Origin of the sequence: Mobilicoccus pelagius NBRC 104925 (genome assembly GCF_000247995.1) — a bacterium.
Lineage (GTDB): Bacteria > Actinomycetota > Actinomycetes > Actinomycetales > Dermatophilaceae > Mobilicoccus > Mobilicoccus pelagius.
In genome coordinates this window covers 1-41,740 of record NZ_BAFE01000013.1, presented here as the reverse complement: position 1 = coordinate 41,740, position 41,740 = coordinate 1, and the positions used below count along the sequence as shown (strand labels likewise).

At 72.8% G+C, this 41,740-nt stretch carries 34 protein-coding genes and 1 riboswitch; of the genes, 18 read left to right on the top strand and 16 right to left on the bottom strand.

The genetic code is table 11. The features are described 5' to 3' along the window. Positions 1 to 57 precede the first annotated feature (57 nt). On the top strand, positions 58 to 1,314 hold the full coding sequence (gene rlmN, locus MOPEL_RS03060) for a 23S rRNA (adenine(2503)-C(2))-methyltransferase RlmN (protein WP_009481391.1): 1,257 nt from the start codon (positions 58 to 60) through the stop codon (positions 1,312 to 1,314). 244 nt (positions 1,315 to 1,558) lie between these two features. Here the strand turns inward: rlmN and MOPEL_RS03055 are convergent, their stop codons facing one another. Then, entirely contained in the window at positions 1,559 to 2,659 is a 1,101-nt protein-coding gene (locus MOPEL_RS03055; protein WP_009481390.1) for an LOG family protein, read from the bottom strand. 609 nt (positions 2,660 to 3,268) lie between these two features. On the opposite strand from MOPEL_RS03055, the gene MOPEL_RS15675 reads away from it, so the two are divergent. Beyond that, positions 3,269 to 3,745, top strand: coding sequence for a hypothetical protein (locus tag MOPEL_RS15675; RefSeq protein WP_009481389.1), 477 nt, complete (start codon positions 3,269 to 3,271; stop codon positions 3,743 to 3,745). A gap of 351 nt (positions 3,746 to 4,096) precedes the next feature. Then, positions 4,097 to 5,998 carry a propionyl-CoA synthetase gene (locus tag MOPEL_RS03045; protein WP_009481388.1) on the top strand — a complete coding sequence of 634 codons (1,902 nt, stop codon included), beginning with the start codon at positions 4,097 to 4,099 and terminating at the stop codon, positions 5,996 to 5,998. A 149-nt stretch (positions 5,999 to 6,147) separates the two neighbouring features. On the opposite strand, the gene MOPEL_RS03040 is transcribed toward MOPEL_RS03045, so the two are convergent. The 3 genes from MOPEL_RS03040 to MOPEL_RS15670 are packed head-to-tail and all read right to left on the bottom strand — an operon-like array spanning position 6,148 to position 9,421. After that, on the bottom strand, positions 6,148 to 7,392 hold the full coding sequence (locus MOPEL_RS03040) for an ABC transporter permease (RefSeq protein WP_009481387.1): 1,245 nt from the start codon (positions 7,390 to 7,392) through the stop codon (positions 6,148 to 6,150). Further along, positions 7,389 to 8,312, bottom strand: coding sequence for an ABC transporter ATP-binding protein (locus MOPEL_RS03035; protein WP_009481386.1), 924 nt, complete (start codon positions 8,310 to 8,312; stop codon positions 7,389 to 7,391). Before MOPEL_RS03035 ends, MOPEL_RS03040 begins: the two co-directional genes overlap by 4 nt. Then, positions 8,309 to 9,421: an efflux RND transporter periplasmic adaptor subunit gene (locus MOPEL_RS15670; RefSeq protein WP_009481385.1), complete on the bottom strand. Its 1,113-nt coding sequence runs from the start codon at positions 9,419 to 9,421 to the stop codon at positions 8,309 to 8,311. Before MOPEL_RS15670 ends, MOPEL_RS03035 begins: the two co-directional genes overlap by 4 nt. Before the next feature lie 284 nt (positions 9,422 to 9,705). Between MOPEL_RS15670 and MOPEL_RS03020 the strand changes: the two genes are divergently transcribed. Then, the gene (locus MOPEL_RS03020) at positions 9,706 to 11,151 is read left to right on the top strand and encodes a gamma-aminobutyraldehyde dehydrogenase (RefSeq protein ID WP_009481384.1); all 1,446 of its coding nucleotides are present in this window, start codon (positions 9,706 to 9,708) and stop codon (positions 11,149 to 11,151) included. A 94-nt stretch (positions 11,152 to 11,245) separates the two neighbouring features. Here the strand turns inward: MOPEL_RS03020 and MOPEL_RS03015 are convergent, their stop codons facing one another. Both MOPEL_RS03015 and MOPEL_RS17040 read right to left on the bottom strand, forming a co-directional pair. After that, on the bottom strand, positions 11,246 to 12,001 hold the full coding sequence (locus tag MOPEL_RS03015) for an amino acid ABC transporter ATP-binding protein (RefSeq protein WP_040632653.1): 756 nt from the start codon (positions 11,999 to 12,001) through the stop codon (positions 11,246 to 11,248). Then, entirely contained in the window at positions 11,998 to 12,207 is a 210-nt protein-coding gene (locus tag MOPEL_RS17040; RefSeq protein WP_009481382.1) for a hypothetical protein, read from the bottom strand. Before MOPEL_RS17040 ends, MOPEL_RS03015 begins: the two co-directional genes overlap by 4 nt. A 615-nt stretch (positions 12,208 to 12,822) precedes the next feature. On the opposite strand from MOPEL_RS17040, the gene MOPEL_RS03010 reads away from it, so the two are divergent. From MOPEL_RS03010 to MOPEL_RS02975, 8 genes are all read left to right on the top strand, one after another. Beyond that, complete coding sequence (locus tag MOPEL_RS03010) at positions 12,823 to 14,334, top strand: serine hydrolase domain-containing protein (protein WP_009481381.1); 1,512 nt, start codon at positions 12,823 to 12,825, stop codon at positions 14,332 to 14,334. A gap of 621 nt (positions 14,335 to 14,955) precedes the next feature. Continuing rightward, positions 14,956 to 16,224 carry a 1-deoxy-D-xylulose-5-phosphate reductoisomerase gene (dxr, locus tag MOPEL_RS03000; RefSeq protein WP_009481379.1) on the top strand — a complete coding sequence of 423 codons (1,269 nt, stop codon included), beginning with the start codon at positions 14,956 to 14,958 and terminating at the stop codon, positions 16,222 to 16,224. A 13-nt stretch (positions 16,225 to 16,237) separates the two neighbouring features. Next, the gene (locus tag MOPEL_RS02995; RefSeq protein ID WP_009481378.1) at positions 16,238 to 17,605 is read left to right on the top strand and encodes a M50 family metallopeptidase; all 1,368 of its coding nucleotides are present in this window, start codon (positions 16,238 to 16,240) and stop codon (positions 17,603 to 17,605) included. Positions 17,606 to 17,716: 111 nt separating this feature from the next. Then, a complete protein-coding gene (gene ispG, locus MOPEL_RS02990; RefSeq protein WP_040632603.1) occupies positions 17,717 to 18,895 on the top strand; it encodes a flavodoxin-dependent (E)-4-hydroxy-3-methylbut-2-enyl-diphosphate synthase in 1,179 nt (392 codons plus the stop codon). Continuing rightward, positions 18,885 to 19,787: a GNAT family N-acetyltransferase gene (locus MOPEL_RS02985; protein ID WP_245544695.1), complete on the top strand. Its 903-nt coding sequence runs from the start codon at positions 18,885 to 18,887 to the stop codon at positions 19,785 to 19,787. The genes ispG and MOPEL_RS02985 overlap by 11 nt, the downstream gene beginning before the upstream one ends. A gap of 109 nt (positions 19,788 to 19,896) precedes the next feature. Further along, on the top strand, positions 19,897 to 21,018 hold the full coding sequence (locus tag MOPEL_RS18310) for an MFS transporter (protein WP_009481375.1): 1,122 nt from the start codon (positions 19,897 to 19,899) through the stop codon (positions 21,016 to 21,018). After that, positions 20,900 to 22,627: a proline--tRNA ligase gene (locus tag MOPEL_RS02980; protein WP_245544696.1), complete on the top strand. Its 1,728-nt coding sequence runs from the start codon at positions 20,900 to 20,902 to the stop codon at positions 22,625 to 22,627. Before MOPEL_RS18310 ends, MOPEL_RS02980 begins: the two co-directional genes overlap by 119 nt. Before the next feature lie 176 nt (positions 22,628 to 22,803). Further along, the gene (locus tag MOPEL_RS02975; RefSeq protein ID WP_009481373.1) at positions 22,804 to 23,634 is read left to right on the top strand and encodes a sulfite exporter TauE/SafE family protein; all 831 of its coding nucleotides are present in this window, start codon (positions 22,804 to 22,806) and stop codon (positions 23,632 to 23,634) included. A 1-nt stretch (position 23,635) separates the two neighbouring features. Here MOPEL_RS02975 and MOPEL_RS02970 read toward each other — a convergent pair whose 3' ends face one another. Continuing rightward, the gene (locus tag MOPEL_RS02970) at positions 23,636 to 24,136 is read right to left on the bottom strand and encodes a flavodoxin family protein (RefSeq protein ID WP_009481372.1); all 501 of its coding nucleotides are present in this window, start codon (positions 24,134 to 24,136) and stop codon (positions 23,636 to 23,638) included. 182 nt (positions 24,137 to 24,318) lie between these two features. Here MOPEL_RS02970 and MOPEL_RS02965 point away from each other — a divergent pair, with 182 nt between their 5' ends. Then, positions 24,319 to 24,906: a hypothetical protein gene (locus tag MOPEL_RS02965; RefSeq protein ID WP_009481371.1), complete on the top strand. Its 588-nt coding sequence runs from the start codon at positions 24,319 to 24,321 to the stop codon at positions 24,904 to 24,906. Between the two features lie 102 nt (positions 24,907 to 25,008). Here the strand turns inward: MOPEL_RS02965 and MOPEL_RS02960 are convergent, their stop codons facing one another. From MOPEL_RS02960 to MOPEL_RS02935, 6 genes are all read right to left on the bottom strand, one after another. Next, positions 25,009 to 27,030, bottom strand: a complete 2,022-nt coding sequence (locus MOPEL_RS02960) for an amylosucrase (protein WP_009481370.1) — start codon at positions 27,028 to 27,030, stop codon at positions 25,009 to 25,011. A 151-nt stretch (positions 27,031 to 27,181) separates the two neighbouring features. Beyond that, entirely contained in the window at positions 27,182 to 29,998 is a 2,817-nt protein-coding gene (locus tag MOPEL_RS02955; protein ID WP_009481369.1) for a sugar-binding protein, read from the bottom strand. Between the two features lie 27 nt (positions 29,999 to 30,025). Beyond that, positions 30,026 to 30,847 carry a carbohydrate ABC transporter permease gene (locus MOPEL_RS02950; protein WP_009481368.1) on the bottom strand — a complete coding sequence of 274 codons (822 nt, stop codon included), beginning with the start codon at positions 30,845 to 30,847 and terminating at the stop codon, positions 30,026 to 30,028. Further along, on the bottom strand, positions 30,844 to 31,662 hold the full coding sequence (locus MOPEL_RS02945; protein ID WP_009481367.1) for a carbohydrate ABC transporter permease: 819 nt from the start codon (positions 31,660 to 31,662) through the stop codon (positions 30,844 to 30,846). Before MOPEL_RS02945 ends, MOPEL_RS02950 begins: the two co-directional genes overlap by 4 nt. A 182-nt stretch (positions 31,663 to 31,844) precedes the next feature. Then, complete coding sequence (locus MOPEL_RS02940; protein ID WP_009481366.1) at positions 31,845 to 33,218, bottom strand: ABC transporter substrate-binding protein; 1,374 nt, start codon at positions 33,216 to 33,218, stop codon at positions 31,845 to 31,847. A gap of 149 nt (positions 33,219 to 33,367) precedes the next feature. After that, positions 33,368 to 35,413 carry a thioredoxin domain-containing protein gene (locus tag MOPEL_RS02935; RefSeq protein ID WP_009481365.1) on the bottom strand — a complete coding sequence of 682 codons (2,046 nt, stop codon included), beginning with the start codon at positions 35,411 to 35,413 and terminating at the stop codon, positions 33,368 to 33,370. Between the two features lie 116 nt (positions 35,414 to 35,529). Here MOPEL_RS02935 and MOPEL_RS15665 point away from each other — a divergent pair, with 116 nt between their 5' ends. After that, entirely contained in the window at positions 35,530 to 36,282 is a 753-nt protein-coding gene (locus MOPEL_RS15665) for a DUF4118 domain-containing protein (RefSeq protein ID WP_009481364.1), read from the top strand. 91 nt (positions 36,283 to 36,373) lie between these two features. Here MOPEL_RS15665 and tpx read toward each other — a convergent pair whose 3' ends face one another. Further along, positions 36,374 to 36,871, bottom strand: a complete 498-nt coding sequence (tpx, locus tag MOPEL_RS02925) for a thiol peroxidase (protein WP_009481363.1) — start codon at positions 36,869 to 36,871, stop codon at positions 36,374 to 36,376. A gap of 170 nt (positions 36,872 to 37,041) precedes the next feature. Next, positions 37,042 to 37,174: riboswitch (cobalamin riboswitch) on the top strand. Positions 37,175 to 37,199: 25 nt separating this feature from the next. Between tpx and MOPEL_RS02920 the strand changes: the two genes are divergently transcribed. Beyond that, positions 37,200 to 37,955 carry an energy-coupling factor ABC transporter permease gene (locus MOPEL_RS02920; RefSeq protein ID WP_009481362.1) on the top strand — a complete coding sequence of 252 codons (756 nt, stop codon included), beginning with the start codon at positions 37,200 to 37,202 and terminating at the stop codon, positions 37,953 to 37,955. Continuing rightward, entirely contained in the window at positions 37,952 to 38,290 is a 339-nt protein-coding gene (locus MOPEL_RS02915) for an energy-coupling factor ABC transporter substrate-binding protein (RefSeq protein ID WP_009481361.1), read from the top strand. The genes MOPEL_RS02920 and MOPEL_RS02915 overlap by 4 nt, the downstream gene beginning before the upstream one ends. A gap of 92 nt (positions 38,291 to 38,382) precedes the next feature. On the opposite strand, the gene MOPEL_RS15660 is transcribed toward MOPEL_RS02915, so the two are convergent. Further along, the gene (locus MOPEL_RS15660; protein ID WP_141631149.1) at positions 38,383 to 39,024 is read right to left on the bottom strand and encodes a GNAT family N-acetyltransferase; all 642 of its coding nucleotides are present in this window, start codon (positions 39,022 to 39,024) and stop codon (positions 38,383 to 38,385) included. A gap of 155 nt (positions 39,025 to 39,179) precedes the next feature. Here MOPEL_RS15660 and cbiQ point away from each other — a divergent pair, with 155 nt between their 5' ends. Together cbiQ and MOPEL_RS18710 are read left to right on the top strand one after the other, a co-directional pair. Beyond that, positions 39,180 to 39,953: a cobalt ECF transporter T component CbiQ gene (gene cbiQ / locus MOPEL_RS02905; RefSeq protein WP_040632596.1), complete on the top strand. Its 774-nt coding sequence runs from the start codon at positions 39,180 to 39,182 to the stop codon at positions 39,951 to 39,953. Next, positions 39,950 to 40,807 carry an energy-coupling factor ABC transporter ATP-binding protein gene (locus tag MOPEL_RS18710; RefSeq protein ID WP_009481358.1) on the top strand — a complete coding sequence of 286 codons (858 nt, stop codon included), beginning with the start codon at positions 39,950 to 39,952 and terminating at the stop codon, positions 40,805 to 40,807. The genes cbiQ and MOPEL_RS18710 overlap by 4 nt, the downstream gene beginning before the upstream one ends. Positions 40,808 to 40,903: 96 nt before the next feature. Here the strand turns inward: MOPEL_RS18710 and MOPEL_RS02895 are convergent, their stop codons facing one another. Next, complete coding sequence (locus tag MOPEL_RS02895) at positions 40,904 to 41,722, bottom strand: aminoglycoside phosphotransferase family protein (RefSeq protein ID WP_009481357.1); 819 nt, start codon at positions 41,720 to 41,722, stop codon at positions 40,904 to 40,906. Positions 41,723 to 41,740 lie beyond the last annotated feature (18 nt).

The following is a 41,740-nucleotide window of genomic DNA, read 5'->3' as shown; positions in this document are numbered from 1 at the left end:
CTGAGCGGTGCGCCGCCGGGCGGGTCCACCGCTCTTCTTCCACCCTCGAGGAGTCCTGTGTCCGAGTCGTCGTCGTCCCCGGTCCGCGTCCGGCTGGAACGCCGCCGCCCGCCTCGCGGGCAGGTGACGTTCTCCCCGCCGGGCAACCCGATGCCGCCGACGCATCTCGCCGACCTCGACATGCCGGATCGCGTCGACGCCGCGAAGGCGTTGGGGGTGCCGGGCTTCCGCGCGAAGCAGGTCTCTCGGCACTACTTCGTCGGCCACACGAGCGACCCCGCGGCGATGACGGATCTTCCCGCCGCCGGCCGTGAGGACCTCGTCGGGGCTCTCCTGCCGTCGCTGCTCGAACCGGTGCGTCACCTGCACGCCGACGGGGGCGCGACGATCAAGTCGGTGTGGCGACTCCACGACGGTGCGCTCGTCGAGTCGGTCCTCATGCGGTACCCGCGACGCGCGACGGTGTGTATATCCAGCCAGGCCGGCTGCGGGATGAACTGCCCCTTCTGCGCCACGGGCCAGGAGGGCTTCACGCGCAACCTCTCGACGGCGGAGATCGTGGGACAGGTCGTCGAGGCCTCCCGGATGCTCGCGGAGGGGCACGTCGAGCCGGGGTCGGCGGAGTACGCCGACGCGGACGGCGACGCCGAGGTCGGCGCGTTCGACAGCCCCGACGCCGACGAGCACGGGGGAGAGCACCAGCACGAGGGCCCGGCCCGCGTGAGCAACGTCGTCTTCATGGGGATGGGCGAAGCGCTCGTCAACTACAGGCGGGCGATCGCCGCGATCCGCCGCATGGTGGCGCCCGCGCCGGAGGGGCTCGGCATGTCGGCGCGTGGCATCACGATGTCGACCGTCGGCCTCGTGCCCGGCATCGACCGTCTCGCGGCGGAGGGCATCCCCGTGACGCTCGCGCTCAGCCTCCACGCCCCCGACGACGAGCTCCGCGACGAACTGGTCCCCATCAACACGCGTTACTCCGTCGACGAGGCGCTCGACGCCGCACGTCGGTACTTCGACGCGACCGGGCGGCGGGTCTCCATCGAGTACGCGCTCATCCGCGACATGAACGACCAGGCCTGGCGCGCCGATCTCCTCGGCGAGAAGCTCACGGCCCGCGGCAAGGGGTGGGTGCACGTCAACCCCATCCCGCTCAACCCGACCCCGGGCAGCAAGTGGACGGCCTCGCGGCCCGGCGTCATGCAGCAGTTCGTCGAGCGGCTGCGCGCCCACGGCGTGCCGACGACGGTGCGCGACACCCGCGGCAGCGACATCGACGGCGCCTGCGGACAGCTCGCGGCCGCGACGGCCTGACGGCCCAGGCGCCGGTAGCGCCGTCGTCCCGCCGGGTCCGGTCCTGCGCCGTACCCCGCTGTGCCCCGTCCCGGGCGGCTTCCGAGGGCCCGACGCCTGTCGGCCCCAGGACGTTCGCTCGACGCCGACCGGCTCGACGACATGGTGCCGGGTGCCGGGTGCCGGGTGCCGGGTGCCGGGTGCCGGGGCGGAGCACTCACGTGCCTCGACACCACGGACGGGCCGAGGTCGCACGCGAACGGCGTCAGCGGGATGCGGTGACGATCTCCGCGGCCTCGCCGAGGTCGTCGACGAGGTGGAGGACGTCCGCGACGGGGCGTCCGGCCGACAGGCCTCGCAGCGCGTCCCACACGGGGACGGTGCGGGTCCAGTGCTCGACGTCGACGAGGACGAGCGGTGCGAGGGGGACGTCGGGGTCGGCGTAGTAGCGGGGCGTCACCGACTGGAAGATCTCCTGCACCGTGCCCGCCGCGCCGGGGAGGACGACGATCCCGGCGGTGCATCGCGAGAGGAGCCCGTCCTCGCGCACGGCATTGGAGAAGAACTTCGCGACGTGGTCGCAGAACACGTTCGGGGGTTCGTGACCGTAGAACCACGTGGGGATGCCGACGGACGTCGTGGGGGTCGCGGCGGGGCGGCGCGCGCGGAGCTCGGCGCATACCTCGAGACCGAGCGCGGCCCAGGCGCCGATGTCGGGCACGAACGAGGGGACCTCGGCGAGATGACGAAGGGCGTCGGTGAGGGCGTCGGGGTCCGGGGCGAAGGCGCCGAGGTTGGCCGCCTCCATCGCGCCCGGCCCGCCGCCGGTGGCGACGACGAGGCCGTGGCGTGCAAGGCCGTGGGCGAGCGCGGCGGCGTCGGCGTAGGCGGAGTCGTCGCGGCGCAGTGCGTGCCCGCCCATGATGCCGACGACGCCCTGGCCCTCGAGCACCTCGTCGAGCGCGTCGTCCATCGCGACGTCGTGCGTGGCGCGGAGGACGGCGACGTACGCGTCGTGACGCAGGTGGGCGGACCTGCTCCACGCGTAGGCGCGGGCGTCGGGCGTCGCGTCGTACCCGTCGACGGTGAGCCCGGCGTAGAGCTCGTCCGGGGTGTAGAGGCGCCCCCGGTACGGGTCGACGGGGGTGTGCGGCGCAGGCGGCAGGACGACGGCCCCGTTGCGGGTGAGGTGACGGGCCAGCGGCATGGGGAGGCGCCCGCCGAGGACGACGAGGCCCTCGAGGTCGTCCCGCCCGGTGAGGAGCGAGGCGTCCTCGGTGAGGTCGAGACCCTGGAGACGCAGGCGCCCCAGCGGCACGCCTGCGTCGAGTGCCGCCCGCAGGGCCTCGATCGACTCGATGTCCATGCCCGCATGATGCCGAACGGAGGGCCCTGAGGGCACGACGACCGGTGGAGGAGGCCGCGGGGGCACGGCATGCGACCAAGGGCGTTCGGCCCCCGGGGGCGGGCCTGGGCGCAGGGGCGGGAGCACACGGGAGGTCGGGGCGCGGACCGGGGAGCTGCAGCCAGGAGGACGCGCCGTGTGTGGGGCGGGGGACGGGGTGGGGGAGTCGCGCCGGGTGGTGTCGGCGCTCCACGGGGAGGCGCAGGGCGTGTCGGGAGTCCGCCGGGAGGGGGCGTCGCGGATGCCCCCACGGGGCGTGGCGCGGGCCGTGTCGGGTGGGTGCCGGGGTGTTCCGAGTGCTCCGGAGTGTCCGGACGAAGGCGATGACGCGGTCGGGACGGACGTCCGGACGGCGGACGCGACATGGTCGCGGCGGTCGATCCGACGGGTCGGTGAAGGGGCGGGAACGAGCAGGTCACGGGGCGTGTCCAGCCGGTGACGCGAACGTCACCGAGTTGTGATCCGGTGGGCACCTCTTCCGCTTCCCGCCGCCCCGCGGAGGGGGGAGGATAGGGGTGTTCGCGGGGTCGGGGGCCGCCCTCGCTGGGGACGTGACGGAAGAAGGACATCATGCGCGCACACCGCATCCTCGCGACGGGTCTCGTCGCGCTGCTGCTGGCGGGGCCGGCGACCGTGGCCGGCGAGGCGGAGGCGGCGACGCAGCGTTCGACCACGACGACGACCACGACGGCCACGACGACGGCCACGACGGCATCCCGGTACCGCGTCGTCCGTGCTGCGAAGGTGCGGCGGCACGCGGCGCGGCCCGCGCCGTCGACGCTCACGAGCATCACCCGGGCGGTCCACCGCAGCGAGTACACCGCCGGGGTGCCCGCCTCGTCCTACTCCGTCACCGGGCTGCGCACGAGCGGATCGTGGGCGCGGGTCGTCCTCGCGCCGCACAGGCCGGCCGACCTCGACGCGGCGACCGTCGTCCTGCGTCGCACGAAGGGGCAGTGGCGGGTCGTCGACCTCGGCACCTACGGGGTCGGATGCGACGTCACGTCCGCGGCCACGCAGAAGGCGCTGCGCCTCGAGTGCGACTGAGGGCCGAGAACTCCGGGATGACGAGTTGACGGCGGTGCATCCCGGTGAGTCCACACGTTCGACGTGATGGGCCTCGACGGCCGGCGTGGGAACAGGGGCCCGCGCCGGCCGTTCGCCGTCTTGCGGGGACGCGCGTACCGGCCGATCCGGGGCCGGGGCGTCCAGGTCGGCCGAGCCTCGTCGGTCCTCGTGCGCCCTCGGCTCACGGCTCTCATGGCTCTCACGGCCCGGGGACCGTCGTGGGCTCTCGTCGCCCTCGGCCGTGATCGCCCGGGGCCCTCCCCGGGCCGGTGGTCGGATCGGTGGGTGCGTTGTCGCCCGCCGCCGCGGTGCACAGGGGAGGATGACCCCATGAGCAACGGCGCCTACCGAGCACTCCACGACAGAAGCAGCGCGGACCCGGCAGGGTTCTGGGCCGAGGCCGCCCAGGGCGTGGACTGGATCCGTCCCCCGAAGACCGGCCTCGACGACTCCCGTCCGCCGTTCTACCGCTGGTTCTCCGACGGAACCCTCAACACCTGCTACAACGCCCTCGACCGCCACGTGATCGCCGGCCGTGCCGACCAGGCGGCGCTGCACTACGAGAGCCCCGTGACGGGCACCTCCCGCAGCTACACGTACGCCGAACTCCTCGAGAAGGTCGCGAAGTTCGCGGGCGTGCTGCGCACCCTCGGTGTCGAGAAGGGGGACCGGGTCGTCATCTACATGCCGATGGTGCCGGAGGCCGTCATCGCGATGCTCGCGACGGCGCGTCTCGGTGCGATCCACTCGGTCGTGTTCGGCGGGTTCGCGCCGGCGGAGCTCGCGGCCCGTATCGAGGACGCGGTACCCAAGGTGGTCGTCGCGGCGTCGTGCGGCATCGAGCCCTCCCGCACGGTCCCGTACAAGCCGTTCCTCGACCAGGCGATCGACCGGTCGAGCCACAAGCCGGAGCGATGCGTCATCCTCCAGCGCGAGCAGGTCACGGCCGAGATGACCGAGCGCGACGTCGACTGGGTCGAGATGATGAAGTCCGACGCGATCCAGCCGGCCGAGTGCGTCGAGGTCGCCGCCACCGACCCGCTCTACGTGCTCTACACCTCCGGCACCACGGGCAAGCCCAAGGGCATCGTGCGCGACAACGGCGGCCACGCCGTCGCGTTGACGTGGTCGATGCCCAACCTGTACGGCATCCGGCCGGGCGAGGTGTTCTGGACGGCGAGCGACGTCGGCTGGGTCGTCGGCCACTCCTACATCGTCTACGCGCCGCTGCTCGCGGGCGCGACGACGATCGTCTACGAGGGCAAGCCGGTCGGCACCCCCGACGCGGGCGCGTTCTGGCGAGTGGTCGAGAAGTACGAGGTGGTGTCGTTGTTCACGGCACCGACGGCGATCCGGGCCATCAAGAAGGAGGACCCGAACGCCGAAGAGCTGAAGAAGTACGACGTCTCCAGCCTGCGGCGGCTCTTCCTCGCCGGTGAGCGTCTCGACCCCGAGACGTACAAGTGGGCGAGCGAGGTGCTCGGTATCCCGGTCATCGACAACTGGTGGCAGACGGAGACGGGCTGGCCCATCGCGACCAACCCCGTCGGCATCGAGGAGCTGCCCATCAAGCCGGGGTCGCCCACCGTGCCGACGCCGGGTTACGACGTGCAGGTGCTCGACGAGCAGGGTCAGCAGGTGCCGCCCGGCGCCGAGGGTTCGATCGCGATCAAGCTCCCCATGCCGCCCGGCACCCTGCCGACGCTGTGGAACGACGACGACCGTTACGTGTCGTCCTACCTCTCGGCGTACGACGGCTACTACCTCACCGGTGACGGCGGCTACATCGACGAGGACGGCTACGTCTACGTCATGGGCCGCACCGACGACGTCCTCAACGTCGCCGGCCACCGACTGTCCACGGGGTCGATCGAGGCCGCGATCGCGGGCCATCCGGCCGTCGCCGAGTGCGCCGTCATCGGCGTCGCCGACCAGATGAAGGGCCAGATCCCGCGCGCGTTCGTCGTGCTCAAGTCCGGCTCCGGCATCGAGACCGAGGAGGACACCGAGCGTCTCGGCAAGGAGCTCGTCCAGCGCGTCCGCGACGAGGTCGGCGCCGTCGCCGCCCTCAAGCTCGTCGACGTCGTCGTCGCGCTGCCGAAGACGCGCTCGGGCAAGATCCTGCGCAAGACCATGCGTCAGATCGCCGACGGCCAGGAGGCCATGGTGCCCAGCACCATCGAGGACCCGAGCGTCCTCGACACCCTGCGCCCGGTGCTCCGCAAGGACTGACCGTCCCGCGCCTCTCCGCGAGCGAGGAGAGCCCCCGCCCCGAGTCCGGGTGCGGGGGCTCTCGCGTGTCGGTCGCCGTCGGTGACCGTCGGACGTCATCGGTCGACATCGGTTCTCGTGGCCGACTCGGTGGGGCGTCGGCGTCGTGCTCAGGCGCGGATGGCGTCGATGACCTTGACGCGGGTGGCGATGAGGGCGGGGACGATCCCGGCGAGGGCGCCGACCCCGATCGCTGCGAGGAGGCCGGTGACGACGGCCGAGACGGGGAACGGTGGCAGGTCGACGAGACCGGTCTGGGCGAACCACCGCTGGACGAACGGTGCCCGGACGAGCGCGACGGCGGCGGTGACGCCGATGAGACCCGCGACGGTCGTCGCGACGACGGACTCCATGAGGACACCGACGAAGATCCGCGCGCCGGTCGCCCCGTAGGAGCGCCTGATCCCGATCTCCCGCATGCGGTGGCGCACGGTGACGAGCGAGATGTTGACGAGGCCCATCGCGCCGAGGAGGAGGACGACGCCCGCGACGGCGGCGATGGCCCACGTCACCTTGTCGAAGCCCATGTCCTCGAGGGAGAGGCCCATCGACTGCGCCTCGATCGGCCCACCGGGCACGGTGCGGAGCTGGGCGCGCAGCTGGGACGTCGCCTCGTCGGCGACCTCGGGCGGTACCCAGGCGACGTAGCTGCGTTGGAGGACGGCGGATTCGGCGCCGGGGACCTGGGCGAGCGCGCCGCTCGGCACGAAGGCGGTGAGCATCCCGTCCGGCTCCTCGCCCGGTCGATGCGGGAGGACGCCGACGACGACCATCTCGACACGATGCCCGGCCGCCCCACCGGTCGTGCCGGAGCCGCCGGAGGGGGACACCCCGTAGGAGACGAGCGTGGCCGTGCCGAGCGGCGGGCGGCCGAGCCTCTCGTAGAGCTCGTCGTCGACGACGATCGCGGGCGCGAGGCGGTCCTCGTCGCTGCGGGCGAGCCACCGGCCGAGGGCGGGGCGGATGCGGTACATGTCGGCCCAGGACGGGTCGACGGCGTTGACGTCGACGGGGAACACGCCGTTGCGGGTCTGGACGCGCATCGAGACCTGGGCCGTGCGGGAGCGTTGCGTCATGCCGAGCCGGTCGAGGGTCTGCAGCACGGCGTCGTCGCGACGTCGGGCCTCACCGGCGTCGTTCACGGTGCCCGTGGGTTGGAGCTGGAGCACCGCCGAGCGTCCCATGTCCCGTTCGAGGGACTGCTGGAGGGCACCGCTCAACATGCCGCCGGCGCCGAGGACGCCCGTCATCGCGAACACCGAGAGCGCGACGCCGATGAGCGAGAGGAGCACGCGGCCCTTGTTGACGCGCAGCTCGCCGTAGGCCTCGACGATCGAGGCGAGGAACCCCGTCACCGCTGCACCTCCGGCCCGATCGAGGTCGAGGTCGTGCTCGCCTCGCCGACGGCCGCACGGTGGGCGCGGATCCCGCCCGTGCCCGCGAGGGCGGCGCCGGCGTGGTCGACGTCGACGTCGTGGAGGACGCCGCCGTCGAGGAGGTAGGTGCGGCGGGAGAGCGCGGCGACCTGGAGGTCGTGGGTGATCGTCACGAGGGCGGCGTCGGACTCGCGGGCGATCTCGTCGAGGAGTGCCATGACGGCCTCGCCGGTGGTGACGTCGAGGGCGCCGGTGGGTTCGTCGGCGAGGATGAGCCGGGGGCGACGCACGAGGGCGCGGGCGACGGCGACACGCTGCTGCTCGCCGCCGGAGAGACGCCCCGGTTTTTGCTCGGCCCGGTCGGCGAGTCCGACGCGGTCGAGCATCTCCATCGCGGCGCGTCGTCGGTTCCAGAACTGGCGGGCGTCGCCGTAGAGCATCGGCATCATGACGTTCTCGAGGGCGGTGCGGCCTGGCAGGAGGTTGAACTGCTGGAAGACGAACCCGATGGAACGCCCCCGCAGGCGGGCCCGCCGGGAGTCGCGCATGCGGGCGACGTCCTGCCCGTCGAGGAGGAGCTCGCCCGAGGTCTGCCGGTCGATGAGGCCGAGGAGGTTCATGAGCGTCGTCTTGCCCGAGCCGGAGCGGCCGACGATCGCGATGTGATCGCGGGGGTGCACGCGGAGGTCGATGCCGCGGAGGATGTGGAGTGTCTCCCGGTTGGGGAGCGGCACCTCGCGGGTGACCCCCGACATCTCGAGCAGCGGCGTGGCCGCCTCGACCGTCGGGAGGCCCGCGTCGGTGGTCTCACGGGAAGTGCCGACGGGGGCGTCCGGGGCAGGGCCGAACGGGTCGAACGGTCCGGCGGGGGAGTCCGGCTCCGGGGCGACGTGACTCACCAGCCCGCTCCGCCCGGGCCGTTCTGCGCCTCGGGGTTGTCGACGCCGGGGACGAACCGGAGGACCTCCTGGCCCTGCTTGAGACCGGAGACGACCTGGACGACGTCCTCGCCGCGCAGGCCGAGCCGCACGGGGTGTCGGGTCGGCTCGCCGCCGTCGCCGACGAGGTAGACGGCCCCGTCGTCGGTCGTCCCCTCGACCGCGGTGGTGGGGACGACGAGCGTCTTCTTGGCGGAACCGAGGTCGACGCCGATCGTCACGGCGAGGCCCGGTACGACCTTCGTGCCGTCGGGGATCGCGCAGCGGAGGCTCGCGGCGGAAGTGGTGCTCTCCATCGGCATCCCCGTCATCGGGTCGACCTGTGGGGCGGCGGGCTGCTGGGCGTCGGCGGCCTCGGGGTCGTCCTCCTCGATGCCGGTCGAGGTGCAGGAGACGGGCGTCCGCGTCCCGGGGATGGTGGCCTTCGCCTGGACGGTGCGGCCGAGGAGCTGGAGCTGCTGCTCGGGGGTGAGATCGGCGGTGGCGGAGTACGTGCCGGGGGAGAGAGTGGCGACGGTGTCGCCCGAGGCGAGGCTCTGGCCGGTCGTCGCCGTGAGCCCGCGCACCGTGCCCGACGCCGGGGCGTGGAGCGTGTGGTAGGTGAACTGCGGTGCGGCCGCGGGCGCCGCGACGGGTGCAGCGGCAGGGGCTCCCGCCGCCGACCCTGCTGCTGATCCTGCGGGAGCGCCCGACGGGGCGGGGGCGGCCGGTGCGGGAGCGTCGACGGGGTCGACCTCGCGGGGGACCTTGACCTGGAGGATGCGGGCGCCCTTGTCGACGTGGTCGCCGTTCTTCACCCAGACGGCGACGACCTCGCCCGCGGTCGTCGCCTTGACGACGCGTCCGGTGTCGGGACGCACCGTGCCGGGGAGGGACAACGTCGAGGCGACGTCCGCGCGCCGGACGGCGACGGTGGAGTCCTCGGCGAGGGCGGCGGCCGGCGCAGCGGTGTCCTGGGGCCCGGCCGCGGAGGCGTCGGAGAAGAATGCCACCTTCGCGAGCGACGCGGCGATCACGCCGAACACGAGCATCCAGATGAGGGGAAAGACGTACCGCCGCACGGTCTCCACGCGCTACCGACTCCTTCGTCACGAGCGCGTGTGATCGCGCCACCCGTGCAGTCTGTCGCTTCCACGCCCGCAGCACATCCGACCTGAGTCGGACACGCCGTCATCCGCCGGTATGGACCTCGCCGACGAATCCTGCGGGGACGCGCCCCCGGGCCGCGGCCCACCCGATCGCGACGAGACGGCGCGAAGCGGCGACCTGGCACCGTCCGGTCGGTACAGTGCCCGGTGTCAGGCGTCGGACGGGCCGTCCTCGGCCCGGCGCCCACGAGACGAAGGAGTCCTCCATGACGCAGAACCCCCGCGTGCTCAAGAACTTCGTCGGCGGAGCGTTCGTCGACGCCGAGACCGACGAGCGGATCGAGGTGCGCAGCCCCGTGACGGGGGAGGTCGTCGCCACGTCGCCGCGGTCGACCGCAGCCGACGTCGACCGCGCCTACACCGCCGCGTCGGAGGCGTTCGAGGGCTGGGCCGACACGACGCCGTCCGAACGTCAGGCCGCCCTCCTCAAGTTCGCCGACGCCCTCGAGGAGCACGGCGACGAGCTCGTCAGGCTCGAGGCCGAGAACACCGGCAAGCCCTACGCGCTCACCGCGAGCGAGGAGGTGCCGGTCATGGCCGACCAGGTCCGTTTCTTCGCGGGTGCCGCCCGCATCCTCGAAGGCCGCGGCAGCGCCGAGTACATGGCCGGTCACACCTCGTGGATCCGCCGCGAGCCCATCGGAGTCGTCGGCCAGGTCACGCCGTGGAACTACCCGATGATGATGGCCGTCTGGAAGTTCGCGCCCGCGCTCGCCGCCGGCAACACCGTCGTCCTCAAGCCGAGCGACACGACACCCGAGACGACGCTCCGCATGGCGGAGATCGCTGCCGAGTTCCTCCCCGCCGGCGTCTTCAACGTCGTCGCCGGCGACCGCGACACCGGCCGCGCCCTCGTCGAGCACGCCACCCCGCAGATGGTCTCCATCACCGGCTCCGTGCGGGCCGGTATGCAGGTCGCCGAGACCGCCGCGAAGGACGTCAAGCGCGTCCACCTCGAGCTCGGCGGCAAGGCGCCGGTCGTCGTCTTCGACGACGCCGACCTCGAGGCCGCCATCGAGGGCATCGGCACCGCCGGCTACTTCAATGCCGGCCAGGACTGCACCGCCGCCACCCGCGTCCTCGTCCAGCAGGGCCTCCACGACGAGTTCGTCGCCGCCCTCGGCGAGTTCGCGAAGAACGCCGTCGTCGGCCTCCCGGCGAACGACGACGCCCTCCTCGGCCCCGTGAACAACGGCAACCAGCTCGACCACGTCACCGGGTTCCTCGACCGCCTGCCCGACCACGCCCGCCTCGTCGGCGGCGACCGGATGACCGGCGAGTTCGAGGGCGGCTACTACCTGCGCCCCGCCGTCGTCTCCGGTCTGCAGCAGGATGACGAGGTCGTCCAGAACGAGATCTTCGGCCCCGTCATCACCGTCCAGTCCTTCACCGACGAGGCCGAGGCCCTCCGCTACGCCAATGGCGTGCAGTACGGTCTCGCGAGCAGCGTGTGGAGCCGCGACTTCGGCCGCGCCATGCGGATGAGCCGCAAGCTCGACTTCGGCTGCGTGTGGATCAACACCCACATCCCGCTCGTCGCCGAGATGCCCCACGGCGGGTTCAAGCACTCCGGCTACGGCAAGGACCTCTCGATGTACGGGTTCGAGGACTACACCCGCATCAAGCACGTCATGGCGAACATCGAGTCCTGACGCCTCGAGTCCTGACGCGTCGGTTCACGCGAACGGGCGGCCTCTCCACCGCTGGGGTGGAGAGGCCGCCCGTTCGCGTGGGAGGCCGTCTGCCTCAGCGGGGGAGGATCTTGCCGAGGAACTCCTTCGCCCGCTCGCTGCGCGGGTTCGTGAAGAACGTCTCGGGATCGGTGTCCTCGACGATCGCGCCGTCGACCATGAACACGATGCGGTCGGCCGCACGCCGGGCGAACCCCATCTCGTGGGTGACGACGAGCATCGTCATGCCCGACTCGGCGAGATCGGTCATCGCGTCGAGGACCTCGCTGATCATCTCCGGGTCCAGCGCCGAGGTGGGCTCGTCGAAGAGCATGATCTTGGGGTCCATCGCGAGCGCGCGGGCGATCGCGACCCGCTGCTGCTGACCGCCGGACAGCTGGGCGGGCATCGCATCGGCGTGGTCGAGCATGCCGACGCGCGCGAGGCGGTGGCGTGCCTGCTCCTCGGCCTCGGCCCTCGGGCGCCGCCGCACCTTGACCGGTCCGTACATGACGTTCTCCAGGACCGTCATGTCGGCGAACAGGTTGAAGCTCTGGAACACCATGCCGAGATCGGCACGGAGGTCGGCGAGCCCCCGGTCGGTGGTGGGCAACGGTCGCCCGTCGATCGTGATCGAGCCGGAGTCGATGGGCGTCAGCCCGTTGACGGTGTGACACAGCGTCGACTTGCCCGCGCCCGAGGGGCCCAGCAGGACGACGACCTCACCGGCGTGGATGGTGAGATCGACGTCCTTGAGGACGTGGAGATCCCCGAAGTGCTTGTCGACGTGCTCGAGGACGACGAGGGGCCTCGCCGCCGACGTGGCCGTCAGCGTCCCGCCCGACGCGCGCGGGCCTCCGCCGACTTGCGGCGACGCTCCTCGTGAAGGCGCTCCATGGGGTCCTCCTCGCCCAGCTGGGCGGGGCCGAAGAAGGTCATCGCCAGCTTGCGGATGTTCCAACCGATGCGGTACCCGAGGCTGAGCCCCTCGTCCTTGGCCATGTCGTCCTTCTCCTCGCCGAACTCCTCGTCGAACAATGGTGCTGCCAGGCTACCCGCGGGGCCCGCCCCGTGAGCGTGGACCGTGGGGAGAGCTCCGCCCCGTTCCCCGTGTCGGTCCCGCGAGGCCTCCGGCCGTCTCCGGTGTGACGGGCGCGGGTCGGCGTCCTCGTGCGGTCGTGGGGGACACCGCAGGACACGTGTCCGCATGATGGATTCGTATCTCACAATATGGACGGTATCGACGTGGCCCGACGGCGCTGTGCCACCGTGAGGACACGGCGTGAGAACGCCCCACCCGAGCCCGTGGCGCGGCAACCCCGCAGCCCTCGCGACTCCACCGGTGAACCTCCCGGTGTCCGTGGTGGAACCGTGACCGCACGGCGGCCCTCCGCGGGCTGCCACGTGAATGCCTCGAGGAGTTCGACATGACCGACGAACAGCGCGACTTCCAGCGGGCCCTGCAGGAGACGATGGATCTTCGCGACCAGGGTCGCTGACGAGACGACACACCCGGAGGGGGCCGGAGCCGTGAGGCGCCGGCCCCCTCCGGCATGTCCGCGACCTGAACACTCCACGCGACGCCGCGTCCTCGACCCGGCGTGATCCGGCGAAACGGGAACGTGTCACGAGACCCGCGGGCACGATGGGGGGATGACCACGACCCCCGACGACGTCCGCGCCACCACCCCCTCCCGCGAGCGGTTGCTCACGGCCGTCCGCGACTCCGCCGAGGCGCTCACCGCCTGGGTCGACCTCCGCCGCCGACAGCTGCGGGTGCCCGGGGTGCAGGTGTGCATCCGGGTGGGGGAGGGGATCGGGGTGTCGGCGGCGTTCGGCAGCGCCGACGTCGAGAACGACGTCCCGCTCACGACGCGCCATCTCTTCCGCGTCGCCTCGCACTCGAAGACGTTCACGGCGACGGCGGCGATGCAGCTGCGCGAGGACGGGGTGCTCGGCCTCGACGACCGTGTCGCCCGTTGGGTGCCGGAGCTCGCCGACCACGCCCTCGGGTCCGTCACGGTGCGTGAGCTCCTCGGGCACCAGGCCGGCATCGTCCGTGACGGCGAGGACGCCGACTTCTGGCAGCACCTCGGCGACTTCCCGACGGTCGAGGAGCTCCTCGCGCGACTCCCGGGGGAGGGGCGGGTCCTCGAGCCGAACACACACTTCAAGTACACGAACGTCGGGTACAGCCTGCTCGGCATCGTCGTCGCGCGCGCCGCGGGCAGCTCCTACGAAGAGGCCGTGCGCTCGCGGATCCTCGACCCTCTCGGCCTCTCCCGCGTCCACGTCGACATCGACGACGTGCCCACCGAGGAGTGCGCGTGGGGCCACTCCGGTCTTTTCGGGCGGGACGAGGACGAGCCGCCGTTCGTGCTCGCGAACCCCTCGACGTTCGGCATGGCCCCGGCGACGGGGTTCGTCGCGTGCGCCGAGGACCTCTCCGCCTACGCCGCCGCGCACGCCCTCGGCGACGACCGGCTCCTCACCGACGCGAGCAAGCGCCTCATGCAGCGAGACGAGTCGATCCTGGTCGTCGACGGCAAGGAGCAGGGGCGGTACGGCCTCGGCCTCATCCTCGACGAGATCGGCGGACGCCGGATCGTCGGCCACTCCGGCGGTTTCCCCGGCTTCATCACCCGTACGCTCGTCGACCCGGTCACCGGGCTCGTCGTCTGTGTCCTCACCAACCAGACGGGCGGCCCCGCGGCCGAACTCGCGACGGGGCTCCTCAAGCTCATCGACCTCGCCGCGCGGGAGGCGATGCCGACCGACGACGAGGCCGCCGCCCGCTCCCTGCCCGCCGGTGCGCCCCTCGGGTCGGCCCCGCAGGACGCCGCCGCGGCGGGCATCGATCCGGAGAGCTTCACCGGCCGGTTCGTGTGCTCGTGGGGCTACCTCGACATCCGGATGCTCGGTGACCGCCTCGTCGCGTACTCCCCGGACTCCCCGGACCCGACGTTCGAGCACCAGGATCTCCGCATCGTCGATGCCGACACCCTCACCGCCCGCCCGCAGGACGGGTTCGGGGCACCTGGGGAGTTGTGGCACGTCGCGCGCGACGACGCCGGTGCTCCCGTCGCGGTGCGCTCCGGCGGCGTCACCCAGTGGCGCGAGGAGGAGTTCTTTGCCCGCTACCGGCAGGACGCGGCACGCCGCTGACGACACTCGTCCCGAGGGTCGCCCTGCGTGGCCCCGGGGTGAGGTCGGCACCCACGGGCGAGAACGGAGGGCGATGGCCTCCTCCTCGCTCTCCACGTGGCGTCGCCACGAGTGTCGTCCTCCCCCTCGTGGTCTGCTTTCCGCTCATCCGGCTCTCGCGGTCGGTGATCGTGTGGCCGGGCAGCATCGACGTCGCTCACGAGGAGTGGTGGCTCACGAATGCCACGCGGCTCGACCGGTCCGAGCGTCTCCTGGGCGAAGACCTGATCCTGTTCGCCACGGTGTTGCCGTCGTTCGTGACGTGCGAGGACGTCGTGACCGTCCGCGCGGCCCACCGGGCGGGTGGAGAGCGGGACCCCGCCCAGTTCGGGGGCGGGGGTGCCCTGCTCCTGGCCGTGGTCGCGGTGGACCGCCAGGCGCGTCCGGAGCGGTCGGTACGACCCTCGCGACGACGTGGGCTCCCCCTCACGGGCCACCGCTGTGCCGTGAAGGCTCGGGCCGTCGCCCAGACCGGCCCCGCTCGGTCCGCAGAGAGGTGAACGGGCTTACCGAGCGGAGTCGGCGGACGCTCGGTGCAGGCTGGCCCGCCCGGTCGTCGGTGGCCTCTGCCACGATGTGGCCATGACGTCGACACCTGCACCGCACCCCACCGGATCCCCGCTCGCGCAGGGGGTGTCGGAGCCGGCGGTGACGGAGCGGCGTGACGTCGTCGTCCTCGGCTCGACGGGGTCGATCGGTACGCAGGCCCTCGAGATCTGCCGTCGACACCCCGAGCGGTACCGCGTCGTCGCCCTGTCGGCGGGCGGCAGCGACCTGGGGCTCCTCGCCCGTCAGGCCGCCGAGTTCGAGGTGCCGTTCGTCGCCGTCGCCCACGGCGAGGAGGACGAGCTGCGTTCCGCGATCCACGACGCCGAACGCGCGCTCGGACGCATGGGGGAGCCGGAGTTCGCGTTCGGGCCGCAGGCGAGCACCCTCGCCGCGATGCGCCCCGCCGACGTCGTCCTCAACGGCATCACCGGCTCCATCGGCCTCATGCCGACCCTCGCCGCGCTGGAGGCGGGCACGACCCTCGCGCTCGCGAACAAGGAGTCCCTCATCGTCGGCGGCGACCTCGTCACCGCCCGGGCCAGGCCGGGACAGATCGTGCCGGTCGACTCCGAGCACTCCGCCATCGCGCAGTCGCTTCGGGCGGGCACGGCGCGGGAGGTGCGGCGGCTCGTCGTCACGGCGAGCGGCGGGCCGTTCCGCGGACGCTCCCGGGCCGACCTCGCGCACGTGACCCCCGCCGAGGCGCTCACGCACCCCAACTTCGCGATGGGCAAGGTCATCACGACGAACTCCGCGACGCTCGTCAACAAGGGCCTCGAGGTCATCGAGGCGCACCTGCTCTTCGACGTGCCGATGGACCGCATCGACGTCGTCGTCCACCCACAGCAGATGATCCACTCGATGGTCGAGTTCCACGACGGCGCCGTGCTCGCCCAGATGGGTCTGCCCACGATGCTCGTCCCCATCGCCCTCGGCCTCTCGTGGCCCGAACGGCTCGTCGACGTCGAGACCCCCATCGACTGGAGTCGCGCGCAGGACTGGCGGTTCGAACCCGTCGACGGCGAGGCGTTCCCCGCGGTGCGTCTCGCGCGGCGCGTCGGCGAGGCGGGCGGCACGTTCCCCGCCGTGTACAACGCGGCCAACGAGGAGTGCGTCGAGGCGTTCCACGCCGGCGCGATCTCCTTCCTCGACATCGTCGACACGATCACCCGCGTCGTCGACGACTGGGAGGCCTCGCCCGACGTCGTCGACGACAAGACCCGTGCCCACGACGTCGAGACCGTCCTCGCCGCCGACACGTGGGCGCGGCGTCGCGCTCAGGCGGTTCTCGGCCTCGCCTGAGATCCTGGGAGGCGTGACGGTCCTGTACTACGCCCTCGGGGTCCTCCTCATGGTCCTCGGCATCGGCGTCTCCATCGCGCTCCACGAGATCGGGCACCTCGTCCCCGCCAAGCGTTTCGGCGTGCGCTGCAGCCAGTACATGGTCGGCTTCGGCCGCACCCTGTGGTCGCGGCGCGTCGGCGAGACCGAGTACGGCGTCAAGGCGATCCCGCTCGGCGGGTACGTCCGGATGCTCGGCATGTTCCCGCCCAAGGCCGAACGCCACATGGACGCCGCGGCCCGCTCGGGTCGCCTCGCGGCGATGATCGACGAGGCCCGCAACGAGTCCCTCGCCGAGATCGCGCCGGGGGAGGAGCACCGCGCGTTCTACCGGTTGCCGACGTGGCAGAAGATCGTCGTCATGCTCGGCGGGCCGGTGACGAACCTCCTCATCGCCGCGCTGATCTTCGCGTTCGTCATCCCCCTCTTCGGCATGCAGACGCCCGAGCGTGGGGCCCGGGTCGAGGCGGTCTCGCAGTGCGTCCGGCCCGTACCCGCCGATCCCGATGCAGGCCAGGCGCCGTGCACGAGCGCCGACGCGCCGTCACCGGCCGCGGCCGCGGGCCTGCGTCCCGGCGACGTCGTCGTCGATGTCGCGGGGGAGTCGGTCGCCGAGCCCGCCGACGTGGGGCGTCTCGTGCGCGAGCACGCCGGCAGGCCCGTCCCCGTCACGGTCCGCCGTGACGGTGAGGACGTCGTCCTCACCGTCACCCCCATCGCCAACGAGGTGCCCGTCCTCGACGACCGCGGCCGCCCCCGCCTCGACGACTCCGGCAAGGCCCTCACGACGACCGCCGGGTTCATCGGCACGAGCACCCGCCAGCCGCTGCGCGAGTACCACTCCGTCACCGAGGTGCCCGCGTTCCTGTGGTTCTACGTCGAGAGCACCGGTCGGGTCGTCCTCACCCTCCCGCAGAAGATGGTCGACATCTGGCAGGCGGCGTTCGGCTCCGAGGAGCGCGACGCGAACGGGCCGATGAGCGTCGTCGGCGTCGGCCGCGTCGCCGGCGAGGTGGCCTCCGGCGAGGTCGCCCGCGACGCCGGTGTGCCCGACGTGTCGTGGACCGCCAAGGCGGCGACGCTCTGGACCCTCCTCGGCGGACTCAACATCGCGCTCTTCGTCTTCAACCTCATCCCGTTGCTGCCCCTCGACGGCGGTCACGTCGCCGGCGCGCTGTGGGAGTCGCTCAAGCGGGGCTTCGCCCGCGTGACGCACCGACCCGATCCGGGCTACGTCGACGTCGCCAAGGCCCTGCCGCTCACGTACGCCGTGTCCCTCGTCCTCATCGCGATGTCGGTGCTGCTCATCTACGCCGACCTCGTCGAACCCGTCCGGTTGTAGGCGCGTGCCCCGTTCGCGGGGCGCGTCCTCGAGCCGCTCCCTCGGACGGTCACGGCGTACGTCCGGGGACCGTCCAGACGGCTCCCGTGAGGGTGCTCCATACTTGGACGTATGAGCGTGAACCTCGGTATGCCCAAGCCGGCGGGACCCGACGGCGGGGCCGTCATCGCACCGCGTCGTCCCACCCGCAAGATCAAGGTCGGCTCGGTGTACGTCGGAGGGGACGCGCCGATCTCCGTCCAGTCGATGACGACGACGCCGACGACCGACGTCAACGCCACCCTCCAGCAGATCGCCGAGCTCACCGCAGCCGGCTGCGACATCGTCCGTGTCGCCTGCCCGAGCCAGGACGACGCCGACGCCCTCCCCACGATCGCGGCCAAGAGCCAGATCCCCGTCATCGCCGACATCCACTTCCAACCCAAGTACGTCTTCGCGGCCATCGACGCCGGGTGCGCGGGTGTCCGCGTCAACCCGGGCAACATCCGCAAGTTCGACGACCAGGTCAAGCAGATCGCGCGCGCCGCCAAGGACGCGGGCGTCTCCCTGCGCATCGGCGTCAACGCGGGCTCCCTCGACAAGCGCCTCTACGCCAAGTACGGCGGCCCCACGCCCGAGGCCCTCGTCGAGTCGGCCGTGTGGGAGGCGAGCCTCTTCGAGGAGCACGACTTCCACGACTTCAAGATCTCGGTCAAGCACAACGACCCGGTCGTCATGGTCAAGGCCTACGAGATGCTCAGCGAGCGGGGCGACTGGCCGCTCCACCTCGGCGTCACCGAGGCGGGCCCGGCGTTCCAGGGCACGATCAAGTCCTCCGTTGCGTTCGGCGCGCTGCTCTCCCGCGGCATCGGCGACACGATTCGCGTGTCCCTCTCGGCCCCGCCCGTCGAGGAGGTCAAGGTCGGCAACCAGATCCTCCAGAGCCTCGGCCTCAAGCCGCGCAAGCTCGAGATCGTCTCCTGCCCGAGCTGCGGCCGCGCCCAGGTCGACGTCTACACCCTCGCCGAGCAGGTGACGAAGGGCCTCGAGGGCATGACCGTGCCGCTGCGCGTCGCCGTCATGGGCTGCGTCGTCAACGGCCCGGGCGAGGCCCGCGAGGCCGACCTCGGCGTCGCGTCCGGCAACGGCAAGGGGCAGATCTTCGTCAAGGGCGAGGTCATCAAGACCGTCCCCGAGAGCGACATCGTCGAGACCCTCATCGAGGAGGCCATGCGCATCGCCGACGAGATGGGTGAGCCGGTCGACGAGGCGTCCGCCGGTGGGCCGACGGTGACGGTGGGTGGCAACTGACCCCACGTCCGCCGGTGGCCCCGGTGGTCTGAGACGCCGGGTGGGACTCCTCCGCGGCGGACGGGCCGTGCGTGCGCTCGGTGAGGCCGACCGCGCACGGGCCCTCGAGATCTGCGCGAGGAGACCCGCCGTCGGCGTGTACGTCGCGGCGCGGATCGGGGAGAACGACCTCGACCGGGCCCGCGGCTCCCTCCTCGGTTACGCCCCCGCGGGTGAGGTCGAAGCGATCTGCTGGGTGCCGTCGAACGTCGTACCCGTCGGGTGCGACGAGGCCGCGGCGACCGCTTTCGCGAGCCGCATCCGTCGACATCACGCGCGGTGCTCCTCGATCTTCGGGCAGGCGATGGAGGTCGCGTGGCTGTGGGACGCCCTCGCGGGCACGTGGCCCACGCCCACCGACCTGCGCGTGCCACAGCCGCTCATGGCCGTCCCTGCGGACCGGCCCCTCGGCGTCGAGCCCGACCCGCTCGTCGTGCCCGCGACCCCGGCCGACCTCGACGTGCTCGTCCCCGCATCGGCGGCGATGTTCACCGAGGAGATCGGCTACCCGCCCTACCGCAACACCTCCGGCGCGCGGTACTACCGCCGGGCCGTCGCCACCCTCGTCGACCGCGGGCACGCCCTCGTCCGCATCGAGGACGGCCGCGTCGTCTTCAAGGCCGACGTCGGCTCCGTCGGCGTCGGCGCGTGCCAGATCCAGGGCGTGTGGGTCGACCCCGACTATCGCGGCCGCGGACTCTCGGCGCCCGCGATGGCCGCAGTCGTCGAGCACGCCCGCCGCATCGCCCCGCTCGTCACCCTCTACGTCAACGGCTACAACGCCCCTGCACTCGCGACCTACCGCCGCGTCGGGTTCGATGAGGTCGAACGGTTCGCGACGATCCTCTTCTGACCGCCCGCCGGCGCGCATGTGGAACCGTTCGTGACGTCGGCGGAGAACGCACCCGGGCGGTTCGCGTGGGCCCGGCCGGGGCAACGTCCGAACGGGTCCGTGCCGTTCGGTGTCCCGCCCGGCCGTTCGGCGTCCCGTCCGCCGAGCGCCGTCCGCCGTCGGCGGACCGGTCCCCGCTCCCACCGGTCGACCGGGGGGCCACGGCATCGCCGCCGGTGGTGAGCTGTCGAACACCTCCGCGTCCCTCTCCGAGGTGACGCCGCCCGGGCCGCGTGGCCGGTACGTGTCGTTCATGTACATCGGCATCGGCATCGCGTTCATCGTCGCGACGGGCCTCGGCCACCGGCTCGCGGAGATCCTCGGCCCCGAGCAGATGGCGGAGTCCGGCTGGCGCATCCCGTTCGTCCTCGGCGGCATCCTCGCCCTCGTCGGTCTCTTCATGCGCAAGGGCCTGCAGGGGTCCGAACTCTTCGAGGAGCACGCGGCGAAGATGAGGGAGAAGGCCGAGAACCCGCTCCTCACGACGCTGCGCGAGTACCCCATGTCGGTGCTCCACGTGCTCGGCACGGCGATGCTCTCCACGATCGTCCACTACACGTTCATCGGCGCGATCAACAGTCAGGCCGCCAAGACGTACGGGGCCAAGTCCGACGACGTGTTCATGGCGTCGACGCTCTCGATGGTGCTCTTCATCGAGTTGCAGTGCCGCTCGGTGCGCCGTCGACCAGATCGGCCGCACGCCGATGTTCCTCATCATCGTCACGATGCCGAAGACGCGGGGCAAGGCCCTCGACTGGTCGCACATCGTTCCGGCCGAGCACAGCACGACCACGGCACGGGCACGGCACGACCACGGCACGGGCACGGCACGACCACGGCACGGGCACGGCACGACCACGGCACGGGCACGGCACGACCACGGCACCTTCGGGTGTCGTGCCCGTCCGGCGTCCGGGCTGCGGCACGGTGTCGGGGCGACGACCGCGTCGGGGCGCGGCGCCCCGGCCGATATCCTGCGGTGGTACCGCCCATCCCCAGGAGAAACCGTGACCGTCTCGCGCATGTCGACCCTGTTCCTGCGAACCCTTCGGGAGGACCCGGCCGACGCCGAGCTGCCCGGGCACAAGCTGCTCGTCCGCGCCGGGTACGTGCGGCGTGCCGCGCCCGGCGTCTACAGCTGGCTGCCGCTCGGGCTGCGGGTGCTGCGCAAGGTCGAGGGCATCGTCCGTGAGGAGATGGACGCGATCGGTGCGCAGGAACTCGCGTTCCCCGCCCTCCTGCCCCGCGAGCCCTACGAGGCCACCGGCCGGTGGACCGATTACGGCGACAACCTCTTCCGCCTCGTCGACCGCAAGGGCGCCGACATGCTCCTCGGCCCGACGCACGAGGAGATGTTCACCCTCGCGGTCAAGGACCTCTACTCCTCGTACAAGGACCTGCCGCTGTCGCTGTACCAGATCCAGACGAAGTACCGCGACGAGGCGCGTCCCCGCGCCGGCCTCCTCCGCGGTCGTGAGTTCGTCATGAAGGACTCCTACAGCTTCGACGTCGACGACGCCGGGCTCGAGGCCGCCTACCAGCGGCACCGCGAGGCCTACATTCGCATCTTCGACAAGCTCGGCTTCGACTACGTCATCGTCAAGGCCACGTCCGGCGCGATGGGCGGGTCGGCGAGCGAGGAGTTCCTCGCGGTGAGCCCCGACGGCGAGGACACGTTCGTCCGCTGCGAGGAGTCCGGCTACGCCGCGAACGTCGAGGCCGTCGTCGTGCCGCAGGCCGGGCCCGTGCCCGCCGACGTCGTCGCCGCCACGCCCGCCGCCTGTGAGGTCGAAACGCCCGACACCCCGACGATCGACACGCTCGTCGCCGTCCTCAACGAGAAGCGCCCCCGCACCGACGGTCGCGCCTGGACGGCGCACGACACCCTGAAGAACGTCGTCGTCGCCCTCGTGCACCCCGACGGGCACCGCGAGCTGCTCGCCATCGGGCTCCCCGGCGACCGGCAGGTCGACATGAAGCGCCTCGAGGCGCAGGTCGCGCCCGCCGAGATCGACGACGCCACCGACGCCGACTTCGCCCGCCACCCCGAGCTCGTCCGTGGCTACATCGGCCCCGCCGCCCTCGGCCTCCGCGGTGAGGGCGAGGAGCAGACCGGCGTCCGCTACCTCCTCGATCCCAGCATCGCCGAGGGCAGCGCGTGGGCCACCGGCGCGAACAAGCCCGGCTTCCACGTCGTCGACCTCGTCCACGGCCGCGACTTCATCGCCGACGGCACCGTGCAGGCCGCGGAGGTCCGTGACGGCGACCCGAGCCCCGACGGCAAGGGCGTCCTCCGCGCCGCCCGCGGCATCGAGATGGGCCACATCTTCCAGCTCGGCCGCAAGTACGCCGAGGCGCTCGGCCTCAAGGTCCTCGACGAGAACGGCAAGCTCGTCACCGTGACGATGGGCAGCTACGGCATCGGCGTGAGCCGTGCCGTCGCCGCCATCGCCGAGAGCAACCACGACGACGCCGGTCTCATCTGGCCGCGCAACGTCAGCCCGGCCGACGTCCACGTCGTCGCCACCGGCAAGGACGCCGCGATCTTCGACGCCGCCGCCGGCATGGCCGAATCCCTCTCCGGTGAGGGCATCGACGTCATCTACGACGACCGCCCCAAGGTGAGCCCCGGCGTCAAGTTCAAGGACGCCGAGATCATCGGTGTCCCGACGATCGTCGTCGTCGGCCGCGGTCTCGCCGACGGCGTCGTCGAGATCAAGGACCGCCGCAGCGGGGAGCGCCGCGAGGTGCGGGTCGACGCGGTCGTCGCCGAGGTCCTCGCCGAGGTCCGCGAGCACTGACCCTCGCCCCCGGGCACGACGCACGGGCCGCATCCGAGTCGAACGGGTGCGGCCCGTCGTCGTCTGCGCGGGCCATGGTGGGGTCGCGGGTGGTCGCCGGGTCGACGGGTGTCTGTCGTCCACGCCCGGCCGGGGCCGTTCCCCTGCGACGTGCGTGACGGGGGAGAATCGGGGCCGTGCCCGCTCTCCTCACCGTCGACGCCACGCTGCCGTTCCTCGCCTCCGGTGGGGTGGAGGTCGGCGCCGGTCTGCTCCTCGCTCTCGCCGGCGCCGCCCTCCTCGCCGGATGGGTCGACGCGGTCGTGGGCGGCGGCGGACTCATCCAGCTGCCCGCCCTCCTGCTCCTCGTGCCGGGCGCGGCGCCCGTGCAGCTCCTCGCCACGAACAAGCTCGCTTCGATCTGCGGGACGACGACGAGCGCGATCACCTACGGGAGGCGTCTCCGGCCGGACACACGGACGGCGGTCCCGCTCGCGCTCGCGGCGTTCGCGGGGTCGTGCGGTGGCGCGGTCGTCGCGTCGATCCTCCACAAGGAGGCGTTCACGCCGATCATCCTCGTCGTGCTCGTCGTCGTCGGCGCGTGGACGTTGTGGAAGCCGGACATCGGCCAGGTCCAGCGGATGCGGTTCACCGGACGTCGGCACATGGGGGCCGCGGCCCTCATCGGGGCGGTCATCGGGTTCTACGACGGCGCCCTCGGGCCGGGGACGGGCTCGTTCCTCGTCGTCGCCCTCGTCGGCATCTGCGGGTACGCGTTCGTCGAGGCGAGCGGGCTCGCGAAGATCGCCAACGTCGCGACCAACCTCGCCGCGCTCGTCGTGTTCCTGCCGCAGGGGGCCGTGATGTGGCGGATCGGTCTCGTCATGGGTGCGGCGAACGTCCTCGGTGGCTACCTGGGGGCGCGCAGCGCCGTCGCCCTCGGACCGAAGTTCGTCCGCGGCGTGCTGCTCGTCGTCGTGGGCGCGTTCGTCGTGCGGCTCGGAGGGCAGCTCCTCCACCTGTGGTGAGTCACTCCATGAGGAGGGCGGCGAGGGTGCCGCCGAGCTCGTAGGCGCGCTCGCGGTCGTGCTCGTCGACGTCGCCGAGGGATTCGAGGACATCGGCCGCCTGCCGCCACGGCAGCGCGCCCACGATCGACGTCACGGCCCGCACCGCGCCGGTGACGTCGTAGCGGCCGTGGACGTAGAGGCCGTACGGGATCGTCTCCCGCGCGGCCGCGTCGGTGGGGGAGTCGGATCCGGTGCCGTCGTCGCCGAGTGCGCCGCCGACGTGGAGGAACGTCGTGTCGAAGAAGTGCTTGAGGGCCCCCGACATGTAGCCGAAGTTCGCGGGCGTGCCGAGGAGGACCCCGTCGGCGGCGAGGACGTCCTCGGCGGTCGCCTCCAGGGCGGGACGGACGACGACCTCGACCCCCTCGATCGCGTCGTCACCGGCACCCGCGAGGACGGCGTCGGTGAGCGCCTCCATCGAGGCCGTGGGGGAGTGATGGACGACGAGAAGCCTGGCCATGCCGCCAGCCTAGGGGGGCGACGCGGGGGAGTCGGGCCAGTGCGCGGCGGTGCCGTGGTTCGCCTGCGATCCCCCATCCATCCGGGCGGAGTCCCCGCCGAGGTGCCCCGTTCCTGCTCGACCCGACTCGTCCCGGGCCGTCGTGCGGGGGATCCTTCCGGCGGCTGCCCTACCGTGAGGGGATGACCATCGATCCGCGGATGCCGTGGGAGATCCCGCAGGACGCGACGCGCTTCGTCGCCTCCGCCCTGGCCGAGGGGCGACCGGCCGCGCTCGGGCGGGCGCAGCGACGTGACGGTGCGTCGGACGAGGAGGTGTCGCGCGCCCACGCGGACCTCGTCACCGCTATCCGGCGCCTCCCCGGATACGACGACGGGGCCGGCCTGGAGGACCTGTCCACGGCACCGGCGGGGGCGGGGTGGAAACGCTGGCGAGCGGTCGTCCGCCGCACGCATGCCGACGAGGACACGCACGTCGTCGAGTTGGCCCGTGCCGTGTGGATCGCCCTCGGGAGCCACGCCTACTTCCTGACTCTTCGCGAACGGACGCGCAGCCGCCGCGCCTGGTGGGAGATGCGGGAATGGGTGGGGTGGGGCGTCACCGTCCCCGCCGTGGCGGTGTTCTTCGCTCTCGAGGGGGACCCGTGGGGGCTTCTTCCCCGCCCGGCCTGGATCGTGGTCGGGGTCGTGTGGGTCGGCGTCGTGCGCCTCGCGTACCGGGCGCGTTGCGCCTCTCTCGAGCGTCGTCATCTCGAACGTCCCTACTTCTGACGTCGCCTCCCGCACCCTGCAGAGCCAGCCCTGTACGTCTTCGGTTCGTCGGCGCGACAGGCACACGGGCCACCGCCGGGACGCCGGTCGTCCCCGGGGGCGTCAGGGCGTGGGCGGGACGAGCCAGGCGACGCCGTAGGGCGGGAGCCAGAGGTGACCTTCGGCGCCGGTCTCGACGGGGCGTCCCGTGAGGGCGTCGGTCGCGTCCCGCAGACCGAACCCGTCGAGGTGCCACCACGGCCACGACCGGGACTCGCCCGTCACGTTGAACACCGCGACGAACGTGCCGAGCGGGTGCCGACGGACGATCGCGAGCACGCCCGGATCCTCCGCCGGGCCGACCTCGCTCGGCACCGACGCGTGGAGGTGCGGCACCTGCGCACGCACCCGCATGAGCGTCGCGAGATCCGTGAACGCGCGTCCCGCGACCGTCTCGGGATCGTGCCGTCGGGCGACCCGCGCCTCCTCAAGCCGAGGCCGGTGTGCCCACCGGTTGTCCGCCGCGTGTGCCGGGTCGTCCGCCCAGTGCGGATCGTTCGGGGTGGCGACCTCGTCCCCGCTCCAGATCACCGGGACACCACCGAAACTCGCGATCACGGCGTGTGCGAGACGCAGCTTCGCGAGCCCCGTCCGCTGCTCCGCCGTGAGACCACCACCCTCGCCGGGCGTGGACGCCGCGTCGGCCGTGTGCGGCGCCGCCTCGGAGCCGACGACGTCGTCCTGCGGGATGCCGAGGAGGCTCGCGGCCGTCCCGCTCGTCCGGCGATCGCCCGTCGCGGGGTTGTACTGGAACGTGAGCCCACGTGCGGTCGAGCCGGGGAAGTCGCCGGTGAACCAGTCGGCGAGGAAACTCCGGTGCCCGAACCCCGACAGGCCCACGGCGGCGGCGTCCGCATCCGAGATCGCCCACCCGATGTCATCGTGGCAGCGGACGTACGTGATCCACGTCGACGTCGTCGGCGCCGGGGGCAGCTGCGACAACGCCTCGCGGGTGAGGCGGGTGTCACCCGTCGCGAGCATCGACCAGATCTGCACCATGAGCGTGTTGTGGTAGGCGAGGTCGCTGACCTTGCCCGTGAACCGGCCGGTGCCGAGGTAGGGCACGAGGTCGTGCGGCGCGACGATCGCCTCCGCCTTGAACGCGAGCGCCGGGCACGCGATGCGCGCCACCGTCCGCAGCACCTGGGTGATCGCGTGGACCTCGGGCTCGCCCTGGCACATCGTGCCCATCCGCTTCCACAGGAACGCGATCGCGTCGAGCCGCAGCACCTCGACCCCGGCGTTCGCGAGGAGGAGCACGATGTCGACGAACTCGGCGAGGACGTCGGGGTTGCTCCAGTTCAGATCCCACTGGAAGGCGTTGAACGTCGTCCACACCCACGCGTCGAGGTCGTCGTCCCACGTGAAGTTGCCGGGCGCGAAGTCGGGGAAGACCTCCGGGAGGGTGCGCTCGTACGCGTCGGGGAGGGTGCGGTCCTCGAACACGTGGAAGTAGGCGCGGTGACGCGCGTCGCCGCGGCGGGCGGCCTCCGCCCACGGGTGCTCGCGGGCGACATGGTTGAGCACGAGGTCGAGCACGAGGCTCATGCCTCGGCCGCGCATCGCCGCGGTGAGTCGGCGGAGGTCCTCCATCGTGCCGAGGTCGGGTCGCACCGTGCGGTAGTCGGCCACGGCGTACCCGCCGTCGCTGTCGCCGCGGCGGGGGAGGAGCAGCGGCATGAGGTGGAGGTAGGTGACCCCGAGCTCCTCGAGGTGGTCGAGCCGATCCTGCACGCCACGGAGGGTGCCGCCGAACCGCTCGGTGTAGGCGGCGTACCCGACCATGTCCGGGCGCTGCAGGTGGTCCGGCTGCACAAGACGCTCGAGATCGAGCCGTCGCAGCTCCGGGTCGCGATCGGCGTAGGCGCGGGCGGCCGCGCGCACGAGCCGCGCCGTGAGCGCATCGACGTCGACGTCCGCACGGTCGCCGAGGACGAGTTCGAGGCCCTCCCGCAGATCCGGCAGCCACCGGTCGAGGCGCACCTCGAACATCTGCCTGCTCTCGGGGCTCTCCCCGGCGAGCGGGCCGGACAGGATCGCGGCGAGATCGACGGAGGGGCGAGGGGACTCGGACAGGTCACGCATGCGCACATCGTGGCACCGCCGCCACCGATCCCGGACACCGAGGCGGGCAGGTGCGTGCGCAAGGACGACGTCGTCCGCCCCCTCCACGCGACGGGCCCCCTCGCCGCTCGTCCCGGACGGCGGCGAGGGGGCCGGTCGTGGGCCCGAAGGATCAGCGGCGGACGGGCACCCGCGAGGAGAGCGTGCCGTGACCGTCGTCCCACGCCGCGACGACGCGGGCGTTCGCACCGAGGGCGCGGGTGAGCGGGACCGCGAGACGTCCCCGCATCCGGGCGGCCGGGACGGTGATCGCCCCCGCCGTGCCCTCGTCGTCGACGACGAACACGTGGGCGGTGCCACGGCCCCGCACGGTGCCGGTGACCTGGACGACACGGCCCGTCGCCCGCGCCGAGGTGAGCCACGCCGCCGTGCGCGGGGAGGCCGCCGGGCCGCCCGCGAGCGGCACGTCGTCGGCGACGGACTGTTCGAGGCTCGGCGGGGAGTCGACCGACCGCAGGGCCGTGACCGGCATGACCGGCGCCGGAGGCGTCGTCGCGCGACCCGCGGGCGGGGTGTACCCGGGCAGCGTCGCCACGCCCCACCGGTACGGGTCGCCCTGCACGCCACCCCACGTCGACCAGCCGATGCGGGTCTGACCCGTCTTGTCCTGGGTGTCGGAGTCGTAGACGAAGAGGTTCATCCCGAGGTGCTCCGGGTCGACCGCGCCCGGCAGCAGGGCCATCGGGATCGCCGCCTCGACGACGTACCCGTCCTTCGTGGCCGTCGACGCGACCCTCATGCCGGGTGCCGTCTCGGGGCCACCCTGGTGGTTGTCGGCGTCGCGGCCGAAGCACGCCGGCCCCTCCGCGGTGGCGGGGAGCACGAACGCCTTGAACGTCGTCGACGTGTTCTCCGAGGTGCCCCGCGGGTCGAGGGCGATCTCGACGGCGTCGGTGCGCCAGTGCCGCTTGCAGTCGTTCGAGGCGAGCTTGGTGCCGAGCACGTCGTCCTTGACGGCGACCGCGACGAACAGGGTGTCGTCACGCCACGCGACGCGGGCGTTCGCGGCGCAGTCCGCGGTCGAGGTGCAGGGCTCGCCCTCCCACACGCGGGAGAGGTCGAGCGGGGCGCCGGGGTACTCGTCGGCGCCGACCGTCCCGTCGACCACCGGGGCGTTCGCGGCCTTCGCGATCGTCGTCGACGGGACGAGCTCGAGGGCGCCGGTGTCGGTGCTCGTCGCACCGCCCGACGTCGTCGTGAACGTCCACGCGTGGTCGCCGGGGGCGCCACCCGGGGTGCCGCCCGCGTTCGACGTCGGCATCGAGGTGTCCGTGTTGCGCACCGTGAACTCGACGGTCGTCGACGCGCCGGGGGCGAGGCGATAACTGCGGGAGGCCGGGGCGACGGCGAACCCCGCGGGCACCTTCGGCGTCACCGTGCCGGACTGGGCGCTCGCGGAGTGGTTGGTGAGGACGACGGGGACGCTCCGGCTGCCACCGGAGGGGACCGTCGTCACCGGCGTGACGATGCCGGAGAGCTGCGTGAGCCCGACCTCGCGCACCCACGACTCGAACTGGCCGACCTGGGGGAGGTACTGCTGATGGGCCGTGACCGGTGCGGTGACGGCGACGACGGCCTCGGTGTGCCCGCGCCCCTGCCGTGTGGTGACGTCGACACCGATCTTCGTGCGCGTCCCCGGCACGGCGGAGGCGGGCGGCGTCACGGTGACGTCGCGGGTGACGGTGCGGCCCGGCCGCACGTCGCCGAGCCGGATCGAGGACGCCTGCCATCCCTTCGGGACGCTCACCGTGGCGCGGACCCCGCGCAGCGCGGTGCGCGGCGGAGCGGTGAGGCTCACCTGCACGGTGAACGGCCGGCCGGGGACGACGTCGACCGAGCGCGTGTCGGCGGACAGTCGGGTGCCGAGGGGCAGGCCGCCGGGGGCCTGCACCGTCGCGCCCTGGAGGACGGCCGAGGGGTCGGCGGCCTCACGGGTGCCCATCGCGGCGAACGGAACCCGCGAGGCGACCTGGGTGAAGTAGTCGCAACCGAGGCCCGCACCGTCGGTGGGGACATCGGGGAACCCCGCCCAGCCCTGCGAGGCGTAGCGGCGCTGCCCCTCGCGCTCGACCTGGGCCCACGTCCTCCCGCCCGGGGCGGGCGCTCCGGACCACACGCCGTACACGGTGCTCGCCGGGTCCTTGGGCGTGAACGCCGAGGCGCAGTCGGGGCCCGTGCCCGCCTTGCCGTCGAACCCGCTGCGGTAGAGCTTGAGCGGGGTCCACGGCCGCAGACCCTCGCGCAGCTGCTCGGGGAACCGCGTGGGGTCCCCGGCGGCGACGTACGCCTCCGCCGCGAGACGTGCGGCCTCCTGGTGGTTGCCGTGGTTGCCCGGGGACGGGGCCGGGTTCATCGTGAGGAGGACCTCGGGGCGGGTCTGCCGGATGACCCGGACGACCCGCGCGAGGGTGTCCTCGTGCCCCCACACCTCGCGGGTGAGCGGCTCGGAGACGGTGTAGTAGAAGTCGACCTCGTCGAGGTTGTAGACGTTGCGGATGCCCGCCGGGCCCACGGCGGCCCGCTCCTCCTTCTCGCGCAGGAGACCGAGGGCCGGGCCCTCCTCCGGGCCGACGGCGTTGCCGCCGCCCTCGCCGCGGGTGACCGTGACGACGCCCGTGCGGAGCCCGTGCTTCTGCCCCCACTGCCCGATCGTCGAGAGCGTCCACGCCTCGTCGTCGGGGTGGGCGCCGATGTAGAGCGCGCCGAGGTCGACCGGACGCCCGGCGGACGTCGTCGCGTCGGGCGGGGTGCCCCGCCGCCCCTGGTGAGTGGCGACGGGTGCCGACGCGGGCGCCGACGCGGCGAGCGCGGCGGTGCTCCGGGTCGAGGACGCGGCGGCGGCCGGGCCGACGAACGCGGGGGCGAGGCCGAGCGCCGCGACGGCGCCGAGCACGGTGGTCGAACGGAACAGTGTCGTGCGTCGTTGCATGACGAACCTTCCTGAGGGGAGGGGGGATCACTCCCGCACGGCGCCCTCGAGCATGCCGGCGATGAAGTGACGTTGGAGGAAGACGTAGAGGAGGACGACCGGCGTGGCGACGATGCAGGCGCCGGCCGCGAGAAGGGTGAAGCCCTGCGTGTACTGCCCCTGGAAGAACGCGAGCCCGAGGGGAGCGGTGCGCAGGCCCTCGGCCGTGACCATGACGAGGGGGATGAGGAACTCGTTCCACGTCCACATGAACGTGAGCACGGTGAGGGTGACGATCGCCGGGCGGGCGAGCGGCACGAGGATGAGCCACAGCGTGCGCCAATGCCCCGCCCCGTCGAGGCGGGCCGCCTCGACGATCGACCGGCTCGAGGTGCGGAAGTACGTCCGCATCCAGTACGTGCCGAACGCGACGGACTGGGCGATCTGGGGGAGCACGACCGCCCACAACGTGTCGGTGAGGTGGAGCTCGCGCAGGTCGAAGTAGAGCGGCACGACGACGACCTCGTTCGGCATCATCATGCCGAGGAGGAAGAGGTAGAGCACGACACCGGCGCCCCGGAACCGCAGCGAACCGAGCGCGTACCCCGCCATGAGGGAGAGGACGACGCTCACGACGACGACGGACACCGACACGACGAGGCTCGTGCGCAGGTACGTGCCGAAGTGGCCGATGCGCCACGCCTCGGAGAAGTTGCCCGGGTGCATCCCGAGGATGCTCGCCGTCTGCTCGCCCGTGTCGGGCGCGCCGAGGGCGGCGACGACGATCGAGGCGATCGGGTAGAGCGCGAAGATCGCGAACGCGATGAGGACGACGTAGTTGGCGGCCTTCTCGGCCGGTGAGATCTTCATGTGGTCTCCCGGTCGCCGATCTGGTTGACGACGAACGTGATGACGAAGATGAGCGCCGTCAACGTCACACCGATCGCCGCGGCCGACCCGACCTGGCCCGTCTGGAAGGCCCGGTCGTAGACGGCGTAGGAGGGGACGAGGGTCGTCGTTCCCGGGCCGCCCTGGGTCGTCATGTAGATGAGGTCGAACGTCTTGAGGGCGGCGATGACCGTGAGCGTGAGCGCGACGGCGATCTCGCCCCGCACGGAGGGCAGCGTGACGGCGAAGAACTCGCGGATCGGGCCGGCCCCGTCGAGGCGCGCCGCCTCGTACAGCTCACCGGGGATGCGGCCCATGCCCGCGAGGAGGAGGACGGTGACGAGACCGATCTCGAACCACGTGCCGATGATGCCGATGGCGGGGAGCGCGAGACCGTAGTCGCCGAGCCACCCCCGCAGCGGCGGGAGTCCGTTCGCCGGGTCGTAGATGCGCCGCCACGCGACGGCGATGACGACCATCGCGACGACCTGGGGCAGGAAGATCACCGTGCGGAAGAACCCGAGACCGGCGACCTTGGCCCGGTTGAGGATCGAGGCGAGGCCGAGCCCGACGACGACGGGGATCACCGCGAAGAACAGCATGAGGACGAGGGCGTGCCCGAACGCGCCGCGCAGCTCCGCGTCGGCGAGGACGTCGGCGTAGTTCTCCAGGCCGACCCACGTGCCGAGGGTGAGGCCGTCCCAGTCGTAGAGGGAGATCTGGACGGCACGGCCGAGCGGCACGAGGAGGAACGCCGCGTAGACGAGCAGGGCAGGCAGGACGTAGAGCCACCCCACCGCTCGCGGCTCGCCCGGGGGACCGGACCGTCGCCGCCCCCGGGGCCGCCCGTTCGTGCGCCCCGGCGCCCGCCCGACCGACGAGCGTGACGCCCCGGAGGACGTGGCAACGGACGACCGGGCGGACGAGGCGCCGGACGTGACAGGCCGGTCGGCGCCTCCCGCAGGTGTGCTCGCAGGCATCAGCCGTTCTTCTCGGAGTAGGTGCCGTAGTCCTTCTGGAGGGTCTCGAGGAACTGGTCCGGCGTCTTCTTGCCCGCGATGAGGTCCTGGAGCGCCGCCCCGATCGTGTCGCCCATCGTAGGGGTCGCGTAGTCGAGGTACGGCACGAGGCCGTTCTGGTCGACGATCGACCCGAAAGCGGTGAAGACGTCCTGGGTGAGCGCATCGGGTGCCTTCTGCGCGGCCGTCTCGACGACGGGCAGGTTGCCCGTCTCGGCGAGGGTCTTCATCGCCGCCGAATTCGTGATGAAGTCGATGTAGGCGGCCGCGGCGTCGGGGTTCTTGCTCTTCGCGGAGATCGCCCACGGGATGCCCGTGCCACCGGTGGACACGACCTTGCCCCCGGCCGACGACGGCGGCGGCGGCAGGATGAACGTCACGTCGTCCTTCGTCGTCTTGGCGAGGTCGGGCGCGAGCCACGTGCCGGCCATGAGGTAGGTGCCCGAGCCCTTGGCGAACGACTGCCACGCCGGGTCGTAGCCGAGGCCGTTGGCCTTAGGGCTGAGGTAGCCCTTGTCGACCCAGTCCACGACCGTCTGTGCAGCCTTCGTGTTCTCCGACGTCTGCCAGGAGCCGCCGCGCTGCCCGAAACCGAGCTGCTGCACCGTGTCGGGTGCGACGTGCTGGGCCTGGATCGGGCCGAAGACGTGGACGGCGGGCCACTTGTCGAGGTTGCCGAGGACGAGGGGCGACTCGTTGGGGCGCTTGCTGCGCAGCGTCGCCATGCTCGCCTCGAACTCCTCCCACGTCTTCGGGGTCGACAGCCCGGCCTCCTTCAGGTGCTCACGGTTGACGTACACGCCGACGACCTCACCGACCTGCGGCATCCCGTACAGGGTGCCCGTGCCGAACGTCTTGCCGTCGGGGCTGTAGCTCGAATACTGCCGCACCGACTGGGGGTACCGCTTGTCCCAGCCGTACGCCTGCGCGTAGGGGTCGAGGGGAAGGATGAGGCGGCCCTTGACGAAGGTGCCCATGTCGGAGCGGCCGTTGTTCGTCTGGAAGACGTCGGGCGGGTTGTCGCCCGAGAGGGCGAGCTTGACCGTCTTGTTGAGGTCGTCGAAGGACCGTGACACGCGCTTGAGCGTGATGTTCGGGTACTTCTTCTGGAACTCGTCGTTGAGCTTCGTGATCTGCGCGGCCTGTCCGCCCCGGACCTCCTGGTCCCACACGGTGAGGGTGACCTCGCCGAGGGCGGCGGCGTCGGTGCGCACCTCGCCCGACGGGGTGCTGTCGGCCTCGGGTGCGCTCGAGTTCGAGCCCGGTGCGCAGGCGGTGAGGGCGAGGCAGCCGATGCCGGCGAGGGCGGCGAGACGGGCGAGCGAGCGACTCATGGGAACTCCTGACGTGAGGGGATGCGGCCCGGTATCGAGGGGGCGGGGGAGGACGCGGACGGAGGGGGATCGTGTCGAGACCGTACTCCGGGAACGCCTCCCGCGGGGCGGTCACGACGGCATGTCGCGCCGGGCCGCCGCCGGGAGGATCACGGCGTGTCGGGGGCGAGTGCCTCGGCGAGGGCCTCCGGGGTGGTGAGGGGCGCGCCGCAGACCGTGCCCCGGCACACGTAGGCCGTCGTGCGCTCCTCCCGCGCGGGGCGGTCGACGAGCAGCGGAGCGGAGTCGGTGGCCCCGCGGAGGACGAGGGCGCGGGGATGCCGGGCGGCGACGTCCGACAGCGCGTCTCCGGAGGTCGGCGTGTTCGGCGTCGCGAGGGCGACCGTGAGGGGCCCGGAGGCGGCGAGTTCGGCGGCGGCGAGGGTCCACCCGCCGAACGTGGGGGTGCGCAGCGCGATGCGGCACCCGGCCTCGAGCGCCGCGCGCGCGCGATCGAGGTGACGCGTCGATCCCGCGTACGCGCCGTGTTCGAGGAGGGCCCGCGCGAGGGAGGACGCCCCGCACGGCTCGGCGTTGTCGGTGTCGCTGCGGGGCCGCAGGAGCAGCTCGGCGGCGTCGCTGCCGGTGTCGAAGAACCCGCCGTCGGGGGCGTCGAAGAGGTCGGTGGCCACGTCGAGGAGGGCTCCGGCGGCGTCGAGCCACACCTGCTCGCCGGTTGCGGCGTGGAGGCGGACGAGGCCGTGCGCGAGGTCGCCGTGGTCCTCGGCGACCCCGAGGGCGTCACCGACGACACCGTCGCGGGACGTGCGTCGGCAGCGTCCGTCGACGACGTGGGTGGCGACGACGAACTCGGCGCACGCGACGGCCGCCTCGAGCAGCCGCGGGTCGTCGAGGGCGACGGACGCGTCGGCGAGTGCGGCGATCGCGAGGCCGTTCCACGCGGTGACGACCTTGTCGTCGCGGGCCGGTTGCGGACGGGTCAGGCGGGCGCGGAGGAGCCTCTCGCGGGCCGAGGTCCACCACGCGGGGTCGGGGTCCACGCGACGCTGCAGCACCGAGGCGCCGTGCTCGAAGGTGCCGGCCTCGGTGACGCCGAGGAGCAGTGCCGCCGTGGCGGCGTCCTCCTCGCCGAGCACCGCGGTGAGCTGGGCGGGGGTCCACACGTACGCCGCGCCCTCGCCCTCGAGCGCCGGGGGCGCGTCGGGGGCCGCGGGGGAGTCGGCGTCGAGCGAGGAGGCGAACGCACCCTCGGGGGTGCGCAGGTCGCGGAGGAGGAACTCGGCCGTCTCGCGGGCGACCCGCTCGGCGAGGGGCGAGCCGCTCACGCGGAACCAGTCGGTGTACACCGAGAGGAGGAGAGCGTTGTCGTAGAGCATCTTCTCGAAGTGGGGGACGACCCAGTCGGCGTCCGTGGAGTAGCGCGTGAAACCGCCCGCGAGCTGGTCGTACATCCCGCCGCGGGCCATCGCCTCGCACGTGGCCTCGACCATCTGCAGGGCGCGCGGCGTGGTCGTGCGGTCGTGGTGACGCAGCAGCCACGACAGCGTCATCGACGGCGGGAACTTGGGCGCGGTGCCGAACCCGCCGCGTTCCCAGTCGAACGTCGACGCGGTGCGCTCCTCCGCGGCGTCGAGGGCGGCGCGGAGGACGTCGTCGGCGCCCTGCGCCTCCGGCGTGTCGCCGAGCACGGGGGCGAGCTGCGCCTGCGCGTCGACCTGCCCGCGGAGGGCCTCGGCGATGCGGTCGGCGGACTCCTCGACCTCGTCGCGACGCTCCGTCCACGCCTCGTGGGCGCTCGCGAGGAGGTGGAGGAACTGCGGGCGTGGCACGTACGTCGCCGCGAAGAACGGTCGACCGTCGGGGGTGAGCAGGCACGTCATCGGCCACCCGCCCCGGCCGGTGAGGGCGACGGTGGCCGACATGTAGACGGCGTCGAGATCGGGCCGTTCCTCGCGGTCGACCTTGATCGCGACGAACCCGTCGGCGAGCGCCGAGGCGACGCCCTCGTCCTCGAACACCTCGTGCGCCATGACGTGGCACCAGTGGCATGCGGCGTACCCGATGGAGAGCAGGATCGGCACGTCGCGTTCCCGGGCCTCCGCGAGTGCCTCGTCGCACCAGGGCCACCAGTCCACGGGATTGTCGGCGTGTTGCCGCAGGTAGGGGCTCGTCGCATCGACCAGTCGGTTCGCCATGGCCCCACCGTAGGACGCGGCGCCGACACCCCTTCGCCCGCCGTCCGGGCGGACCACGTCGCCGCCGGCTCGCGCGTATGCGCCCCGAGCCGGCTGCGGGGGTGTGGACTGGACCCATGAGTCCGAGTTCGACCCGTCGCCGCCGCGCCTCGTCCTGGCGCACGACCATCGCGGTCCGCCTGGCCGCGCTCCTCGTCCCGTTCGTCCTCGCCTGGGCGCTGTGGCTCGTCCGCGCACACCTCGACCAGGCGGCGGCCGTCCTCGTGCTCGTCCTCCCCGTCGTCGCGGCCGCGGCCTGCGGCGACCGCTGGGCCGGTGTCCTCGCCGCCGTGAGCAGCGCCGTGTGGTTCGACGTCTTCTTCACCGCCCCGTACCTCTCCGTGGCGATCTGGGGCCGGGACGACCTCGAACTCGTCGGCGCGTTCCTCCTCGTGGGGGCGGCGGTCACGGAACTCGCCCTCTGGGGCCGTCGCCAGTCCGCCGTCGCCCTGCGCCGGGCGACCTACCTCGACGACGCGATCTCGCTGTCGTCGGCGCGCACCGACCCCACCGACCTGCGGTGGGAGGACCGCACCGCGTGCGGCGAGATCGCCCGCGTGCTCGGGGCCGAGGACGTCACCTACGAGCACGGTGCCCCGCCGCCGTCGCAGCCGACGATCGACGCCGACGGCCGCATCCGCAAGAACACGCACGTCCTCCGCAGCCTCCCGACCGACGAGGTCACCGTCATCCCGGTGCGGTGGGGGAACGACGTCGTCGGTCACGTGCGCGTCACCGCGGGACACCGGACCGTCTCGCCCGACCCCGAGCAGGGGAAGGTCGCCGTCCTCCTCGCCGGGCAGATCGCGCACCAGGCCATGCGGCGCTGACCTCCGCACGCACGAGGGGGTGGCCACGGAGAGGTCCGTGGCCACCCCCTCGCGGTGCGTGTGGAGCGACCGTCGTCGGTCGCGACGTGGATCAGGCGAGCGAGGCGAGCGCGGCGTCGTAGTCGGGCTCCTGGCCGATCTCGGGGACGAGTTCGGTGTGGAGGACCTTGCCGTCGGTGTCGAGGACGACGACCGCCCGGGCGAGGAGGCCGCGGAACGGGCCGTCGACCATCTGGACGCCATAGCGACGACCGAAGTCACCACGGAAGCTGCTCGCCGCCGTGACGTTCTCGATGCCCTCGGCGCCGCAGAAGCGGGAGAGCGCGAAGGGGAGGTCCTGGGAGACGCACACGACCGTCGTGTCCTCGAGGTCGGCGGCGCGCTCGTTGAACGTCCGCACGCTCTGCGCGCACACGCCCGTGTCGATGCTCGGGAAGATGTTGAGGACGACGCGGCGACCCTCGAGGTCGGCCGCGGTGAGGTCGGTCAGGTCGGTGCCCGTGAGGGTGAAGCCGGGGGCCTTGCCGCCGACGCCGGGAAGGTCGCCAGAGGTCTGGACGGGGTTGCCCTTGAGCGCAGTCGTTGCCATGCACCCTGTGTAACACGGGCGACGTCGACGGGCCAGATCGCCGGTGCGCTTCGCCGTCCGCCGGGTGGCGGTGGCGGTGGCAGTGGCAGTGGCGGTGGCGGTGGCAGTGCGGTGGCCGGGCATCCCTCGCCGGAAGGACGGTCCCGGACGTGCGACCCGCGCCCCCGGAGCGAATGCCATACTCGGCGGGTCAACACACTCCGCGGTCGAGGTGAGGAAGCCGGTTCGAATCCGGCACGGTCGCGCCACTGTGAGGGCCCCCACGGGCCCGAGTCAGACACTCACCCGCCGCTTCGATGGGGACGCGTCATCCCCGAAGGAGAAGCACATGCACATCGCCGAGGGCTACCTGCCCCCACTCCACGCGGCCGCCTGGGCCGCCGTGTCCGCACCGTTCGTCGTCCACGGGGCGCGGGCGGTCATGCGTCAGGTGCGCGAGAATCCCGAGAGCCGTCTGCTGCTCGGCGCCGCTGGGGCGTTCACGTTCATCCTCTCCGCCGTCAAGCTGCCGTCCTGGCAGGGCAGCTCGAGCCACCCGACGGGCACCGGTCTCGGGGCCGTCCTCTTCAGGCCGCCGGTCATGGCGTTCCTCTGCACCGTCGTCCTCCTCTTCCAGGCGCTGCTCCTCGCCCACGGCGGGCTCACGACGCTCGGGGCGAACGTGTTCTCGATGGGCGTCGTCGGACCCTGGGTGGCATACGCGACGTGGCGTCTCCTGCGTCGTCACGAGGCGGTCGCGATCTTCGCGGCCGCGGCCCTCGCGGACCTCGCCACGTACTGCGTCACCTCGGTGCAGCTCGCGCTCGCCTACCCGGACGCGACGTCCGGGTTCGCCGGTGCGGCCGCCAAGTTCCTCGGCATCTTCGCCGTGACCCAGATCCCGCTCGCGATCGTCGAGGGCCTGCTCACGGTCCTCGTGTTCCGGCTCCTCCGCGACGTCGCCCGTCCGGAGCTCGTGCGTCTCGGTGTCGTTTCCGGTGCGCTCACCCGGACGTCGGGGACGGACGCGAGCGACTCGGGGTCCGGCCGGGTGGCCGACGCCCCGGGCATCCGCCCCGTCGACAGCACGGAGGTGGCCCGATGAGGAAGCACGCCGTCACCCTCGCTTTGCTCGGCGCCATCGTCGTCGTGCTCGCCGTGTCGTTCTTCCTCGGCGGACTCCGCCAGGACCCCGCCGCCGAGGAGGGGTTCGGCGGCACCGATTCGCAGGTCACCTCGATCCTCGACGAGAACGGCGTGACGCCGTGGTTCCAGCCGGTCGTCGAGCTCGGCTCCGGCGAGCTGGAGTCCGGCCTGTTCGCCGCCCAGGCCGCGCTCGGCGGCATCGCGCTGGGGTACTGCGTCGGTCGCCTCCAGGGGCGTCGTCGCACCGAGTCTGCCCCGGTCGGCGTCCCGGTGAGCACCGCCACCGCCAGGTGATTCGTCACCGAATGGATGCGTCGGGCCGCCCTTGTCGACGCCGCGCGGCCGGGTTCGCCTGCGGCGTGGCTACGCTCGTCGACAGTGACCGCTCACGGCCCCTTCCCCGTCACCACGGGGGAGGGGCCGAGCCCTCGGCCCCCGTCGGCGTCCCGCGCGGCACCGTCGAGGTCCGACGCGGCGTCCCCCGCCCAGGGCGACCGCTCCCGTCCCATGCGGATCTCCCGCACGCCGAGCCGCTCGTCGACCTTGCGTCCGCCGTCGTCCTCGAAGCCGTGACGTCGGTAGAACGCGACGGCCCGGTCGTTGCCCTCGACCACCCACAGGTAGGCGGGTCCGTCCCCCGCGAGGTCGACCATGAGCAGATCGGCGAGTCCCGTCCCGTAGGCCGACCGCAGCACGTTGAGCGCCCGCACCTCGTGCGCGGTGGGCGCGTCCGCGTCCCGCGCCGGGCCCTCCGAGGCGAGGGCCACGACCTCCCCCGTGGGGGTGCAACCGACCCACGTCGTCGCGCCGTCCGGTCTCGGGGCGGCGAGGATCCGCGCCCACCGCTGCGCGCCGATCTCGGGATCGACCCCGGCGAGCGCCTCCGGCCGCATGAGGCCGGTGTAGGCCTCCCGCCACACCTCGACGTGTACGCGACCCATCACCCGTGCGTCCTCGGGGTGCGCGTGGCGGATGCGCCAGCCTGCCTGGTACGCGGCGCGGCCACGGTCGTTCGGCGTTCCGGTCATGGGGGGAGTGTCCCAGCCGGCGAGGCGGGCCGGGGCGTCGACGTGCCCGGCGGCAACCCCGTCGAGACCGGCCGTGCGGGGCGTCCCGCACCTCGTCACGCTCACCGTGCACGGACTCCACACGCCCGGCGGCGCCTCACCCCGGGGGAGCGGTCGTGACCGCGCGTGGCCTCGCCCTCGACGACGCGGCCTGGGCGAGTCCGTGGCGGACACGACGTGTGCTCGACAAGGCCGTGCTCTCCCTCGGACTCCTGGGGTGCGCCGTCGCGCTCCCCCCGCTGCCCGGCGGGGTGCTCGCCGGGGCCTGCGCGCTCCTACTCATGCTCGGACCGGCCCGGGTGCGGCCCCGGCTGCTCCTCCGGTGCCTCGCCGCGCCGCTCGTGTTCGTCCTCGTCGGGACGGTGAGCGTGCTCGTCACCGTGGGCTGGGACGGGGGACCGACCGTCGGGTGGGCCCCGTCGATGCTGCCCACGGCCGGCACGCTCGTCGTCCGCGCCACCTCGGGCGCGCTCGCGATGTTCCTCCTCGCGACGACGACCCCGATGGTCGACCTCTTCGCCGGGCTGCGGCGCCTCGGCATCCCCGACCCGCTCGTCGAGGTCGCCTCCCTCACCTACCGCATGGTGTTCGTGCTGCTCGAGTCGGTGCGCAGCATCCGTGAGGCGCAGGAGGCCCGGCTCGGCTCGGCGTCCCGCGCCGCGGCGATGCGCTCGGCGTCCACGCTCGTCGCGGGCACCCTCGTGCGGGCCTGGTCGCGGGCCCGCCGCATGGAGGACGGCCTCGCCGGGCGCGGGTACGTCGACGCCCTCCCGACGCTGGACCCTCCGCGTCACGCCTCCCCCCGTTTCCTCGCGGCGTCGGTCGTGCTCGTCGCGGTGATCGCCGCCTCGCCCCTCCTCGCCACCGTCGTCCCCGGAGGTCTCGCATGAGCCACCAGTCCCTGCACGCCGAGGGCCTCGTGTTCGGCTACGACGGCGCGCCCGTGCTCGACGCGGCGGATCTCACGATCGCCGGCGGCACGCGCATCGCGCTCCTCGGCGCGAACGGCTCCGGCAAGACCACGCTGCTCCGCTGTCTGTCGGCGGCGCTGCAGCCCCAGGCCGGGCGTGTCCTCCTCGACGGGGCCCCCGTGCGGTACGACCGTGCCGGTCTGCGCCACCACCGTCAGAACGTCCAGCTCGTCCTGCAGGACCCCGACGACCAGCTCTTCTCCGCCGACGTCCGCCGCGACGTGAGCTTCGGCCCCCTCAACCTCGGGCTGTCCGAGGCCGAGACGGTCGAACGCGTCGACGAGGCCCTCGACCTGCTCGGTATCACCCACCTCGCCGACCGGCCCGTGCACCAGCTCTCCTACGGCCAGCGCAAGCGTGCGGCCATCGCGGGGGCCGTCGCCATGCGGCCCTGCCTGCTCCTCCTCGACGAACCCACCGCCGGCCTCGACCCGGCGGGTGTGGACGAGATGTTCACCGCCCTCGCCCGTCTCGAGGAGCACGCCACGACGGTCGTCCTCGCCACGCACGACGTCGACCTCGCGCTCGCGTGGGCCCAGGACTGCGCGGTCGTCCTCGACGGCCGCGTCGTCCAGGGCGACCCGGTCGACCTCCTCGACCGCACCGACCTCCTGCGGGCCGCGCGCCTGCGGCGCCCGTGGGTGCTCGACCTCGCGGCCCGCGTCGGGCTCGCCCACGATCCGGACGCGGCCCCGTTGTGCGACCTCGACGGTATCGCCGAACGGTTGCGCGGGCGTCTCCTCCCCACGTCGTATCCTCGCCCGGCCCACTGACGTCCGCCGACGAGGGACGTCACGCCCGCGTCGTCGCCGCCGATCCGGGCCACGTCGTGGACGCAGGGACGGCCCCACAGGATTCGGCGACCCCCGTCACCAGCGCTGGGCGAGGGCCTTCGCGAGGGTGATCCGCCTCGTGAGTCGGTCGGCGTCGTCCTCCTCCGCGGCGTCGACCGCGTCGACGACGGTGCGGACGAGGGCCCAGCCTCGCGCGCGGTCCTCGTCGAGACCGGCGGCGTCGCAGATCCACCCGAGGCGGGAGTGGACGCCCCACGCGATCTCGTGGCCGAGTTCGTCCCACCGGTTGTGCAGGGCGGGCCAGACCCCGAACTCGGGCTCCGCCGACATCGCCTTGGGGTCGATCGCCGTCCATCCCTCCGGCCCGTCGAGAACGTTGGCGTAGTGGAGGTCGGTGTGGACGAGGCGGCCGTCGACGTCGTCGGTGAGGAGATCCCGCGCGGTCGCGCGCGCCTGCTGGACGAAACGGCGTGGCACCTGGGCGGCGGTGGGCGAGTCGAACGCGGCGACCCGCTGCGCCCACCCCGAGAGCCGCGGCACCTGCGCGATCGCAGGACGGTCGAGACGTCGCAGGAGCGTCCCGATCGTCGTACAGGCCTCGGTGATGTCGACACCGGCGAGGTCCCGGTCGGGGTCGAGCCGCGCGAGGAGGAGCGTGCCGCGGGCAGGGTCGGCGGCGAGGAGTTCGACCGCACCTCGCCCGTCCCACGCGCGCAGGGCGAGGTGCTCGTGACGGGACTCCGCGTGCGGCCAGCCCACCTTGAGTGCCGCGGCCGTGCCGTCGCGGAGACGGACCGGGACGACGAGGGCGCACTGCCCGTGCCGGGTCGCGCCGTCGACGCTGAGCTCCCACCGGGCGAGCGCGCCGCGCACGAGCCGCGGGAGGGCGCGCAACCAGTCGTCGCCCTAGAT

Bases quoted from the DNA above. Each gene is read 5' to 3' on its own strand.
- MOPEL_RS15665 (WP_009481364.1), top strand. From the start codon at position 35,530: ATGAGTCCGAGTTCGACCCGTCGCCGCCGCGCCTCGTCCTGGCGCACG.
- MOPEL_RS15660 (WP_141631149.1), bottom strand. From the start codon at position 39,024: ATGACCGGAACGCCGAACGACCGTGGCCGCGCCGCGTACCAGGCAGGC.
- MOPEL_RS02940 (WP_009481366.1), bottom strand. From the start codon at position 33,218: ATGAGTCGCTCGCTCGCCCGTCTCGCCGCCCTCGCCGGCATCGGCTGC.
- MOPEL_RS18710 (WP_009481358.1), top strand. From the start codon at position 39,950: ATGAGCCACCAGTCCCTGCACGCCGAGGGCCTCGTGTTCGGCTACGAC.
- MOPEL_RS03055 (WP_009481390.1), bottom strand. From the start codon at position 2,659: ATGGACATCGAGTCGATCGAGGCCCTGCGGGCGGCACTCGACGCAGGC.
- ispG (WP_040632603.1), top strand. From the start codon at position 17,717: ATGAGCGTGAACCTCGGTATGCCCAAGCCGGCGGGACCCGACGGCGGG.
- MOPEL_RS02960 (WP_009481370.1), bottom strand. From the start codon at position 27,030: ATGCGTGACCTGTCCGAGTCCCCTCGCCCCTCCGTCGATCTCGCCGCG.
- dxr (WP_009481379.1), top strand. From the start codon at position 14,956: ATGACGTCGACACCTGCACCGCACCCCACCGGATCCCCGCTCGCGCAG.
- MOPEL_RS02970 (WP_009481372.1), bottom strand. From the start codon at position 24,136: ATGGCCAGGCTTCTCGTCGTCCATCACTCCCCCACGGCCTCGATGGAG.
- tpx (WP_009481363.1), bottom strand. From the start codon at position 36,871: ATGGCAACGACTGCGCTCAAGGGCAACCCCGTCCAGACCTCTGGCGAC.
- MOPEL_RS15675 (WP_009481389.1), top strand. From the start codon at position 3,269: ATGCGCGCACACCGCATCCTCGCGACGGGTCTCGTCGCGCTGCTGCTG.
- MOPEL_RS02950 (WP_009481368.1), bottom strand. From the start codon at position 30,847: ATGAAGATCTCACCGGCCGAGAAGGCCGCCAACTACGTCGTCCTCATC.
- MOPEL_RS02935 (WP_009481365.1), bottom strand. From the start codon at position 35,413: ATGGCGAACCGACTGGTCGATGCGACGAGCCCCTACCTGCGGCAACAC.
- MOPEL_RS02915 (WP_009481361.1), top strand. From the start codon at position 37,952: ATGAGGAAGCACGCCGTCACCCTCGCTTTGCTCGGCGCCATCGTCGTC.
- MOPEL_RS03020 (WP_009481384.1), top strand. From the start codon at position 9,706: ATGACGCAGAACCCCCGCGTGCTCAAGAACTTCGTCGGCGGAGCGTTC.
- MOPEL_RS03010 (WP_009481381.1), top strand. From the start codon at position 12,823: ATGACCACGACCCCCGACGACGTCCGCGCCACCACCCCCTCCCGCGAG.
- MOPEL_RS02955 (WP_009481369.1), bottom strand. From the start codon at position 29,998: ATGCAACGACGCACGACACTGTTCCGTTCGACCACCGTGCTCGGCGCC.
- MOPEL_RS02965 (WP_009481371.1), top strand. From the start codon at position 24,319: ATGACCATCGATCCGCGGATGCCGTGGGAGATCCCGCAGGACGCGACG.
- MOPEL_RS03045 (WP_009481388.1), top strand. From the start codon at position 4,097: ATGAGCAACGGCGCCTACCGAGCACTCCACGACAGAAGCAGCGCGGAC.
- MOPEL_RS02920 (WP_009481362.1), top strand. From the start codon at position 37,200: ATGCACATCGCCGAGGGCTACCTGCCCCCACTCCACGCGGCCGCCTGG.